Source organism: Romboutsia sedimentorum (assembly GCF_030131845.1).
GTDB lineage: Bacteria > Bacillota > Clostridia > Peptostreptococcales > Peptostreptococcaceae > Romboutsia_D > Romboutsia_D sedimentorum.
The window spans coordinates 1-57,671 of the sequence record NZ_JASKYM010000005.1; the positions used below are offsets into that span (position 1 = coordinate 1).

At 28.0% G+C, this 57,671-nt stretch carries 56 protein-coding genes and 3 tRNA genes (1 of these 59 running past the window's edge); 50 read left to right on the forward strand and 9 right to left on the reverse strand.

Going from position 1 to position 57,671, the window contains the following annotated elements; all coding sequences use genetic code 11:
• Positions 1-540 precede the first annotated feature (540 nt).
• The 9 genes from QOZ84_RS10565 to QOZ84_RS10605 all read left to right on the forward strand — a co-directional run bounded on the left by QOZ84_RS10565 (position 541) and on the right by QOZ84_RS10605 (position 11,004).
• Complete coding sequence (locus QOZ84_RS10565) at positions 541-1,791, forward strand: NupC/NupG family nucleoside CNT transporter (protein ID WP_284132934.1); 1,251 nt, start codon at positions 541-543, stop codon at positions 1,789-1,791.
• A gap of 190 nt (positions 1,792-1,981) precedes the next feature.
• Positions 1,982-3,130, forward strand: a complete 1,149-nt coding sequence (locus QOZ84_RS10570) for an MFS transporter (RefSeq protein WP_284132935.1) — start codon at positions 1,982-1,984, stop codon at positions 3,128-3,130.
• A gap of 166 nt (positions 3,131-3,296) precedes the next feature.
• Positions 3,297-3,372, forward strand: a tRNA-Met gene (locus QOZ84_RS10575).
• 108 nt (positions 3,373-3,480) lie between these two features.
• The gene (locus QOZ84_RS10580; protein ID WP_284132936.1) at positions 3,481-4,134 is read left to right on the forward strand and encodes a pentapeptide repeat-containing protein; all 654 of its coding nucleotides are present in this window, start codon (positions 3,481-3,483) and stop codon (positions 4,132-4,134) included.
• Positions 4,135-4,249: 115 nt separating this feature from the next.
• Positions 4,250-5,635 (forward strand): aldehyde dehydrogenase, encoded by a 1,386-nt coding sequence (locus QOZ84_RS10585; protein ID WP_284132937.1) that lies wholly within the window; start codon positions 4,250-4,252, stop codon positions 5,633-5,635.
• A gap of 36 nt (positions 5,636-5,671) precedes the next feature.
• Positions 5,672-7,657, forward strand: a complete 1,986-nt coding sequence (locus QOZ84_RS10590) for a sensor histidine kinase (protein ID WP_284132938.1) — start codon at positions 5,672-5,674, stop codon at positions 7,655-7,657.
• A gap of 116 nt (positions 7,658-7,773) precedes the next feature.
• A complete protein-coding gene (locus QOZ84_RS10595; protein ID WP_284132939.1) occupies positions 7,774-8,094 on the forward strand; it encodes a hypothetical protein in 321 nt (106 codons plus the stop codon).
• A 226-nt stretch (positions 8,095-8,320) separates the two neighbouring features.
• On the forward strand, positions 8,321-10,015 hold the full coding sequence (gene ade / locus QOZ84_RS10600) for an adenine deaminase (RefSeq protein ID WP_284132940.1): 1,695 nt from the start codon (positions 8,321-8,323) through the stop codon (positions 10,013-10,015).
• A gap of 194 nt (positions 10,016-10,209) precedes the next feature.
• The gene (locus tag QOZ84_RS10605; RefSeq protein ID WP_284132941.1) at positions 10,210-11,004 is read left to right on the forward strand and encodes an HAD family hydrolase; all 795 of its coding nucleotides are present in this window, start codon (positions 10,210-10,212) and stop codon (positions 11,002-11,004) included.
• 57 nt (positions 11,005-11,061) lie between these two features.
• Here QOZ84_RS10605 and QOZ84_RS10610 read toward each other — a convergent pair whose 3' ends face one another.
• Complete coding sequence (locus QOZ84_RS10610; protein ID WP_284132942.1) at positions 11,062-11,379, reverse strand: winged helix-turn-helix transcriptional regulator; 318 nt, start codon at positions 11,377-11,379, stop codon at positions 11,062-11,064.
• A 126-nt stretch (positions 11,380-11,505) separates the two neighbouring features.
• On the opposite strand from QOZ84_RS10610, the gene QOZ84_RS10615 reads away from it, so the two are divergent.
• Complete coding sequence (locus QOZ84_RS10615) at positions 11,506-11,790, forward strand: putative quinol monooxygenase (protein WP_284132943.1); 285 nt, start codon at positions 11,506-11,508, stop codon at positions 11,788-11,790.
• A gap of 129 nt (positions 11,791-11,919) precedes the next feature.
• Here QOZ84_RS10615 and QOZ84_RS10620 read toward each other — a convergent pair whose 3' ends face one another.
• Both QOZ84_RS10620 and QOZ84_RS10625 read right to left on the reverse strand, forming a co-directional pair.
• Positions 11,920-13,254, reverse strand: coding sequence for a nucleobase:cation symporter-2 family protein (locus tag QOZ84_RS10620; protein ID WP_284132944.1), 1,335 nt, complete (start codon positions 13,252-13,254; stop codon positions 11,920-11,922).
• A 93-nt stretch (positions 13,255-13,347) separates the two neighbouring features.
• Positions 13,348-14,040 carry a cyclase family protein gene (locus tag QOZ84_RS10625; protein ID WP_284132945.1) on the reverse strand — a complete coding sequence of 231 codons (693 nt, stop codon included), beginning with the start codon at positions 14,038-14,040 and terminating at the stop codon, positions 13,348-13,350.
• 236 nt (positions 14,041-14,276) lie between these two features.
• Between QOZ84_RS10625 and ftcD the strand changes: the two genes are divergently transcribed.
• From ftcD to QOZ84_RS10705, 16 genes are all read left to right on the forward strand, one after another.
• Complete coding sequence (gene ftcD / locus QOZ84_RS10630; RefSeq protein ID WP_284132946.1) at positions 14,277-15,221, forward strand: glutamate formimidoyltransferase; 945 nt, start codon at positions 14,277-14,279, stop codon at positions 15,219-15,221.
• A gap of 11 nt (positions 15,222-15,232) precedes the next feature.
• Positions 15,233-16,780 (forward strand): dihydroorotase, encoded by a 1,548-nt coding sequence (locus tag QOZ84_RS10635; RefSeq protein ID WP_284132947.1) that lies wholly within the window; start codon positions 15,233-15,235, stop codon positions 16,778-16,780.
• A 92-nt stretch (positions 16,781-16,872) separates the two neighbouring features.
• Complete coding sequence (locus tag QOZ84_RS10640; protein ID WP_284132948.1) at positions 16,873-17,484, forward strand: cysteine hydrolase family protein; 612 nt, start codon at positions 16,873-16,875, stop codon at positions 17,482-17,484.
• Between the two features lie 74 nt (positions 17,485-17,558).
• Positions 17,559-18,113, forward strand: coding sequence for a UbiX family flavin prenyltransferase (locus QOZ84_RS10645; protein ID WP_284132949.1), 555 nt, complete (start codon positions 17,559-17,561; stop codon positions 18,111-18,113).
• A gap of 1 nt (position 18,114) precedes the next feature.
• The gene (locus QOZ84_RS10650; RefSeq protein WP_284132950.1) at positions 18,115-19,455 is read left to right on the forward strand and encodes a UbiD family decarboxylase; all 1,341 of its coding nucleotides are present in this window, start codon (positions 18,115-18,117) and stop codon (positions 19,453-19,455) included.
• A 39-nt stretch (positions 19,456-19,494) separates the two neighbouring features.
• Positions 19,495-19,755 carry a BMC domain-containing protein gene (locus tag QOZ84_RS10655; RefSeq protein ID WP_026901003.1) on the forward strand — a complete coding sequence of 87 codons (261 nt, stop codon included), beginning with the start codon at positions 19,495-19,497 and terminating at the stop codon, positions 19,753-19,755.
• 12 nt (positions 19,756-19,767) lie between these two features.
• Positions 19,768-20,100 (forward strand): hypothetical protein, encoded by a 333-nt coding sequence (locus QOZ84_RS10660; RefSeq protein ID WP_284132952.1) that lies wholly within the window; start codon positions 19,768-19,770, stop codon positions 20,098-20,100.
• A gap of 11 nt (positions 20,101-20,111) precedes the next feature.
• The gene (locus QOZ84_RS10665) at positions 20,112-20,435 is read left to right on the forward strand and encodes a BMC domain-containing protein (RefSeq protein WP_284132953.1); all 324 of its coding nucleotides are present in this window, start codon (positions 20,112-20,114) and stop codon (positions 20,433-20,435) included.
• A 17-nt stretch (positions 20,436-20,452) separates the two neighbouring features.
• Positions 20,453-20,731 carry a BMC domain-containing protein gene (locus QOZ84_RS10670; protein WP_334305496.1) on the forward strand — a complete coding sequence of 93 codons (279 nt, stop codon included), beginning with the start codon at positions 20,453-20,455 and terminating at the stop codon, positions 20,729-20,731.
• A 4-nt stretch (positions 20,732-20,735) separates the two neighbouring features.
• Positions 20,736-21,104: a hypothetical protein gene (locus tag QOZ84_RS10675; RefSeq protein ID WP_284132954.1), complete on the forward strand. Its 369-nt coding sequence runs from the start codon at positions 20,736-20,738 to the stop codon at positions 21,102-21,104.
• Between the two features lie 10 nt (positions 21,105-21,114).
• Entirely contained in the window at positions 21,115-21,387 is a 273-nt protein-coding gene (locus QOZ84_RS10680) for a EutN/CcmL family microcompartment protein (protein WP_284132955.1), read from the forward strand.
• A gap of 2 nt (positions 21,388-21,389) precedes the next feature.
• Positions 21,390-23,192, forward strand: coding sequence for an adenine deaminase (gene ade / locus QOZ84_RS10685; protein ID WP_284132956.1), 1,803 nt, complete (start codon positions 21,390-21,392; stop codon positions 23,190-23,192).
• A gap of 279 nt (positions 23,193-23,471) precedes the next feature.
• Positions 23,472-23,990 carry an ECF transporter S component gene (locus QOZ84_RS10690; protein ID WP_284132957.1) on the forward strand — a complete coding sequence of 173 codons (519 nt, stop codon included), beginning with the start codon at positions 23,472-23,474 and terminating at the stop codon, positions 23,988-23,990.
• A gap of 170 nt (positions 23,991-24,160) precedes the next feature.
• Positions 24,161-24,874 (forward strand): response regulator transcription factor, encoded by a 714-nt coding sequence (locus QOZ84_RS10695; RefSeq protein WP_284132958.1) that lies wholly within the window; start codon positions 24,161-24,163, stop codon positions 24,872-24,874.
• 1 nt (position 24,875) lies between these two features.
• On the forward strand, positions 24,876-26,342 hold the full coding sequence (locus QOZ84_RS10700; protein ID WP_284132959.1) for a sensor histidine kinase: 1,467 nt from the start codon (positions 24,876-24,878) through the stop codon (positions 26,340-26,342).
• A gap of 67 nt (positions 26,343-26,409) precedes the next feature.
• On the forward strand, positions 26,410-26,853 hold the full coding sequence (locus tag QOZ84_RS10705; protein ID WP_284132960.1) for a hypothetical protein: 444 nt from the start codon (positions 26,410-26,412) through the stop codon (positions 26,851-26,853).
• A gap of 67 nt (positions 26,854-26,920) precedes the next feature.
• Here the strand turns inward: QOZ84_RS10705 and guaD are convergent, their stop codons facing one another.
• The gene (gene guaD, locus QOZ84_RS10710) at positions 26,921-28,171 is read right to left on the reverse strand and encodes a guanine deaminase (RefSeq protein ID WP_284132961.1); all 1,251 of its coding nucleotides are present in this window, start codon (positions 28,169-28,171) and stop codon (positions 26,921-26,923) included.
• A gap of 235 nt (positions 28,172-28,406) precedes the next feature.
• Here guaD and QOZ84_RS10715 point away from each other — a divergent pair, with 235 nt between their 5' ends.
• The 7 genes from QOZ84_RS10715 (at position 28,407) to QOZ84_RS10745 (ending at position 34,879) form a co-directional block, all read left to right on the forward strand.
• A complete protein-coding gene (locus tag QOZ84_RS10715; protein ID WP_284132962.1) occupies positions 28,407-29,270 on the forward strand; it encodes an FAD binding domain-containing protein in 864 nt (287 codons plus the stop codon).
• Between the two features lie 19 nt (positions 29,271-29,289).
• On the forward strand, positions 29,290-29,748 hold the full coding sequence (locus tag QOZ84_RS10720) for a (2Fe-2S)-binding protein (protein WP_284132963.1): 459 nt from the start codon (positions 29,290-29,292) through the stop codon (positions 29,746-29,748).
• Entirely contained in the window at positions 29,748-31,898 is a 2,151-nt protein-coding gene (locus tag QOZ84_RS10725) for a xanthine dehydrogenase family protein molybdopterin-binding subunit (RefSeq protein WP_284132964.1), read from the forward strand. The genes QOZ84_RS10720 and QOZ84_RS10725 overlap by 1 nt, the downstream gene beginning before the upstream one ends.
• 196 nt (positions 31,899-32,094) lie before the next feature.
• The gene (locus tag QOZ84_RS10730; RefSeq protein WP_284132965.1) at positions 32,095-33,399 is read left to right on the forward strand and encodes an NCS2 family permease; all 1,305 of its coding nucleotides are present in this window, start codon (positions 32,095-32,097) and stop codon (positions 33,397-33,399) included.
• Between the two features lie 161 nt (positions 33,400-33,560).
• On the forward strand, positions 33,561-34,592 hold the full coding sequence (locus QOZ84_RS10735) for a threonine aldolase family protein (RefSeq protein WP_284132966.1): 1,032 nt from the start codon (positions 33,561-33,563) through the stop codon (positions 34,590-34,592).
• 136 nt (positions 34,593-34,728) lie between these two features.
• Positions 34,729-34,805: transfer RNA gene (locus QOZ84_RS10740), tRNA-Arg, on the forward strand.
• 1 nt (position 34,806) lies between these two features.
• A tRNA-Lys gene (locus QOZ84_RS10745) sits at positions 34,807-34,879 on the forward strand.
• A 134-nt stretch (positions 34,880-35,013) separates the two neighbouring features.
• Here QOZ84_RS10745 and QOZ84_RS16670 read toward each other — a convergent pair.
• Positions 35,014-35,364, reverse strand: coding sequence for a metal-dependent hydrolase (locus QOZ84_RS16670; RefSeq protein ID WP_416390349.1), 351 nt, complete (start codon positions 35,362-35,364; stop codon positions 35,014-35,016).
• 80 nt (positions 35,365-35,444) lie between these two features.
• On the opposite strand from QOZ84_RS16670, the gene QOZ84_RS10750 reads away from it, so the two are divergent.
• The 6 genes from QOZ84_RS10750 (at position 35,445) to QOZ84_RS10770 (ending at position 41,865) form a co-directional block, all read left to right on the forward strand.
• On the forward strand, positions 35,445-36,719 hold the full coding sequence (locus tag QOZ84_RS10750) for an aminotransferase class V-fold PLP-dependent enzyme (RefSeq protein ID WP_284132967.1): 1,275 nt from the start codon (positions 35,445-35,447) through the stop codon (positions 36,717-36,719).
• Between the two features lie 117 nt (positions 36,720-36,836).
• Positions 36,837-38,282: a DEAD/DEAH box helicase gene (locus QOZ84_RS10755; protein ID WP_284132968.1), complete on the forward strand. Its 1,446-nt coding sequence runs from the start codon at positions 36,837-36,839 to the stop codon at positions 38,280-38,282.
• A gap of 276 nt (positions 38,283-38,558) precedes the next feature.
• Positions 38,559-39,782, forward strand: a complete 1,224-nt coding sequence (locus QOZ84_RS10760; protein ID WP_284132969.1) for a voltage-gated chloride channel family protein — start codon at positions 38,559-38,561, stop codon at positions 39,780-39,782.
• Between the two features lie 161 nt (positions 39,783-39,943).
• Positions 39,944-40,597 carry a hypothetical protein gene (locus QOZ84_RS10765; protein WP_284132970.1) on the forward strand — a complete coding sequence of 218 codons (654 nt, stop codon included), beginning with the start codon at positions 39,944-39,946 and terminating at the stop codon, positions 40,595-40,597.
• 208 nt (positions 40,598-40,805) lie between these two features.
• A complete protein-coding gene (locus QOZ84_RS16675; RefSeq protein ID WP_416390350.1) occupies positions 40,806-40,925 on the forward strand; it encodes a hypothetical protein in 120 nt (39 codons plus the stop codon).
• 94 nt (positions 40,926-41,019) lie between these two features.
• Positions 41,020-41,865, forward strand: a complete 846-nt coding sequence (locus tag QOZ84_RS10770; protein WP_284132971.1) for a DegV family protein — start codon at positions 41,020-41,022, stop codon at positions 41,863-41,865.
• Between the two features lie 154 nt (positions 41,866-42,019).
• On the opposite strand, the gene QOZ84_RS10775 is transcribed toward QOZ84_RS10770, so the two are convergent.
• Entirely contained in the window at positions 42,020-42,868 is an 849-nt protein-coding gene (locus QOZ84_RS10775; protein WP_284132972.1) for a DegV family protein, read from the reverse strand.
• A gap of 523 nt (positions 42,869-43,391) precedes the next feature.
• Between QOZ84_RS10775 and QOZ84_RS10780 the strand changes: the two genes are divergently transcribed.
• Genes QOZ84_RS10780 through QOZ84_RS10795 form a run of 4 tightly spaced genes read left to right on the forward strand, consistent with a single transcriptional unit; the run spans position 43,392 to position 47,319 of the window.
• Positions 43,392-44,600 carry an ABC transporter substrate-binding protein gene (locus QOZ84_RS10780; protein ID WP_284132973.1) on the forward strand — a complete coding sequence of 403 codons (1,209 nt, stop codon included), beginning with the start codon at positions 43,392-43,394 and terminating at the stop codon, positions 44,598-44,600.
• 1 nt (position 44,601) lies between these two features.
• Positions 44,602-45,465, forward strand: a complete 864-nt coding sequence (locus QOZ84_RS10785) for an ABC transporter permease (protein WP_284132974.1) — start codon at positions 44,602-44,604, stop codon at positions 45,463-45,465.
• Between the two features lie 8 nt (positions 45,466-45,473).
• Positions 45,474-46,265 carry an ABC transporter permease gene (locus QOZ84_RS10790; RefSeq protein WP_284132975.1) on the forward strand — a complete coding sequence of 264 codons (792 nt, stop codon included), beginning with the start codon at positions 45,474-45,476 and terminating at the stop codon, positions 46,263-46,265.
• A gap of 16 nt (positions 46,266-46,281) precedes the next feature.
• Positions 46,282-47,319 (forward strand): ABC transporter ATP-binding protein, encoded by a 1,038-nt coding sequence (locus QOZ84_RS10795; protein WP_284132976.1) that lies wholly within the window; start codon positions 46,282-46,284, stop codon positions 47,317-47,319.
• Between the two features lie 88 nt (positions 47,320-47,407).
• On the opposite strand, the gene QOZ84_RS10800 is transcribed toward QOZ84_RS10795, so the two are convergent.
• Positions 47,408-48,004: a DUF3793 family protein gene (locus QOZ84_RS10800; protein ID WP_284132977.1), complete on the reverse strand. Its 597-nt coding sequence runs from the start codon at positions 48,002-48,004 to the stop codon at positions 47,408-47,410.
• Between the two features lie 213 nt (positions 48,005-48,217).
• On the opposite strand from QOZ84_RS10800, the gene QOZ84_RS10805 reads away from it, so the two are divergent.
• The 5 genes from QOZ84_RS10805 (at position 48,218) to QOZ84_RS10825 (ending at position 53,938) form a co-directional block, all read left to right on the forward strand.
• On the forward strand, positions 48,218-48,502 hold the full coding sequence (locus QOZ84_RS10805) for a DUF2325 domain-containing protein (RefSeq protein WP_284132978.1): 285 nt from the start codon (positions 48,218-48,220) through the stop codon (positions 48,500-48,502).
• Between the two features lie 138 nt (positions 48,503-48,640).
• Complete coding sequence (locus QOZ84_RS10810; protein ID WP_284132979.1) at positions 48,641-49,342, forward strand: response regulator transcription factor; 702 nt, start codon at positions 48,641-48,643, stop codon at positions 49,340-49,342.
• Entirely contained in the window at positions 49,329-50,570 is a 1,242-nt protein-coding gene (locus QOZ84_RS10815) for a sensor histidine kinase (RefSeq protein WP_331496572.1), read from the forward strand. Before QOZ84_RS10810 ends, QOZ84_RS10815 begins: the two co-directional genes overlap by 14 nt.
• Positions 50,571-50,677: 107 nt before the next feature.
• Entirely contained in the window at positions 50,678-51,355 is a 678-nt protein-coding gene (locus tag QOZ84_RS10820; RefSeq protein ID WP_284132981.1) for an ABC transporter ATP-binding protein, read from the forward strand.
• A complete protein-coding gene (locus QOZ84_RS10825) occupies positions 51,356-53,938 on the forward strand; it encodes an ABC transporter permease (RefSeq protein ID WP_284132982.1) in 2,583 nt (860 codons plus the stop codon).
• Positions 53,939-54,043: 105 nt separating this feature from the next.
• Here QOZ84_RS10825 and QOZ84_RS10830 read toward each other — a convergent pair whose 3' ends face one another.
• Positions 54,044-54,361, reverse strand: a complete 318-nt coding sequence (locus QOZ84_RS10830) for a DUF1540 domain-containing protein (RefSeq protein WP_284132983.1) — start codon at positions 54,359-54,361, stop codon at positions 54,044-54,046.
• Between the two features lie 17 nt (positions 54,362-54,378).
• The gene (locus QOZ84_RS10835; RefSeq protein WP_284132984.1) at positions 54,379-54,924 is read right to left on the reverse strand and encodes an NADH peroxidase; all 546 of its coding nucleotides are present in this window, start codon (positions 54,922-54,924) and stop codon (positions 54,379-54,381) included.
• A gap of 170 nt (positions 54,925-55,094) precedes the next feature.
• Here QOZ84_RS10835 and QOZ84_RS10840 point away from each other — a divergent pair, with 170 nt between their 5' ends.
• Complete coding sequence (locus tag QOZ84_RS10840) at positions 55,095-56,030, forward strand: AAA family ATPase (RefSeq protein ID WP_284132985.1); 936 nt, start codon at positions 55,095-55,097, stop codon at positions 56,028-56,030.
• 8 nt (positions 56,031-56,038) lie between these two features.
• On the forward strand, positions 56,039-57,671 hold the 5' portion of the coding sequence (locus tag QOZ84_RS10845) for a vWA domain-containing protein (RefSeq protein WP_284132986.1). The gene runs 122 nt beyond the window's last position; the window shows 1,633 of its 1,755 coding nt (coding positions 1-1,633); it begins with the start codon at positions 56,039-56,041; the stop codon falls past the right edge of the window.

Sequence of the window (57,671 nt, forward strand, 5' to 3'; positions counted from 1 at the left end):
CAAGAGATATTCAAAAGTGCATGAAACTTAATGAACCGCCGTGTACCGAACGGTATGCACGGTGGTGTGAGAGGACGCTAAATAAAATAATTATTTAGCTCCTACTCGATTTTGAATTAATTCAATAGAAGTTATAAAAAATTAAAAATACTTGTAATGACAAATGGATAAGCGTTATAATATAATACGGTGTTTAAATTAGATTTTTAGTTATAAAAGTCAGTATATGTAGAAGGGTTATTAAATGAGTCTTTATAATACTAGTGAATTATTCAAATATAAAAGTTAGTATACGATACATTTTTATAAGAACTTCAATCATAATTTTTTTATATTAACATAAGTAGCCTAAATAATGAAGATACTTATGAAGTAATATATAATTAAAACTTCGATGTATACAAAATGAAAATAGTTGAATAATAAAAAATATTATAGTGTATTTGAAGCCTAGATTTAAGCTTAATTAATGAGCTTAATAGTTATATATCACAAAAATTAAACCCAACATACAATATTAAAGAAATAGAGGAAAAAAATATGACAATATTAATAAATGTATTAGGTATAGCTATTTTATTTGGAGTATTATACCTTTTATCATCTAACAAAAAAGAAATTGATAAAAAAATGATAATAAAAGCATTTTTAATCCAATTTGCAGTGGCTTTTTTATTAGTAAAGTTTCCACTAGGGAGAGTAGCTTTACAGAAAGTATCTGATGTAGTAACAAGCATATTAAGCTATGGAGCTGAAGGACTAAGCTTTATATTTGGTCCGTTAGCAGATGCAGGAGCACCAACTGGAATGATATTTGGGATACAAGTATTAGGTAATATAATATTTATATCAGCATTAGTATCGGCATTATACTATCTTGGAATTATAGGATTTGTAGTTAAAGCAATAGGTGGAGTTATAGGGAAAATACTTGGAACTAGTAAAGTTGAAAGTTTCGTAGCAGTTGCGAATATGTTCTTAGGTCAAACTGAATCTCCAATACTTGTAGCAAAATATCTAAGTGATATGAGCGAAAGTGAAATAATGTTAGTTTTAATATCTGGTATGGGTAGTATGTCTGCAACTGTTTTAATGGGATATGCAGGACTTGGAATACCAATGGAATATCTTTTAATAGGGGGATCATTAGTTCCACTAGGTAGTATAATAGTATCGAAGATTATACTTCCAGAAGTTAAACCATCATTAGCAGATTTAGATTTAAATGCAGACTTAGATGAAATTGCTGCTTCTGCGGAAAAGAAAAGTGTAGAAATAGATAATAAAGGTGATAATGCAAACCTTATAGCAGCAATATCACAAGGTGCTAATGACGGTCTTAATATGGCTCTTGGTATAGGTGCATCTCTTATAGCTATAATATCTTTAGTTGCTTTAGTTAATGGGACATTAGGTATTTTTGGATTATCATTAGAAGAAATATTATCATATATATTTGCACCAATAGGATTCTTAATGGGGCTAGCAAAAGAAGATATATTAACTGCAGGACAATTACTTGGAAGTAAGTTAGTGTTAAATGAATTTGTTGCATTTGGACAGTTAGGACCAATGTTAAGTAGTTTAGATTATAGAACTGGACTTATGATGGCAATATCTTTAACAGGATTTGCAAATATATCTAGTATGGGTATATGCATATCAGGAATATCAGTATTCTGTCCAGAAAAAAGAAATCAATTAGCAAAACTTGCATTCAGAGGAATGTTAGGTGGATTTACAGTAAGTTTATTAAGTGCGTTAGTTGTAGGCTTAATAATAGCTATATAGATAATATATAATTAAAATACAAGAGAACTCCTATTTTGATAAAAATATCAAAATGGGAGTTTTTTAGTTTGATAAACAATAGTTAATACACTACAATTAAATCATAAAAACATATGGGGGTGGGCAATAGAATGCAGCTGCATATATAATCCCCTGATTAATTAATGAATTAGTAAATCAGGGGGACTTTATGAAAAGAAATTTGTATTTAATGTATACAACAGCGTTCTTGCAAGGGCTTGTATTTTATGGTCCAGTAAGTTTATTGTTTAGAATGGAAAGAGGACTTTCAGTAGGAGAATTTTTCTTTTTAGACTTTTTATTAATGATAATTGGGATAGTTACAGAGGTACCTTGGGGATATTTTGCAGATAAATATGGTTACAAAAAAACATTAGTAATATCATATTCATTGTTTTTCTTAAGTAGAGTGGCTTTATTATTTTGCCATGGATTTAATGACTTTGTAGGTCAAACAATTTTAATGGCAATTTCCTTATCAGGGATATCTGGATGTGATATAGCCTTTTTATATAACTCATGTGGTAGTGAAAATACGGAAAAAATATTTGGAAGATATAGAGCATCTGGTAGTTTTGCATTTTTTATAGCCTCTATATGTTCTTATTTTATAATATCAAAATCAATGGAGTTTGCAGTGTTTTTAACTGTAATTGCATATGGATTAAGCGTTGTAATGATATGCTTTACAAAAGATATAGATCTAGAAAAATCTATTGATAAGAAATGTATTAGTATTAAAAAATGCCTTGAAAATTCAAAATCTTTTAAACATATATTCATATTTGTAATAGCTACAACATTAATAGCAGACATATCTTATGGAATCAGTATAAATTTAGGTCAACTACACTTTAAAGGTATTGGATTAGAAATTAAGTACTTAGGGTATATAAGTGCATTTTCTGAGCTTTTAGGTATGCTTTCTTGTAAAACATATATATTAAGCAATAAATTTGGGCAGTATAAAACGTTAAAAGCTATGATTGTGGTAATGCTAATCTGTATAGCTATATTGATTTTTAATAAAAGTATATTTGTAAGTATTATAGCTATAGTTGGATTAAGCGGATTAATATCTATGATATCGCCTATAGTTTTAGATATTAAAAATAAATCTATAAGTAAAAATAGAGCAACAATGCTTTCTGTTTATTCTATGGTTGGAAGTGTAGCTAGTGCATTTATATCTATAGCTATAGGATTTTGTGCAGATATATATTTAAAATATGCATTTATGATTTGCTTTGTAATAATGGGTATCGGTTTATATGGAGTTTATTTGTATATAAGTAAAGAAAAATATAATGAGATTTAAGTAGATTAACTAAGAAAATAAGCAGTATTATTTAGATAGATATATTTATTTAAAATATGCTTATTTTCTATTTTAAAATATAAAACGTATAAAGTGTTGACATAATTATTTAAATGAGTTAATATAGTACTTAGGCAACAGATAAAGAAACAGAATAAAATAATGACGCGGGGTGGAGCAGTTGGCAGCTCGTTGGGCTCATAACCCAAAGGTCGCAGGTTCGAGTCCTGCCCCCGCAACCAATAAAGTATAATCAAACTCTTATATCTTTTGATATGAGAGTTTTTTATGTAAGAATAAAATAAAAGCATAGCGAACTAAAATAGAACATATTTTAGGTGGAGGAAGAAATGGATAAAAAGAAAACTGTAAATGATAAATTTAACTATAACAATATAAAAAAATTAAATAAGAATTTTATGTATAAAGACTTAAGAAGAAGCAACTGTTACAATTGTGATTTCTCAGGTTCAAACTTTAATTTTGCAAGTTTTAGAGGAGCTCAATTTAAGTCATGTAATTTTTATGAAGTTACATTTGATTCAGCTGAATTTGTTGCTACAAACTTAAAAAAGAGTAAATTTAAAAAAGCTAAATTTGAAAATACAATATTTGATTCAGCTAACTTAGAGGGAGTTGATTTTAATGGGGCAACTTTTAAAAATGTAATATTTGTATCTACAGATATTACTAAAGCTATAAACTTAAATTTATCAGATGATGTTAAAATATTTGAGGAAATGCCAAAGTTAGAAGTTAGCAAGTCTTTACAAAAAGCTGCAAAATCTGCAATGAACAATAGTTTTGTAAAATCTGCAAGAGTGCTAGATACAAAAACAGGAGCGGTTAGTCCTATAAGCATGATGATATTATTAGAAAACTTTGAAGAAGAAACTTTAATAAAAGGATTAGGTATTATTGAAGAAAACTTAGATAAAGATTTTTGTACATTAAGTTATATAATAAAAACTTTACAAAAATACAAAGAAGAAGGAATTCTTTAATATTATTTTAAAATGAGTATAATTTTCTATGTATTATAAAATATAAAACCGTGTTGAGATATACTTCTTAACACGGTTTTTAGTATATAATTAAATATATAAATATAACTAGGGGATGATAGATTTGAACAATTATGAAGCAATTTTAAAATATCAAAAACAATATAGATTAAATCTGGGAAATATAAGTATAGAAAATAGAATAGAAGCTTTACAAAATTTGAAAAATACTATAAAAAAATATGAGAAAGAAATAATAAAAGCATTATATGAAGATTTAGGGAAATCAGAATTTGAAGCTTTTACAAGTGAAGTAGGGTTTATATATAGGTCTATAAATTATAGTATAAAAAATATAAAAAAATGGAACAAAGTCAAGAAAGTCAAAAATGACGTAGCTCAACTTCCAGGAAAATCATATATTTACAATAGTCCATACGGATGTGTACTTATAATAGGACCATATAACTATCCATTTCAATTAACTATAGAACCTTTAATTGGAGCACTTGCAGGGGGAAACACAGCGGTTATAAAACCATCAGAATTTACTCCTAAAGTAGAAGCCGTTTTAGTTAAAATAATAAATGAAACTTTTGACAAAAGGTATGTGGATATAGTAAATGGAGATTACACTGTAAATAGTCAATTGCTTGATTTGCCTTTTGATTATATATTTTTTACAGGTAGTGTAAATGTAGGTAAAATAGTAATGGAAAAAGCAAGTAAGCATTTAACTCCTATAACCTTAGAATTAGGGGGAAAATCTCCTGTAATAGTTGATAAAACTGCAAAATTAGACATAGCGGCAAAACGTATAATATGGGGTAAATTATCAAATGCAGGTCAAACTTGCGTAGCTCCAGATTATATTTTGGTTCATGAGAGCGTGTATGATAAATTTATGCAACAGTCAAAAATTATGGTCAAAGAATTTTATAGTGAAAATATAAAACAAAACAAAGATTACGGAAGAATTATAAATGATAGGCATATGAGAAGACTTAGTAATATTATTGAAAAAGATAGAGAAAAAATAATAATTGGAGGAGAAATTGATTTAGAAAAAAGATATATATCCCCAACAATATTAGGTGATGTTACATATTTAGATGAAGTTATGCAAGATGAAATATTTGGACCTATAATGCCAGTTATAAAGTACAAAGATATGAAAGATATAGAATTTTATTTAAACAAATATGAAAAGCCACTTGCATTATATGTATTTTCAGAGGATAAAATTTTTAGTGAAAAAATAATAAGTAATTTCACATTTGGAGGAGGATGTGTGAATGATACCATAAGCCATGTAGCATCTGTATATCTTCCGTTTGGTGGAGTAGGCAAATCGGGTATAGGTAAATATCATGGACTAAGTAGCTTTAAGACTTTTACATATGAAAAAGGAATAGTTAAAAAGTCATCTAAAATAGATATTAAGTTAGTATTCCCACCGTATAATGACAAAATAAAGTTAGTTAAAAAAATTATGAAATAACACTACTACTAGATTAAGTTAGGAAGAAAAGAATACATGAACAATAGAAATATAGGCGCAAAAAAAGAAGCCTTAAAACAAAATAAAATAGCTACAAGTATAATTATGCTAATAGCACTAATTATAGGATTAATTTATATGCAATTATTATTTATACTTCTAGACTCAGGTGGGTTAAGGCCAAATTATATAATAATGTTTATAAAAATATTCAATGCTGTGTTAGCAGGGGTAGCTGTAGGGAGCTGTATACTTTGCTACAATAGTACTAAAAAAGAGGAAATATTTATATTATCACTTGTTCATACAATATTTTTTGTAGATATAGTATTTGGCCATGTTGATAATTCTATGACAAATAGGAACAATTATATATTTATGCTAACATCACTATTTAGGGTAATTATATTATTAATAAGTATATCACCTTTTAAAAAAACAAAAAAGTTGATTGTAAACAATCAAGTAAAATCTATACTAATAGTAGCTAGTATATCAGTACTTATAGGTATATTAAAAATAAACAATATCATAAAATTTGATTTTAAGAGCACACAACAATTTATTAATTATAATATATTTTTAACTGCGATTTATACTATTGTAACAATAGTATATTTAATAAAAAGTATAAAATATAAAGAGTATATTTATTCTGTAATAAGTGCGAGTACATTTATTTTCACATTAAAGTGGATATATACAATAGTAGGGATTATAAATCCTTTAGCTAATATTAAATTAGTGTCAATATCTATTACATATGTAGGATTTATTATATTTATAGTAGGTATAATATGTGAGCTTATATTAACTTTAAAAAGAAACAAAGAATTAGAATATGAGCTTAGTATATTTAAAAAAATAGCTGATAAAAGTAGACATAGTTGTGTAGTTATATATGACGAAATGCAAAATATAAAATATACAAATGATAAAGCAAAAGAATATTGGGGTAGTAAAGATGAAATTAGCGAAAGTGAATTACAAAATATTTTCACAAGTGGAAGAGATAAAATAGACGAGCAAAAATTAGATGAAATCAATAATTATATGTTGAAAATTGGCCATTGGAAAGGAACTATAGAGATACAAGACAGTGGTATAACATTAAGTTGCAGTATCCAGTATATATACACAAATAATAAAAATATTGTAATTATATTTAATGATATATCAGAAAGACTAAGAACTAAAAGATACTTATTAGAATATGAAAAAATGAAAAATCAAGAACAAATTAGGAATGATTTTTTTGCTAACATATCTCATGAACTAAGAACTCCGGTAAATATTTTTTATTCAACGATACAATTATTAGATGTGAAATGTGAAAATAACCCAGATGATTTTACACAAGTATACTCGAATCATAAGCAATGCCTAAAAAGTAATTGTCAACGTATGTTAAGACTTATAAACAATATTGTTGATATAACTAAAATAGATATAGGATTTAAACAACCTAAATTTGTAAATTATGATATAGTAAGGCTAGTTGAGGATATAACTCTGTCAATAGTTAATTATGCAAAGCCTAAACAGATTAATATTCTATTTGATACAGAAATTGAAGAACATATAATAAAATGTGATATAGATATGATAGAGCGTATCATGCTTAATCTATTATCAAATGCTATAAAATTCACAAGACAAAAAGGGAATGTACTAGTTGAAATTAGTGTAGATAGTCAGTGGGTATATATAAGTGTAAAGGATGATGGAATAGGAATCCCTATAGAAATACAAGGGACTATATTTGATAGATTTGTACAAAGCGACAAATCATTAACTAGATTAAATGAAGGTAGTGGAATAGGACTTAGCATAGTATATTCTATAGTTAAATTAAATGAAGGTGAAATATATATAGACAGTGATGGTGAAAACGGAACTGAATTTGAAGTACTTTTACCGAATAAGATACTAGAAGGATATGTTGAAGAAAAAGAGGATTATAAAATAGATGTTCAAAAAATAGAATTGGAACTATCAGATATATATGAATTATACAACTAAATAGTGTTAGAAGAGATTATGCACAATATGCATAATCTTTTTTATTATATAGAAAAGGAATTTCTTTAAAATTGTCGAATTATGAAGTGAAGACAATTTATGGAGGAATAAAAATTATGAACGAAAGAAATAGGGTAAATGAAGCTATGCAGTATTTATATATTCAAATGTTAAATGATGGAATAATGAAAGAGGATAGATTACAACAAATACAATATATATTAGATATGATATCGATATTTAATGATAATAAGCTAGATATGATTGAAGATATTATAGATAATATAAAAAAGTTTGGATATAAAGAAGAACATATATTAGCACTATATAGTAAATTATTGACTTATATAACTAAATCAGATAGTTTGCTTGATATAGATTACATAGTAGGAAAATATAATCCCAATAAAGAAGTTGATACCTTAATAGGATTATAATATATTTTTAATATATAAAATTAATATCTAGGAATACATGTTGACATCGTTTTATATTAAATATATAATAAATAGAAAATTAAGAGTATATTAAACATTCATAAGTAGCTATCATAATGTTTATTATAAGTATCTAATTAAATATTGGATATTTAGAAAAACTATGTTAGTTATTTTTTTATACAAAAATACAATATTATAGAATTTATTATAAGGAGATAGCAATATGCTTAAATCAAAAAAAATGTGTAATGTAGCATCAGGAAAAGAAAAGGCGAGTAAAGTGCTTAAAAATGCTAAGATAATAAATGTATTTACAGAAGAAATAATAATAGGGGATGTCGCTATTTTAGATGATACTATTGTTGGGGTAGGAAGCTATGATGGAGAAATAGAAATAGACTGTAAAGGTAAATATATATGTCCTGGTTTTATAGATGCCCATATGCATATTGAGTCTACTATGGTAATGCCTATAGAGTTATCAAAGCGAGTTATCAAAAGCGGGACAACAACTTTAATTGCAGACCCACATGAGTTGGTTAATGTAAAGGGTGAATCTGCAATAGAGTTCTTGTTAGATGCAACAGAAAATATTCCTATGAATATTTATATTATGCTACCATCATCAGTTCCAGCTACCAAATTTGAAACTAACGGAAGTGAATTTACAGCCGATGAAATAAAAAATTTTATAAATCACCCTAGAGTATTGGGTCTAGGAGAAGTTATGTGTTTTAACGATGTAATAGATGCACAATCAGAAATATTAACAAAGCTTTCTTATAGTAGAGATAAAATTTCAGATGGGCATGCTCCAAACACACATGGGAAAAGACTACAAGCTTATGCATGTTCTGGAGTAGAAACTGATCATGAGTGCACTAATTTTGAAGAAGCTTATGAAAAAGTTCAAGTAGGATTAAAGATATTGATTAGAGAAGGTAGTGCTGCTAAAAATTTAGATGCCATAGTAAGCGGATTACTTAAATCTAATTTACCAATAGATAATTTTATGTTTTGTACAGATGATAAGCATTTAGATGATATAGAGAAAGAAGGACATATTAAACATAATATTAAGCGTGCCATAGACTTAGGAATGAATCCGATTAAAGCAATAAAAATGGCTACTTATAATAGTGCTAATACTTATGGTCTAAAAAGAATGGGAGCTATAGCACCCGGATATAAAGCAGATATAGTTATATTAGATAACTTAGAAAATATAGATGTTTTAGATGTATATAAAGATGGTGACTTAGTAGATGATACTACATTTGATAAATGTAGATATGATATTAAAGATTTAGATATGTTAAAAACTGTGTATTTTAAAGAAATAACAGTTGATAAATTAAAATTAGAAGCTAAAGATAAAAATCACATTATAGAGATAGTTCCACATCAAATACTTACTAACCACTTATTTGAGGAACTGCCACAAGAAAATGGATATTTCAAGCCCAATGAAGAATATTCAAAAATTTGTGTAATAGAAAGACATAGAGGCACAGGAAATGTTGCTGTAGCACCTCTTAAAGGTTTTAAAATGAAAAATGGTGCGATTGCAACTACTGTAGCTCATGATTCACATAATATTATTGTAGCTGGCGACAATGATGAAGATATATTGTTAGCTATTAATCATTTAAATGAAATACAAGGGGGATATGTCATAACTTCTAATGGAAAGGTTGTAGGAGAACTAGAACTTCAAATAGGAGGTCTTATAAGTCAATTAAGCGGACATGAAGTTCAAGAAATTACTAGCCAAATGATAAACACAGCAAGAAATATGGGAGTACCAAAACATACTGATCCATTTATAACATTATCATTTATGGCATTACCAGTTATTCCACAAATACGTTTAACAGATATAGGATTATTTGATGTGGATTTATTTGAATTAATGTAATCTTTGATTTATATTTTTTATGTTTAATTAGGATATAGATATATTTGTGTAGATACAAATTTATTTATATCCTTTTTAATATGTAAAATTGGTGAATTTAAAATAATAGAGTATAATGTAAGTTAAGCCTATTTAAAACTAGGAATGTAGTAAGTATTTATAAACATTTTAAACTAAAGGGAGAAAATAGTACAATGATAAAATTAATAGCATCTGATATGGATGGAACTTTATTAGATTCAAATAAAAACATAAATCCAGAGTTTAATCAAATTTTAGCGGATTTAAAATACAAAAATATAATATTTGCAGCTGTAAGTGGAAGAGATATAGTTTCTTTAAAAAACGTATTTAAAGATATAGATGAAGATATAATACTAGCTTCAAATAATGGGAATTTAATAGTATATAAAGATGAAGTATTATTTGAAAATTATATAGAAAAAGAAAAAATAGCTAAAATAGCACAAATAGTAAGAAAAAATTCAAGAAGATTTACTATGTATTGTGGTAAAGATACTATGTACAGTGAAAGTATAATACCAGTTATAATAGGAATAAAGTATAAACTTAAAATTAAAGTAGTTAAAGATATTACTAAAATAGATGATAAGATAATAAAAGTAACTACATTTGGAAAAGAAAAAGTCATAAATAAGTCTTTAGAGGCTTTTAAAGGATTGAAGGATGAACTTATGATAACACCTTCAGGAAAAGCTTGCTTTGATATATGTAGACTAGGCGGAGATAAAAAACAAGCTATAGAAATATTACAAGAAAAATTTGATATTAAATATGATGAAACTATGGTATTTGGAGACCATATGAATGATTTAGAAATGATGGAATCAGCATTTTATAGTTATGCAATGGAAAATGCTAAAGAAGAAGTTAAAGATAAGGCTAGATTTGTTGCAAAAACAAATGATGAAAATGGAGTTATTGAAGCTATAAAAGAAGTAGCATTAAAAAAAGAAGCAACTATATAACTGAGTTTTATAGAGGGTATCTGCTATTTTGAGATAGCCTCTTAATAAACTTAGTCTTTAAAAATATTTTTCTCCTAAAAACTCAATTTCTTTTAAAACTTTAGCATATTCAAAACCCTTATTTGTAAGATAATATTCTACTTTTGGAGGGTATTCATTATATGTTTTTTTACATATTAATCCGCTATTTTCGAGTTCTCTAAGTTTTTCATTTAAAACTTTATGGCTAACACCACTAGTGATTCTTTGCAACTCTAAAAATCTTTTAGTACCATCTAGTAGATGACAAAGTATAACTGCTTTCCATTTACCACGAATAATTTCAAATGCCCAATCAAGTTTACATACATACTTTTTACCATCTCTAGTAATCAAAAAATCACCTCAAATTAATTAATAAGAACTCTTTATATTTTAAACTATTTTAAAAAATAATATAATACTAACTTTTAGGTAACTATAAGAATATTAAAAATAAAATTATAGAAAGTGAGATAAAAGATGTTTATAGTAACTGCAAAATGTATATTAATAGAAGGTAAAACTGAGGAATTTAAAGTAATCGTAGAAACATTAATAAAAGAAACAAGAGAAGAAAATGGATGTATTTCATATAATTTATATCAAGATATAAATAATCAAAATATACTAACATTTTTTGAAGAATGGGAAAGTAAAAATAGTCTAGATAGACATATGAATACAAAACATTTTAAAGATATAGCACCTAAACTAAGAGAATTACAAAAAGAAGACAGTATAGTAAACATATATAATAAAATATAGTATCTTTTCCAATAATATTAGTAGAGTACATTAATTAGTACAAAAATATAATATAGATTTAATCCCCTGATTAATTGGCAAATTCAATAATCAGGGGATTTTAATTAAAAATATTAAATTTTAGATTTATTACTTTTCTTCCTTTAAGACTATATTAAGCACTAATGCAGCTATAGTACCAGTGCTTATACCAGATGCAAATAGCATTTGAAGGCTATTTGGTAAATTAGATAATAAGTCAGGTCTAGTAGTTATTCCAAGACCTAAAGCTATAGAAACGGCTATAATAAGAAGATTTCTATTAGTCATATTAACTCTACTTAAAGTTTTCATACCACTAGCAGCAACAACACCAAACATTACAATCCCAGCTCCACCTAATACGGGACTAGGGATAGAGGCAACTATAGCACCAAGTTTAGGGAATATTCCAAGTAACATCATTATAACCCCAGCAATAACAACTACATGTCGGCTAGCAACCCTAGTCATAGGGATAAGTCCAACGTTTTGACTGAAGGAAGTATTAGGGCCAGCTCCAAAGAATCCGGCTATGAAACTTCCAACACCATCGGCTAAAACGCCTCTGCTTAAATCTTCACTAGTAGCTGTTTTTTGTGAAGCTTCCCCTACTGCAATTAAACATCCAACTGTTTCTATAGTAGTTACCAAGTAAGCTATTATAAAAGGAATAACACCTGCTAGGCTAAATTTGATTCCGTGTTCTAATACTAATGGAATGCCTGGAAGACCTATAAAACTAGCTTCTTTTATAGGTGTGAAATCAACAAGACCTAAAGCAATGCAAATTAAATATCCTAAAAACATACCTATAAGAATAGATGCACTACTAAATATTCCTCTACCATATCTGTTTAATAACACAACTATAATCATAACGACTAAAGATACACTTATATTAGTTATATTTCCATATGTAGGAGAACCAACACCACCTGCACACCAATCCATAGTGACAGGAATTAAAGTAAGTCCTATAAGCGTAACAACAGTACCAGTAACAACAGGCGGGAAAAACTTCATAAGTGGTTTTATAAATCTACTTAAAATCATTTCAATGAATGAACCAAGTATTGTAGCACCAAATATACCTCCAAGACCTAGTGTACTACCAACAGCAATAGAAGGACCAACAAATGTAAAATCAGTACCCATTATACAGGGCAGTCTTGAACCTACCTTTCCAACTCCTCTAGCTTGAATTATAGTGGCTATACCTGCTACAAAGATAGCAGCACTAACCATCATAGCACTTGATTGAATATCAAGACCTAGTGAGCTACTAACAACTAATGGAACGGCAACAATACCTCCAAAAGCTGCTACAATATGTTGAAATCCTAGAAGTATGGAAAGTTGTAGCTTTGGTTTATCATGGATTTGATAAAGTAGTTCGCAACTTTCCTCTTCTTTTATCATTTGAGAAGAATCAATTTTACTCATAATATTCCTCCTCAATATTAAAATTTTAGTAGTGATAAACGTATACTGATATTTATAGTATAGGAGCATTAATTAATTTTAATGACATATTTTTTATTCTTCTAAAAGCGCAATAGCTCTTATTGGAGAACCAGATCCGCCTCTTATTTTAAGGGGAAGTCCAAAATATAAGAATCTTTTATTAAGTACTTTGTCTAAGTTACATAAATTTTCGCTATTGGTTATATCATATTCTCCACAAACTAAATGGCCAGAAAAATTCAAATCATCAGGATGGTCTATAGCTGGAGCATCAACACCTATATTTACAACACCACAATCAGCTAAATATTTAGCTGCTTCATAGCTAAGCCCAGAATATTCTGTTTGCCACTTGTCAGTGTTAAAATTTCTATCATAGTGACCAGTATACATCAATACTATGTCCCCTTTACTTAATTCTTCTTTAGCATTTTTTAAAGCATTTTTTATATCATCAGTTTCTATGTATCTACTGTAAGGAATATTTGATAAGTCTATGCAAATAGCACTTCCAAAAAAATATTCTAAAGGCATGTTTTCAATAGTCTCACCACTTGGTTTATATTCCCATACTGCATCACAGTGAGTACCGCCATGTTCACTTATAAGTAGATTTCTAGCTGAAAATCCTAAACTTTTGCTTCCTGTTTGTTTCATATTTTCCTCATGTGTCATATTAGTCATTATAAAGGTTGGTTGATGCATAGGAAAAATTGACATACCTTCAAATATTTCTTGTGATAGATCAATAACTTTTAAACTCATATAAATACCTCCTATAAAAAAATTATTTATTAAGGTATATTCATAAAGTTATTAAAATATAATTTATTAAACAAGCACTTACAAAAAAAGTTTTACAAGCTTTTTTATAAAGCTGTTATATTTTATATGGCAGTTAGATTTAATGAAATTATGAATTTAGGATAAATGAAGATTTGCTTGTTTTAATAATTTGTCTACTTAAAAATTTAAAAAATTATAAGGAGATAAGTGAAAAGATGGAAAAAAAACAATTTGTATTAGCTGTACCCAATTTTAGCGAAGGTAGAAGAAAAGACATTATAGAAAAAATAGTTGATGAAGTAAGACAAGTTGAGGGTGTAAAATTAGTAAGCTATGAACCAGAAGCCGATTTTAATAGAACTGTTGTTACTTTTATAGGAGAGCCAAACCCTGTAAAAGAAGCATTAGTTAATATGGCAGCAAAAGCTGCACAACTTATAGATATGAGAAAACATAAAGGAACTCATCCAAGAATCGGTGCTCAAGATACACTTCCTATATTTCCATTTAAGGATATTACAATAGAAGAATGTGTTACTTTAGCAAAAGAAATAGGAAATGAGTTACATAAAAAAACACAAATACCAGTATTCTTTGCAGGAGAAGCTGCAAGTAATGAAGATAGAAAAGCATTTGCATATATAAGAAAAGGTCAGTATGAAGGCTTAAGAGATTTATTAAAAGAAACTAAAAATAATAAAGAAAGAATTGATGAGTACGAAAATAGAAAACCAGATTTAAGTATAGATGGATTAATAAGTGAAAGCGCAGGAGCCACTATATGTAGCGCAGAATGTGATGGCTTGACTGCTTATAATATATTTTTAGGAACTGAAAATATTCAAATAGCTAAAGAAATAGCTAAGGGACTTAGAGGACCTAGCGGAGGATTTTCTACAGTAAGAGCTGTTGGAATAAAATTTCCTGAAAGGGAAGGCGTAGTGGTTTCAATGAATTTACTTGATTGTTCAAAAACTCCTATGCACAGAGCTTTTGAATTTGTAAAAAGAGAAGCTAAAAGATATGGAGTTATGGTTACAGGAACTGAACTTGTAGGACCAATAAAATTAGATTATATATTAGATAGTTTTCAATATTTCTTTAGATTAGATGGATTTAATAAAGAACAAATTTTAGAAACTCATTTAATGGATATGTAGGGGGAGAAAAAATGATAGATGTAATTATAAAAAATGCAAGAATACCTCAAGGTGATGAAAGTGTACTTACAAATATATTAGTTAAAGATGAAAAAATAACAGGATTTTTAGATGATATAAGCATGATACAGGCTAAAGAAGTTATAGATGCAAATGGAAATTTAACACTTCCAGGATGTATAGATTCTCATACTCATCTTATGTATCAAGGATTTCCACATAGAGAAAACTTCTTAAGTGGAACAGCAGCAGCTGCTACTGGAGGAGTTACGACTATAATAGATATGCCTTGTTGTTCAGTACCATCTGTTAGAAGTGTTGAACAATTAGAAACAAAGCTTTCTATATGTGGACCACAAGCAGTTGTAGATTATGCTATGTGGGGTGGAGTTACAGGAGAGGATGTTAGAGAAGGTTGGATGCACAATGTTAAAGAACAAGCAGATTATGGAGTAGTTGCATTTAAAGTTTATATGACTCCGTCTGTTCCAACTTATCCAAGAGTTACAGACCCTGAAATGTTTGAATGCTTTAAGGCAGTAGCTAAAACTGGCTTACCAATAGGTATACATGCAGAAAACTTTGCTATGTGTGATTTCTATGTAAATAGATTTAGAGAAGAAGGAAGATTAGATGGTCCTGCTTGGGCAGAAGCTAGAATGGAGTTAGCAGAAAAAGTTGCAATAGAACTTGGGATAAGCTTTGCAGAAGCTAGTGGAGCTAGACTTCATATAGTTCATATGAGTACTGGAATTGGTGCAAAACTTGTAAAAGAAGCTAAGATAAAAGGAATAAATGTAACAAGTGAATCTTGTCCTCATTACTTAACATTAAATTATCAAGAAGCAATGAGTAAATATGGACCACTTGCAAAAATAGCACCACCATTAAGAACTAAAAAAGATAATGAAGAGCATTGGAAAGGTATAAATGATGGAAGTATAGATTTTATAGCTACAGATCATGCTCCATATGAAATAGAAAGTGAAAAGGCTAAAGAAGGAATGAATATATGGACTTCATTCCCAGGAATACCAGGGGTTGAAACTATGGTTCCAGTTATTGTAAGTGAAGGATACAATAAAGGAAGAATATCTTTAAGCAAGTTAGTAGATATATTAAGTACTAATGCAGCTAAACATTATGGATTATATCCTAAAAAAGGTGCTTTAAATATAGGTTCTGATGCAGACTTTACAATACTAGATTTAGAAAAAGAATGGACTATAGACCCTAAAACTATGGTATCTATGTGTGGATATACTCCACTTGAAGGAATGAAGTTAAAAGGTAAGGTTTACAAAACTGTAGTTAGAGGTAACTTAGTGTACCAAGATGAAGAAGAGGGAATTTTAAATAAATTAGAAAACTATGATGTAGTATTCAATAACCCAGAAGAATTAACTAGTGAACAATATAAAGTTAGTTATAGAAAGCAACATCCAGAAGTTGTAGTTGATCATATTAAAAATATAAAAGGTATAATGGTTAAACCTGGATTTGGTAAATTTACTAAAAGAGTACAAATAATGAAATTAGATAAAAAAATAACTTATTAATATATAGATGGTTAGAATGTAAGGATATAAAATTAGATACTAAAACTTACAATTATAAGGAAGTAAAAAATAAGAATATGGGGGAAATAAAAATGCCAAGACATGGGATTGTTGTTATAGATATGTTAAATGATTTTGTTGGGGAGAATGCTTCTTTAAGATGTCCAGGAGGAGAACAAATAGTACCTAATTTACAAAAATTATTTACTTGGGTAAGAGAAAGAAATGCAAGAGGGCTTGATGATATTCAATTAATACATGTGCAAGAAGCTCATAGAAAAAATGATGCAGACTTTAGAGTAAGACCACGCCATGCAGTTAAAGGAACTTGGGGTTCTGATTTTATAAAAGAGTTATATCCTCAAGGTGAGGAATATACTATACCAAAGAGAAGACATAGTGCATTTGCACATACTGATTTAGATTTATATTTAAGAGAAGAAAATTTAGATACAGTAGTAGTTACTGGTGTTTGGACTAATGTATGTGTAAGAAGTACAGCAAGTGACGCATTATATAATGCTTACAAAGTTATAACTTTAAGCGATGGTGTACATTCTAAAAATGATGAAATGCACGAAGCTGGTCTTAGAGATTTAAGCATATTTACGAAAGTTATGCCAATTGATGAATATATACAGGCTTGGGAGAGCGGACTTGACCCATGGGTTGGTGGTGGAGACCAAGAAAATAAAGTGAAGTAATAAATTTAATTAGGTAATTATTAAGCTTAGGCTTTTTAATTACCTAAAAATAAAACTTTGAAAGGAGAAGTTTTATGAAAATAATAGTGGGTATATCAGGAGGAAGTGGTGCAATTTATGCACTTGGAATAATAAAAGCTTTAAAGGATTTAAATGTTGAAACTCATTTAGTAGTATCTAATATGGGAGAATATGTAGTAAACCATGAGTGCGGAGTTAATATAGACGAGCTAAAAGAGATGGCTGATTGTTATCATGAAAACTATGATCTAGCAGCACCAATTGCAAGTGGATCATTTAAAACTGATGGAATGATTATAGTACCTTGTTCTATGAAAACACTATCAGCAATTACTATGGGATATAGTGATAGTTTACTTACAAGAGCTGCTGATGTTTGCATTAAGGACAAGAGAAAACTTGTAATTTTACCAAGAGAAACTCCACTTAGTTCTATACATCTTGAAAATATGCTTAAACTTTCAAACTTAGGTGTAACTATAATGCCACCAACACCAGGATTTTATAATCACCCACAAGATTTAAGTGATATAGTAACTTCAATAGTTGGAAGAAGCTTAGATTTATTAGATATAGAACATGATTTGCTTAAAAGATGGGGTGAGTAATATGGAAACTCAAATGTTGAGGTACACTTTAGAAAAGTTAGAGAAATTAGGACATATTAAAACTTGTACTAAAAAAGTAGATGCTAAATTTGAACTTGGAGCAGTACTAAGATACTTTGATAACGAAGTTCCAATAATATTTAATAATATAAAAGAACATAAAGTCCCTTTGGTTGGAGGTCTTTATGGAAATAGACAAATATTTTATGATTTAATGGATACGAATAAAGAAAATAGGATATTTAAATTTATGGATGCTATAGCTAATCCTAAATCTGTAAGAAAAATTAGTACTGGCCCTATTAAAGAAAATATTATAACTAAAAATATAGATGTAAAAAAATTATTTCCAATTCCAACATCACATGAAAAAGACTCATCAAGCTTTATAACTTCTGGAATGCTTATTGTAAAAGATCCAGAAACTAATGATACTCATATGGCAGTTAGAAGATTTCAAGTAAATTCAAAAACAAATATAAGTGCATTAGTATCAGGAGCGTCTCCTCATTTAAGAAAGATTATAAAAAAAAGTGAAGAAAATAATAAACCTATAGAGTGTGCAGTGGTATTAGGTTATGATGCTGAATATTTAATAGCATCTCAAATAAGTTCATCAAAGTATGGACTTGATAAACATAAGGTTTATAGTGCCCTAAAAGGTGAAGAATTAGAAGTTGTTAAGTGCCATAGTGTAGATATAGAAGTACCAGCTTATTGTGAAATAGTTTTAGAAGGGGAAATAGTTCCTAATAAAAAGGTCGTAGAAGGTCCTTTTGGAGAATTAATGGGATATTATGGTGAAGTAGCACCTAACCCAGTTATGGAAATAAAAACAATAATGCATAGAGATAAACCAATATTTCAACATGCATTCCCTTGTAGAGAAGAACACTTATCAAACGGGCTTATAAGAGAAGCTGAGATGTATAGCATATTAAATAGTGTTGTAGATGTAGATGATGTAAATGTAACTGTTGGAGGAGGATGTAGACTTCATGCAATAGTTAGTATAAATAAAAACAATGAAGGTGATGGAAAAAGTGCAATTTTATCATCACTTGGAAGTAGCAAGGATTTAAAACATGTAGTAGTAGTAGACAATGATGTTGATATATATAGTTGTAAAGATATTGAATTTGCACTTTCGTCTAGAGTACAAGGTAGTGATGATATAGTTATAATTAAAAATGCATTAGGAAGTGGTCTTGAAGCGTCTCATGTTTATAAAGGCCTTAGTGATAAAATAGGAATAGATGCGACAAAACCATTAGATGTAGATTTGTTTGATAGAGCTATAATACCAGAATATGAAAATATAAATATAAATGATTATTTTTAAGACCAATAAATAAAACCTACTTCAAGAGAGGTGAAGAATTTGAATGCTTTAGGAATAGTAGAAGTAAAAAGTATGATAGGAGCGATAGTAGCAGCAGATACTATGTTAAAATCTGCAGATGTAGATTTAATTGATATAAATTTAGTAGGATCAGGTATAGTAGCAGCGATAGTAAGGGGCGACGTAGCAGCAGTACAAGCGGCAGTTGAAAATGGAAAAGAAAGTGCTAGTAAAGTAGCACAAATAATATCAACAAATGTTATAGCAAGACCTCACGATGAAGTAAGCAAAATATTATAGGTGGTGAATCAAGTGGCGAGTTCATTAACTAAAACGATAATGAATAATATATCAAAGAAAGCTATTAATAAAAACGATAACAAATGCTTTGAAACTAATAGCGTAAGAGTTAATCATATAAATGAAAAAGAAGAAGCGTTTTTAAAGAATATACTATATAAAAATAATACTAAAATAAATTTAAACTATATAAAAAATAACCAACAACCTAAAAATAACAATTCAAAAATAACAATTCAAAGTCTACAAAGCTTTAGTGAAAAGACAAATAACAACTCTGTTAAAGAAAAACCTAAAGATAAACAAAATAAAAATATGATTAGCTTAAAAGAGTTAGCTAAATAAGGGGGATAATGATGAGAAAAGCCCTAGGAATGATAGAATCTATAGGAATCACAACTGCAATAGCTGCCCTAGATAGTGCGAGCAAAGCGGCAGATATTACGTTAATTGGTTTTGATAAAGTGATTGGCGTAGAAAAATCAGTAAGTATTACCATTCATATAGCAGGAGAAGTAGCAGCAGTAAATGCAGCAATAGAAGCAGGAGTAGAAGCAGGAAACAAAGTGGGAAGGGTTGTTTGTAGCAAAACTATACCAAGACCACATGAAGAAGTAGATTTTTTAATAAAAGAATTTGAAAAGAATTTAAAAGAAAAAGAAACTAAAAAAAGTAAATAAAATTATAGGAGGTATATATTATGGGTCAAGCATTAGGAATGATAGAAACTAAAGGATTAGTAGGTGCTGTTGAAGCCGCAGATGCTATGGTGAAATCTGCAAATGTAACTTTAATGGGATATGAAAAAATAGGATTTGGGTTAGTAACAGTTATGGTAAGTGGAGATGTAGGTGCTGTAAAAGCAGCAGTGGATGCAGGAAGTGAAGCAGCAAGAAATGTTGGAGAGCTTCATTCAGTTCATGTAATACCAAGACCACACTCTGAAATTGAAAGAGTCATGTTAAGCAGAGAATAAGTAAATGAAAAATAAAAAAAACTTAACAGATTCAATATTAAAAAATATAGGAGACGGTTTAAAAAAAAATGTTGCTACAACAAATAAATTTATAAAAAATGAAGATGTTAAGTCAAATTCATTTATAATGGTTCCTACAAATCACCCTAACATAGATGAAATATTAAAACTGTTAAACAATTTTAAAGAAGATAATGTATCTGAAGAAATTAAAGAAGAAGCTAAAAAATCCGTAATAACTTTAAGTGATATATTAAATTCTAATCAAGAAAAATTAATTATACCAAAACATTCTATAATAACACCCATGGCAAAAGACTATATAAAACAAAAGAAAATAAAAGTGATTTTTACTGAAAATAAAGAACAATAGGGGAGAAATTATGCAAATAGGAAAAATAATAGGAACAGTAGTTGCAACTAGAAAAGATGATTCATTAGTAGGTAGTAAGTTAATGATAACTCAGCCATTAAATTTTAGAAATGAAATAGAGGGCAAACCTTTAATTGCAGTAGATACAGTAGGAGCGGGGATTGGTGAATTGATTATATATACAGAAGGAACAGCTGCTAGAAATGCAACTAAAAAACATGATTCATCAATAAATGCTGCAATAATAGGTATTGTTGATAACATAGATGTATGGGAGGATTAACATTGAAGTATATAAAGCAAGCAATGGAATATAAAGAGTTAATAGATACTCTTATGAGTAATAAACACCATGCAGATATTGTTTTGTATGGAGGAAATGTAGTAAATGTATTAACTAGAGAAGTATATAATGCAGATATTGCTATAAAGGGCAAGTATATATTATTAGTTGGAGATTGTGAAGATTTAATAGGTGAGAATACTATAGTTGTAGACGTATCTGGTAAATATTTATCTCCTGGTTTTATAGATTCTCATATGCATTTTGAGAGTAGTATGTTAACAGTAACTGAATTTTCTAGACTTTCAATACCATCAGGAACAACAACACTAATAGCAGATCCTCACGAAATAGGAAATGCATTAGGACCAGTTGGAATGAAAGCTATGGCTGATGAAGCGAATGTATTACCAAATCATGTTAGATTTGTAGTTCCAGCACTTACTCCAGATTGTCCAAATTTAGAAACAGCAGGTGTAGATGTAAGTTCTAAGGATATGGAAGACTTATTAAATTATAAAAATATAATAGGCATAGGTGAACTTCAAGGATTTAGCAATGCAAAACATGTATATAAAAATACACCAGAAATAATAACTGATTTATTAGCATCAACTACATACGCAAAGAGTATAGGTAAAGTAGTTGATGGAAATGCACCTGATTTATTTGGTAAAGAACTTGCTGCACATATAGTGTGTACTGGTGGAAAATGCTCTTGTCATGAAACTACAACCAAAGAAGAATGTGTAGAAAAACTAAGACAAGGTGTATATGTATTTATGAGAGAAGGTTCAACTCAAAAGAATATGGGTGAATGTATAAAAGCTATAACTGAAGAAAAATTAGATTCTAGAAGATGTATATTAGCAACTGATGATATGGTAGCAGAAGATCTTGAAAAATTAGGGCACATGAATGAAATCGTAAAGAGAACTATAAATCAAGGGGTAGATCCTATTGAAGCAATACAAATGGTAACAATAAACCCAGCAACATATTTTGGTTTAGAAGATAGAGGTATATTATCACCTTCGAAAGTTGCAGATATAGCTATAATAAATGACTTAAAAGAAATGGATGTTGAGGCTGTATTTATAGAAGGGAAGCTAGTAGCATCAGATAAAGAACTTTTAGTTCCTCTACCAAAATATACTTATCCAGATTCTGTTAAGAACTCTGTAAAAAGAGAAAAATTAGTAGATGAAGATCTAGAAATAAGAAGTGATGAAAAGAAAGTAACTGTAAGAGCTATAAAAGCAATACCTGATCAAAATTTAACAGAATGTTTAGAAGAAGAAACTACTGTTAAAAATAGTGTAGTACAATCTGATGTATCTAATGATTTATTATATATAGCTTGTGTTGAAAGATATGGAAGAAATAATAATATAGGTAAGGCATTTGTAAAAGGTTTTGGACTTAAAAAAGGAGCTTTTGCAGAAAGTGTTGCACATGATACTCATAATATAACTGTTGTTGGAACTAATATAGCTGATATGGTGGTTGCAGTTAATAAAGTTATAGAAATGGGTGGAGGAATAGCTGTTGTAAATAATCAAAGGGTGCTAGAAGAATTAAGACTTCCGGTTGGAGGGCTTATAACTGATGAACTTACTGGTAGCGAAGTTAGTGAAAAAATAGTATCTCTTGAAAAAACTGTAAGCAAAGGCTTAGGTGGAAGTATACATGCACCTTTCATGCATTTATCTTTCTTAGCACTATCTACAAGCCCTAAGTGGAAGATTACTGATAAAGGCCTTATCGATGTTAATAATTTTGAGATACTAAGCCCAATTGTTTAGATAGAAAATTAAATATATAAAAGTATAATAGGGTTGCCTTTTAATAAAAAGGTAACCTTATTTTGTGGATTTATATAATTTAAAAGGCATAGATGTAATACTGCAGTTTTAAACTTGATAAAATTAAACAATATAAGTAACCCAAACTCAATTCAGATTGGTATGATTTTAAAAATACAATAAATAATAAACTTAAATTGTATGGGTACGTTTTCTGTTGTTAATTATTATATATTTAATTATAATCTAATTATAAAGAATTAATAAGGGGAGATATAGATGAATTATAAAACTAGAAAAATTGTATTAAATGGACTATTAACAGCTTTGGTATGTATAGCTACAATGGTTATTCAAATTCCTACACCTGGCACAAATGGATACATTAACGTAGGGGATGGTATAATATTTATTTCATCAATTTTATTTGGACCAGCTTCAGGTATGGTTGCAGGAGGGATTGGATCTGCATTAGCAGATATTTTAAGTGGATATTCTCATTGGGCATTATTTACTCTTATTATAAAAGGATTTGAAGGATATTTAGTGGGTATACTAATAAGAAATAATCATACAATTATAAAAAATATATTTGCAACAGGAATTGGATCTCTAGTAATGATTACAGGTTATTTTTTGGCAGGTGGAATATTAAATGGAAGTTTCATAGCTTCTGCAGCATCTATTCCATCTAATATTGTCCAAGGTATGGTTAGCATGGTTATAGCGATTGTGCTTTCTAATTGTTTAAGTAAAGTAAGTTATGTAAAAGCATTTAAATATAAAGCTAAGGCTTAAAATTAAAAAATTAATATAGTATATAAAATAAACAGTAGTTTAGGTGAATATTTCTAGACTACTGTTTATTTTATGAATTTTAAATAATATACAAATCAAGTTCCTATTGATATAATTATTCAAATGATAAATTTTGTTAATAATAAACATTAATAAGAGAGGATAGTTAAATGATAAATATATTAGTTGCAGAAGATGATAAAAGGATACTAAGATTAATAGCTGATTTTCTTAAAAAAGAATCTTATAATGTATTCACAGCAGAGAACGGACAAGATGCACTTGAAATTTTTATTAAAGAAAGTATATCCTTGGTTATTTTAGATATAATGATGCCTATATATGATGGATGGCATGTGTGTATGGAAATAAGAAAAAAATCTGATATACCAGTTTTAATACTTACAGCAAGAGATAGTGATTTAGATGAATTAAAGGGATTTGATATAGGTGCGGATGAGTATATTTCTAAGCCTTTTAATCCAAAATTATTAATGGCTAGAGTAAAAAACTTACTAAAAAGAGTAGAACATAATAACTTATTAAAAAATGAAAGTAGTATTGACTTAAAAGATGATTTGCACAATAAAAATATATTGTGTTATGAAGATGTATGTATAGATTTAGAAGAAAAATTAATGAAAATAGATTCTGAAATAATTGAATTAAAACCAAAAGAATATGATTTAATAGTTTTATTTATTAAAAATAAAAATAGATTATTTGAAAGAGAAAATCTTCTTGATTTAGTTTGGGGATATGATTATTTAGGAGATCCTAGAACTTTAGATACTCATATAAATAGGTTGAGAAATAAGTTGGGATCAAAAGCACACCTATTAAAAACTATAAGAGGTTTTGGATATAAGTTTGGAGGTGAGTAGTTTGAAGTCTATAAAAAATAAGTTACTCACAGGAATTATATTGATAAATTGTACAATTCTAATTGGAATAATTGCTTTTAAATTAAATTTCGAGGATTTTTATATAAAACAAACAAGTAAGGACTTAAATAATCTTGGTAGCTCAATTTTAAGTTTAACAAAAGAAGAAAATAAAGATAAATTAATAAATTACATAGAAGAAAATAGTGATAATAATATACTTATTGATGTTTTTGATAAAAATGATGTAATTATATACTCTAATAATTTCAAATCTATGGAAATGCATAATAATCAACATATGCAAAGAAAAAATAATGGTTTGATAACTGATAAAAACAAAATAAATCAAAATTTAAATTCTTATATTGTAAACAATAAACAAGGAACGGAATTTTTAGCAACATATACACAGTCAAAGGATAAAGATTATTCAATAGTATGCAAGATGCCTATAAGCTCAATTAAAAGTAGTGTTAATATAGCTTCAAATTTTTTACTTATAATTTTTATCCCTATAATACTTCTTGGTATATTTATGGCGATATGGTTTTCTAAGAAATTCACTAAACCAATAATAGAAATTACAAATATAAGCAATAAAATATCTAATTTAGATTTTGATGAAAAAATTAATATACATACAAATGATGAAGTAGAGGTTTTAGGTAATAGTATAAATAAATTATCTTTAAAAATTAAGAGTACTATGGATGATTTAAAAATTAGAAATGAAAAATTAGAAATACTTATATCTAATAAAATCAAACAAGAAAAATTAAAAAAAGAATTTGTATCTAGTGTTTCTCACGAATTAAAGACTCCTATAACTATTATAAATGGATATGCAGAGGGCCTTAGAAGTGATATTTTAGAAAATGAAGAAGATAAAGCTTTTTATATAGATGTCATCTGTGAAGAAAGTGAAAAAATGGGTGTGATGGTAAATGATTTACTAGATTTGTATAAGATGGAATCTAAGACGTTTAAGATTGAAAAAAAAGAAATAGATATTGATGATTTAATAAAAAGTACACTTAAAAAACATGAATTTTTGTTAAAAGAAAAAGATATAAGTATGTATTTGAACTTAGAAAATAATAATGTTTTAAAAAATGTGATTTTAGGGGATGAGTTAAGAATTGAGCAAGTTTTAAATAATTTATTAAATAATGCTATAAGCCATGTTGACTTAAACAAGCAGATTATAATATCAAGAGAAGAAACAAAAGATTGTATCAAGATAAGTGTGTTTAACTCTGGAGATAAAATAGATGAAGAGCACTTAGAAAAAATTTGGGATTCTTTTGTAAGAATAGATAAGGTTAGAAACTCTTCCCAAAATAGAGTAGGGTTAGGTCTTGCTATTGTTAGAGAGATTATAAATCTTCATAATGGAGAATATGGGGTTTTAAATAAAGAAAATGGAGTTGAATTTTGGATTAAATTAAAAAAATTTAGTTTGTGACATTGGTGTGACATTGGGGTTTTATAATAAAGATACGAAATAAATAATTTATTAGGAGGTAATATTTATGAAAAAATCTTTAATAGCTTTAGGAGTAGTATCTTTATTAGGACTTGGAACATTTAATGTAACAGCCAATGCAAGTGAGCAAGTTGCAAAACCAAAGGCAGAAACTTTAACAAGTACACCTATAAAAAACAGAACAGACTGTAAATTAAGTGAAGAACAACAATCTCTTTTAGAAAAAGGATATAATGAGTTAACAGTTGAGGAGAAAGCTACATTTGATAAATACCATGGTGAATCTAAGAAAGATTTAAATGAAGAACAAATAAATGAGTATTTCAAAGTTCATGATAAAGCATTTAAGTATATGGATGATAATTTTAAAGCAGAAATGAAAGAAAAAAGAGAAGAAAGACAAACTAATAGAGAAAACAGAGGACAACATAAAGGTCAAGGAAATAAAGGTAATCAAAGAGGCCAAGGAAATGGTGCATGTAACAATTAAATTTTAATAAGATTATAGAAAAAGATAGATTTAATTTTAAATTAAATCTATCTTTTTTTTATGTAAATTATATTAATTTACCACTCACATATCTATGATAAATATGTCTATCATCACCTAAATAAATGAATTTTTCTAATCTTTCAAGTAAACTGTAATTATCAAAATTAAGATCCGAGTCATCTATAACAAGAGCATCAAATTCATAATCTTTTTCAAAACTTCCAATATTTCCAAAGAAAGAACCGCCACCCTTAGTAGCTATATAAAAAGCTTCACTAAGTGTTAAAAAATCATATTCTTTATTTTGAGCCCATATAAGTTTTGAAAATTCTATAGCATAAACAATGGCCTTGAAAATTGAAAAACTATGACCGCCGCTTACATCACTTCCAAATGCTATCTTGACATTATTGTTTAGAAGCTTCCTTATAGGCATTATACCACTACCTAAATTTGCATTTGAAGTAGGGCAATGAACTGCATAAACATTTTTAGTTTTCATAAGATTTATTTCATCATCTGTTAAATGAACACAATGTGCCATAAGTGTAGGGGTATCACCAAATAAATTGTAACTATCATACACATCTCCATAAAATTTAGAACGTGGATGAAGTTCTTTTACCCAATTTATTTCGCCTATGTTTTCAGATAAATGAGATTGAACAGGTAAGTTGTATTTTATGGCTATTTCACCTAGGTTTTTTAGCAAAATTTCACTACAAGTAGGTACAAATCTAGGCGTTATAATAGGTTTAACTAATTCTGATTTATTTAGATATCTTTTTATAATGTCTAAAGTATCATTAATTGAAGTCATGGTATATTCACAAAGACTATCACACGAGTTTCTATCCATATTTACCTTACCAACACAACCACCAATGCCAGAGTCTATTAAAATATCCATCAACTTCATTGTAGATTCTTTATGTATTGTTGCAAAAGCAGCTACCCGCGTAGTTCCATTTTTATATATTTCTTTTACAAACTTAGAATACATTTTTTTGCCATAATCAATATCTTTATATTTTGATTCCTCAGGAAATGTATAATCGTTAAGCCAAGGAAGCAATTCTTTGTCCATAGCAATGCCAACATTTCTAAATTGAGGAGCGTGACAATGTAAATCATTCATTCCAGGAATTATAAGCTTATCTTTGTAGTCTATTAATTCGTAGTTTTTATATTGTTTTGGAATTTCATTATAAACACCAACTATTTTATTATTAGATAAAATAATATAGCCATCTTTTATTATTTCAAATTTATCATATGTAGGAGTAAAAATAATGTTTCCTTTAATAATTTTCATTAAACACCTCTTAAAAAATTTATTGTATTTGATATTGAATATATATGATTATTGCTTAACAAATATTCAGTATCAAATACAATAAACTACGTAGAAAATAAACTTTTAAAGTTGTACAAAAACCTTTCAAAAGGTACTATAAAAAACTAAAAAATCATATCTTTTAAGTAACCAAAAAATTAATCAATATGAGATTAGTATAGTAAAACAAGTAAATTTTATTTTGGAGGATAATATGGTTAAAGAAGTATTTAAAGTTAAAAGTTTAGAAAGTGCGCTATATATACTTGAAGTTAATAAATATAGAGCAAAAGTTATAGCGGGTGGAACTGATTTAGTTGTTGATATGAAAAATGACAAATTTGATAAAGAAATTTTAATTGATATATCAGATGTAAAACAGCTTAAGTTTATAGAAGATGAAGGGGATATTATGAAAATAGGTGGATGCACCACACTTAATGAAATCATAAAATCACCCAAAATAAACTCTAACTTGCAAGGTTTAAAAAAAGCATGTAGTTTAGTAGGTTCACCTCAAATAAGAAGTAGAGCCACAATAGGTGGAAATATATGCAATGCATCACCAAGCTCGGATTTAATACCCCCACTTTTAGCACTAGATGCTAAGGTATGTATACAAAGTAAAAATTCTGAGAGAAAAGAATACTTAAAGGATATATTATTAGACAAAAATAAAATTAAACTAAATGAAGATGAAATTTTAAAGTATATAGAATTTAAGAATTTAAATCCAAATCAAGTGCTATCTTTTGTTAAACTTGGTTTTAGAAAATCATTATCAATATCTAAAATCTCATGCAGTGTATTGCTAGAAATAGAAGAAAATAAATTTAAAAATATGAATATAGCATTAGGAGCATTAAGCAAAATAGCAATGCGAGAATATGAAGTTGAACAATATTTAAAAGGAAAATCTATTAATCAGAATACTATCAATAAAGCATTAGATATAGTGCAGGAAAGTATTAGTGAGCGATTAAAAAATAGAGCAAGTGTAGAATTTAAATCTAATGCAGTTAAAGGCGTATTAAAGCAAGCTATATATGAAGGCATAAGCTTATATAATATTAATTAAAAATAGTAGGAGAAAAATTATGAAAAATATTAATTTAAATATAAATGAAACTATATATAATGTAGATATAAAAGAAGATGACAGGCTTATAGATGTACTTAGAGATAACCTCAAACTAACTGGAACCAAAGAAGGCTGTGGAGAAGGTGAATGCGGTGCTTGTTCTGTTATTATGGATGAAGAATTAGTTAACTCTTGTTTAGTGCTTGCTTTTCAAGCGGATGGAAAAAAAATAACAACTATTGAAGGTGTAAAAGATGAGTATATAAAGCAAGCATTTATTGACGTAGGAGCAGTACAATGTGGGTTTTGTACGCCAGGTATGATACTTAGTGGAAAATCTATATTAGATAAAAATGTTTCTCCAAGCAAAGAAGAAATAAGAGATGCTATATCAGGTAATTTGTGCAGATGTACAGGTTACAATAAGATAGTAGATGCTATATACTTAGCATCAACTGTAAGGAGAGATAAGTAGTGAATAGTGTTGGGAAAAATATAAAAAGAGTAGATGCTTACGATAAAGTTAATGGAAAAGCAATATATCCACAAGATATATATTTTGAAGATATGCTATATGGAGAAACTTTAAGGTCTAATAAACCTCATGCATACATAGAACTTGATATAAGTGAAGCTAAAAAAATAGAAGGGGTAATAAAGATATTTACAGCAAAGGATGTACCTTATAACCACCATGGAGTAGTGTTTAAAGATAATGAAGTATTTTGTGATAAAAAGGTAAGAAGGATAGGCGATCCGATAGCTTTTGTTGTAGCTACAAATAAAGAAATTGCTAAAAAAGCTTTAAAGGCTATAAATGTAGAATATAAAGAAATAGAAGCTGTATTTGATCCAATAAAAGCAATGAAAGAAAATAGCCCAAAAGTGCATGGCAATGATACTAACATAGTTCATCATTTTAAACTTAGAAATGGAGATGTTGAAAAGTCATTTGAAGATTGCGATGTAATAGTTGAAAATGAATATGTTGTTCCACAGGTTGACCATGCTTTTTTACAACCTGAAAGTGGAGTGGCAAAAATTGATGAAAAAGGCAAAATAATATTATACACAGCAACTCAATATCCACATTTTGATGTATGTGAAATAGCACAGGCATTACAAATAGATCAAAAACAAGTGAAAATAATAAACTGTGCAGTTGGAGGTGCTTTTGGAGGAAGAGAAGATATAACAATGCAAATCCATCTATCTCTTGCAGCAAAAATATTAAAAAGGCCAATTAAAACTACCTATTCTAGAGAAGAATCATTTATAGCACATTCCAAAAGACATTCAATGATTATGAAATATAAAACCGGAGCAACTAAAGATGGAAAATTAAAAGCATTAAAAGCTACTATAATAGGGGATACTGGAGCTTATGCATCCTGGGCAATAAATGTATTAAGAAAAGCGGGAGTTCATGCAACTGGACCCTATGAAATAGAAAATGTATGTGTAGATAGTTACGCAGTATATACAAATAATCCATTTAGTGGTGCTATGAGAGGCTTTGGTGCAACTCAAGTTCCAATAGCTTATGAACAACAAATGGATATAATAGCAAATAAACTAAACATAGACCCTATAGAATTTAGATTAAAAAATATATTTAAAAAAGGAAGTAAAACAGCTACTAATCAAATATTAAAAGAAAGCGTTCCACTTGAAAAATGTATAAATGAAGTTAAAAAAAATATGGACTTTAGTAAAAAGGGATGCGGCATAGGAATAATGTTTTATGGAACGGGATATGGAAATGGATTTCCAGATGTTTCAAATGCAAGAGCTAAAATAAATCAAGATGGAAAAGTAGAAATATATATTGGAGCAACTGAAGTAGGCCAAGGTGCAAAAACTATAATGAGTCAAATAGGAGCAGAGGTTTTAAAAATTAATGTAGAGGACATAATATTTGTAAATGAAGATACAGAAATAACTCCAGACTCTGGAACAGCAGCGGCAAGTCGTCAAACTTACAATAGTGGAAATGCCGTAAAAATAGCTTGTGAAAAGCTAAGAGATGAAATAAATAAAAAATATGATATAAACAACTGTAATTTAAAAGATGTATATAAAAATATTGATAAAGAACTTTTAATTAAAGAGGGCTCTTTTAAAGCACACTCAACAATGATGGATGAAGAAACTGGTATAGGAGAACCATATTGGCCGTATACTTTTGGAGCTTGTGGAGTTGAGGTTGATGTAGACGAAGAAACTGGAGAAATTAAAATATTAAATGCAGTTGTAGCACAAGATGTAGGAAAAGCAATAAATCCTCATTTAATAGAAGGGCAAATAGATGGAGGCTTTGCTATGGGTGTTGGATATACTTTAATGGAAGATTTAAATGTTGTAAATGGAGAAATTAAAAATAACAGACTATCTAAATATATTATACCAACATCACTAGATACAATAGATTTTAAGAAAATAATAGTAGAAGATGAGGAAAGTTCTGCACCGTTTGGAGCAAAGGGAATAGGTGAACCAGTAATGGTATATGTAGCCCCTGCAATTTTAAATGCAATCTCTAGTGCTAGTGGAATTAGGGTGAAAAAATTACCTGCGACACCTGATAATATAATTAAAAATATAAAAGAAAAAATGAAAATTTAAATCTTGATAAGATTAAATATTTATAAATTATCTCGTTGTTGATAATTACCAATAAAGCATATTTTATACTGAATAAATAAAGATAGTTGTTTAAGTTATATTAACTTAATTTATATACTATAAATAGCTAGCTCAAACTACTTACTTATAAAGTGAGAGTTTAAGTATAGTAATAAAATTAGGAGGATTTGTGTATATGGAGTTTTTAGAAAAAAAGTTTAAGCTCACACAACACAATACGAACGTAAAAACTGAAGTATTAGCAGGTATTACAACCTTTATGACAATGGCATATATATTAGTTGTAAATGCTAATGTTTTAGGCGATGCAGGTATGGATAAAGGTGCAGTATTTGCAGCGACTGCAATATCAGCATTTATAGGTACTATGCTTATGGGATTACTTGCAAATTACCCAATAGCACTAGCACCTGGTATGGGGCTTAATGCATTTTTCGCTTATACAGTAGTTATAGCAATGGGACATAGTTGGCAATTTGCATTGTGTGCAGTATTTATTGAAGGGATAATATTTATATTACTTACAATTACAAATATACGTGAAGAAATAATAAACTGCATACCGCCATTACTCAAACATGCAGTTACTGCAGGTATAGGACTATTCATTGCTTTTATAGGATTAGTAAATTCTGGAATTGTAGAACAAGGAGGTGCTATATTAACCCTTGGAAGTATGAAAGCACCGTTAGTATTATTGTCAGTATTGGGACTTATAATAGCGGCAGTACTTATGTGCAAAAATGTAAAAGGTGCATTTTTATTATCTATGGTAATAACAGCTGCAATTGGGATGGTATGTGGATTAGTAGAAATTCCAAAAGCCTTAGTTTCAACTATACCATCTTTAGAACCAATATTTTTAAAAGCATTTTCAGTAAATACATCACAAATATTTAGTTTTGATATGATAGTAGTAGTATTTACGTTCTTATTTGTTGATTTATTTGATACTGTAGGTTGTTTAGTTGGAGTTGCATCAAAGGGAAATCTTTTAAATGAGGATGGAACACTACCTCGTGCGAAAGAAGCTTTACTTGCAGATGCAATAGGAACAACAGTAGGAGCGCTTCTTGGTACTTCTACAGTTACATCTTATGTTGAAAGTTCAGCAGGGATAGCAGAGGGCGGAAGAACAGGACTTACAGCGGTAACTACTGGGTTCTTATTTTTAGTATCTCTATTCTTTGCACCGATATTTACAGCAATACCACCTCAAGCAACAGGACCTATATTGGTATTAGTTGGAGTGTTGATGGCAAGTTCTGTACTTGAAATAAACTTTAAAGACCCAACAGATGCAATACCTGCATTTTTAACCTTTACAATGATGCCACTTGCCTACAGTATAGCCGATGGTATTATATTTGGTATAATATCCTACACTATACTTAAGTTTGTATGTGGTCAAAAGGAAAAAGTTAACTTGTCGCTTGTAATTTTAAGTATATTATTTATATGTAAATTTATATTCTTATAAAAAGAGTCTCCTTTGACATCAAAGGAGACTTTTTAAAATTCACGCAAACGTGAAATTAAAAGCAGAAAATTATAGTAATAAATACGTAAAAAATGATATTATTAACCTAAGTGAAAGTCAAACTATAAAAATGCTACAAATTTGGAAAAGGAGAAAATTACATGTATAGCTTAAAAAATGATTATAGCGAAGGGGCTCATCCTCAAATACTAGAAGCTTTAGTAAAAACAAATTTAGAACAAGATGCAGGTTATGGTGAAGATAAATATTGTCAAGAAGCTATCGAATTAATAAAAGAAAAATTACAAAATGATAATGTGGATATTCACTTTATTCCAGGAGGAACTCAAACAAATTTGATTTCTATAGCGGCATTTTTAAAATCACACGAGGCATGTATTGCTGCAAAAACTGGGCATATATTTGCAAATGAGACTGGTGCAATAGAAGCTACAGGGCATAAAGTGATTGCTGTTGATACTGAGGATGGAAAATTAAGAAAAGAAAATGTTTTATCTGTTCTTAAATCTTATACAAATGAACATGTTGTAAAGCCAAAGTTAGTTTATATTTCAAATTCAACAGAAATAGGAACTATATATAACAAAAAAGAACTACAAGAATTAAGAGAAGTTTGTATGGAAAATAAATTATTATTATACATGGATGGAGCTAGACTTGGATCTGCTTTGGCGTGTGAAGAAAACGATTTAAAACTTTGTGACTTTGCAGAGTTAACAGATGCTTTTTACATAGGTGGAACTAAAAATGGTGCTTTAATAGGAGAGGTTTTAGTAATTTGCAATGACTTTCTTAAAGAAGATTTTAGATATCACTTAAAGCAAAGAGGTGCTTTACTTGCTAAAGGAAGATTATTGGGAATACAGTTTACAGAACTATTTAGAGAGAACTTATTCTTTGAAATAGGAAAATATGAAAATGATATGGCTAATATTTTAAGAGATGGAATAAATGAGTTAGGATATAAATTTTTAGTGAATTCACCTTCTAATCAGATTTTTCCAATAATGCCTAATACGGTAATTGAGAAACTTCAAGAAAAGTATTCTTTTATAGTATGGTCAAGTGAAGACGAAGAAAACTCATCTATTAGACTTGTAACTTCTTGGGCTACAAATAAAAAAGTTGTTATGGGATTTGTAGAGACACTAAAAAATATTACTGGAAAATAATCATATTAGTTTGAAAATAAAAAGAAAATAGCTATAATATTTATTATAATTATTTTCTTTTTATAGTAATTTTTAATTTTAAGTATGAAAAATTATTATTATAGGCATAATCATATATAGTCAACAAAATTTAATTGGGTGTATAGCTCAGCTGAATAGAGCAACGCCATTCTAAGGCGTGTGTCTGGGGTTTAAATCCCTGTGTGCTCACCATGATCTATTAGCTCAGTCGGTAGAGCACCTGACTTTTAATCAGGGTGTCCCGCGTTCGAGTCGCGGATGGATCATCATTTAAACTCCTATTTTTTATAGGAGTTTTTTTACTGAGATTTTTAATTATTATAAACCATAAGGTTACTTTAAATAGCTAAAAAATAATAAAAAATTTAAGTAAGCAGCAAGATTTTTCTCATCAGATGAATTACAACGTATGGTTGGAGCTAAGGGTAAACCCTCTGTGGTGAAATATAGAATTAACCTTTTTAGAGATGAATGGAAATCTCTTATCTAAATAAGATTTTGGATGATCTATATCTGGAAATAAAGAACCTATTTTTATAGAGTTAATATATAGTATTAACATAATAAATATATCAATTACTTTAAAATATGTAAGTGGAAATTTTAATAATAGACCAATAAATAATGTTCCAATAAACAGCCCACCAATATTATGTGTTTTATATGTAATTAAAATCGCCTCCCGTATAATATATTCAGTGGAAGTTATTACAATGATAGTAAAATTAAGTATAGATTGGAGTATAAACATTTTTAAGAAGCTTACATATATAATAAGATAGTTCTATTTTATAGAACTTGATATAAAGATATATTAATGGAGGTTTTATTTTGAATTATAGATATTTATTTGAGGGAATAGAAACGCCCGTAAAGTTAAAAAATGGGTCATTACAAATACCTGTAAATTTTGATAATGGTGCTACAACACCACCATTAAAAAGCGTAGTAAAAGAAATTATGGAAAACGCACTAATATATGGACCAATAGCTAGAGGTGCTGGTCAAAAAGGAGATTTATGTACTAAAAAATATGAGGAATCTAGAGAAAAAATATTAGATTTTTTTAATTTAAAACAAAGCAATACGCATACAGTAATTTATACAAAAAATACAACAGAATCTTTAAACTTACTATCGAATGTACTAATAAAAAATAAACATGAGAAAGTATTAACAACTAGAATGGAACATCATGCAAATGATCTACCTTGGAGGAATACTGCAACGGTTGAGTATGTTGATGTTGATAAATTAGGTAGAATAAATATAAATGATATAGAAGCTAAATTAATTGCAAATAAAGGGAAAATAAAATATGTGAGCATAGCTGGTGCATCTAACGTAACCGGTTATATTAACCCTATACATGATATAGCTAAAATTTGTCATAGACATGATGCTAAAATAATTGTGGATGCTGCACAACTTATAGCGCATAAGAAAATAGATATGAGGGGTCAAAATCATTTAAAAGGAATCGATTTTTTAGTGTTCTCAGGGCATAAAGCGTATGCACCTTTTGGAAGTGGTGCAATAGTAGGACTAACTGAAGAATTATCAAATATAAATCCATTTTTAAGAGGTGGAGGATGTGTAGATACTGTATATGATTATGATATAATATGGGATACACCATCAGAACTTCATGAAGCTGGAACTTCAAATTTCTTAGGAGTTATGGCAATGGTAAGGGCTTTAGAGAATTTACAACAAGTTGGATTTGAAGAAATATATAGTCATGAAATGGAAGTTAAAAATTATCTGATAAAAAATATGAAAAAAATCGAAGGTTTAAAAATTTATGGAGATATTGAAAATGTTGAAGACCGACTAGGTGTAATAACTTTTAATGTAGAAAAAATACCATTTGATGAATTAGCACATATATTTGCTGATGAATTTGGAATAGCTTTAAGGAATGGAAAGTTTTGTGCACACCCTTATGTAAATAGATTGTTAGGTTTAAGTGATTTAGATGCACATTGTGCTGATGAAAAATTAGAAAGCTTTGGTATGGTAAGATTAAGCTTGGGTTTATATAATACTATAGAAGAGGCAAACTTATTTATATTAGCATTAAAATATATAGTTGAAAAATACTAAATATATAAAAAGTAAGATGGTAACTGAAACTATGGTACCATCTTATTTTTTATATATCTATACAATACTGTGTTATAATAGATAATACTATAATGACTATAAGAAAGAGAGTAATAAATGACAAAAGTAAATTTTAAAGATTATAAATTAAGTAATGAAATATTAAAGGCAATTGACATATTAAATTTTAAAAGCCCAACAAATGTACAAGAACAAGTTATACCAGTTGCACTTGAAAATAAAGATGTACTTGTTAAATCTCAAACTGGAAGTGGAAAAACAGCAGCTTTTGCAATACCAGTTTGTGAATTAGTTGATTGGAATGAAAATAAACCACAAGCTTTAATACTAACGCCGACTAGAGAACTTGCAATTCAAGTTAAAGAAGACGTATTTAATATAGGTAGATTTAAAAGAATAAAAGTACCAGCACTTTATGGAAAATCTTCTTTTGCTATGCAAGAAAAAGAACTTAAGCAAAAAACTCATGTAGCAGTTGGAACTCCAGGCAGGGTAATTGACCATATCACTCAAGGTACGTTATTTACAGATAATATTAAATATCTTGTAATAGATGAAGCTGATGAGATGCTTAATATGGGATTTATTGAACAAATACAAGAAATCATAAGTTCACTACCAAAGGAACGTGTTACTATGTTATTCTCAGCTACTATGCCAGAAGACATAGATAATTTATCTAAAAAATATATGAACAACCCTACAAAGATAGAAATTCAATCAAAAACTGTAACAGTAGACAGAATACAGCAAGATGGATATAAGATAGAAGAAATAGGGAAATTAAACTTATTAAAAGAAGTTACTATAATAGAAAATCCTGACAGTTGTGTAATATTCTGTAATACTCAAGAAAAAGTAGATACACTTTGCCGTGAATTAAATAAAGCTAGTTATCCATGTGATAAAATTCATGGTGGAATGGAACAAGATGATAGAATAAAAGTTATGTCTAACTTTAAAAAGGGATATTTTAGATATTTAATAGCTACAGATGTAGCTGCTAGAGGGATAGACATAGATAACATAACTCATGTAATAAACTATGATGTGCCAAAAGGAAAAGAAAACTATGTTCATAGAATAGGAAGAACTGGACGTGGTGGAAAAAGTGGTAGAGCTATAACTTTTGTAACTAATAGAGATAGTGGTCGTTTAAGTGATATACATGAGTATACGGGAAAAGAACTTACATTAAAAAGAAATCCAAGTAAAAAATTATTAGAAGACTTAAGAAAAGATTTTGAATACAAGCTAAAACTAAAGCCTCAAGTTAAAGAAGATAAGGGTTCTAAGCTAAGTGAAGAGATTATTAAGCTTCATATAAATGCAGGTAAGAAAACTAAAATGAGACCAGTTGATATAGTTGGAACTCTTTGTAGTATAGATGGTATAACTGCTGATGATATAGGTGTTATTAATGTACTTGATGTATCAACTTTTGTAGAAGTACTAAATAATAAAGGTGAAATTGTACTAAAAGAATTACAAACGAAAAATATAAAAGGCAGACCACGTAGAGTTACTAAAGCAGAAATGTAATTTATAAAAAGATAGATAAGATGTATTTGACTAAGAAAGTACCCTAGAGGTGCTTTTTTTAGTTTGAGTATATAACACATTTAAAAATTACAAAGAAAAAGTGTTATATAAACAATATGGTATAATAAGGGAGGTATGATAATCGTGATTCTTATATAATATAAGCTTATTTAGTACATTATTTAATATAAAAAAGAAGTGCTATTTAATTAGATTATACGAACACGTCATTTACCACTAATTTAATATGAAAAATATATATGTTGAGGTGGGTTTATGGAGTTATTACGTAAAAATGCAAATGAAGTTAAAGTTATAGCAAATCATTTTATAAAATGGTTTTTCCTATCAGCTATATCGGGAGGAGTTGTAGGTTTAGTTATATCATTATTTTTAAAAAGCCTTCAATATGCAACTGTTACTAGAGAAAATAATCCGTGGATTATTTATTTATTACCTTTTGGAGGTGCGCTTGTAAGTTATTTATACTTAAAGTATGGAGGAGATTCTTCTAAAGGAAATAATTTGATAATTGAGCGTATCAATAACGGTGGTGGATATGTACCATTTAAGATGACTCCATTAGTGTTTTTAGGAACATTTATAACTCATTTATTTGGAGGATCAGCAGGTAGAGAAGGAACAGGTGTACAAATCGGAGCTAGTATATCTTCTAAGTTAGGAAGACTAATAAACTTAAAAGGTATGGATCATACTATACTTATAATAAGTGGTGTAAGTAGTGGATTTGGAGTTGTATTTGGAACTCCTATTGCAGGCACAGTATTTGGCTTAGAGGTAAGTTCTATTGGAAAGATGAGATATGACGCAATAATTCCATGTTTAATATCAAGTTTTATAGGAAATCAAATTGCAACACTATTAAAAGTACAACATACACATTATCATATGAATGGGATTACTGACAACCCAAGCATATTTTATAAAGTAATATTTTGTGCAGTAATATTTGGATTAGTAAGTAAATTATTTTCAGAGCTAACTCATTATCTAAAAAAGTATTTTAGTGAAAAAATACCAAATCCTTGTGTTAAAAGTTTTATAGGAGGAATATTAATAATAGCTTTAGTGCTTATATTAAATACTAGAATATATTTAGGTCTTAGCTTAGATTTATTAGGAAATTCATTTGAAGTTAAAATAATTGGATATGCTTTTTTATTAAAACTTATATTTACATCTATTACTCTTGCAACTGGGTTTCAGGGTGGTGAGGTAACGCCATTATTTGTAATAGGTGCAACTTTAGGAAATTTCCTATCATCTATTGTAAATTTACCAATATCTTTTTTATCGGGTTTAGGAATGATAAGCGTATTCTGTGGGGCTACTAAGACTCCATTAGCATCCTTCATAATGGGAGTCGAGTTATTTGGAGCTGAGAATATAAAGTACATATTTATGGCATGTATAATTAGCTATGTATTTTCAGGCAAAAGTGGGATATATTCATCACAGGAAAATAGTATATTTAAGTAAATATAGAATTAATTAAAATTACTTAGAAAAAACTTTAATGGATATTTTAAATATGCTTAAATAAATTATTATGTTGCAATATATAATTAGGTGTTTGCTAAAACTTAGTCGCTTTTATTATAAAATTCTGTTATAATAAAATAGCTTTAATAAAGAAAGAGGTGTTTATCATAGATAATTATAAAACTAAAGAAAATAAGTATGAAACTCAAGGTAATGTTACTTTTATAAATATACTTAAAAAGAATAATACTGAACTTGTTGCTAAAATAGATACAGAAGACTTAGAAAAAATTCAAGCTATGGGAACTTGGTTCGCAGAATGGCACAAAGATTTTAATAGTTACTTAGTTCAAAACTTAACTGTAACTAAAGTAGATAAGAAATTAAAAAGCAATAAAAGAAATATCCAATCTGTAATACTAGATACTGAATCTAAGGCTCCAATTAAACATATAAATGGAGATACATTAGATAATAGAAAATGTAACTTACAATTAGTAGATAGAAAAGAAAAAAATGAATATGAAACTATAGATAACGATACTATAGCAGTAATATTAAAAGATAGATATGGAAAAGAGCAAGCTAAAGCTTTAATATCATCTAAAGATTTAGACAGAGTTGTAAATAAAAAGTATACTTGGTTATACCATAAAGGATATAAGCAACCTCAAGTAATTGCTCATACTCCTAATGGTAAAGTAAACCTAGAAGATGTTATAATGAAGCCAAGTGAAAATATGAGAGTACATCATATAAACTTAAATCCATTAGATAACAGAAGAAAAAATTTAGAAAATAAGCAAAAGTAGATATAACTATAAATATAAAGTCATAGAGTTAAAATATCTCTATGACTTTTTCTATATTCAATTTACTGTGTATACTTAGGTGTTTTAATGAATTGGTGTATATGAAATATTAAAATAAGGAAAAATATCGCAAAACATGATATAATCTAAAAGTATTTCAAACTCAAAAGCACTAGTTGGAAATTTATTAAACATAAGGCCTATTCTTATAGTTAAAGATGGATTAATTTATCAAGAAGGTAAAATAAGAGGAAATAAGAAAATAATATCGAATATAGTAAATTGTATACAAGAAGTTTATGGACCAAATTTTAGTGAAAAGCTATAGCACTAGCTTGTGGAGAAAACTTATGTGTTCACATTCACGGTCTGGTTTTATTGGAACAACGTGTTTTAAATAGAAAGAAAAGGGAGCTTACAAAATGAGTAATATTAAAATAGTATGTGATACCATGAATGATGTTTTAAAAGAAGTAGTTGATAAATATGATATAGAAGTAATTCCTACAATTATAATGTTTGAAGGAAAAGAATATAGAGCAGGTGTAGATATAAGTGGTGATGAGTTTTATGGATTACTTAGAAGTTCAGAACAAATGCCATCAACATCTCAAATAACTTATACAATATATAAAGAAATATTTGAAAAGTATGTAAATGAAGGTAAAAAAGTATTATATATGGTTGGTTCATCTGCTGCATCGGGAACTTATCAATCTGCCACTTTAGCAAAGAATGATATTGATGGTGAAATTCATATATTTGATACTTATCAATTAAGTATGGGTGGAGGAATTTTAGTTAGTGAAGCTGGAAAAATGGTTGAAGAAGGTCATGATATAGAGTACATAATAAATAAATTAGAAGAATTCAAAGAAAAAGTAGATGTATATTTTTCTGTTGACTCTTTAGATTATTTACAAAAGGGTGGAAGAATATCTGGGACTAAGGCTGCAATAGGAACATTACTTAATATAAAGCCAATACTAAAAATAGAAGATGGGTTAGTTAAACAAAAAACTCAAGTAAGAGGAAGTAAAAATATAGTTCCGGCATTGATACAACAATTAAAATCAGAAATTGGAGATGACTTTTCAAATAAAGAGATTTATGTTGGATATGGAGATGACATAAGTAAGTGTGATAAATTTGTAAAAAAAATAAAAGAAGAATTATCACCAAAAAATGTACATATACTACAAATAGGTTCTTGTGTAGCTTGTCACTCTGGACCTAGTGTTTTAGGAATAGCATGTTTAAATAAATAATATTTTTTATAATACAAAGTTTTTATAATACAGCAATAATATATAATTATGTGTGAAATAGTGTTTTAATAAAATTATAATTTAAAGTCTTTGAAAAAGACTTTGCTTTTACAAATATAAAAGGCATGACATTTTAAAAATGTCATGCCTTTGTTTATTTTGTATAATAAGCAATACCGATACTTCCAGGACCTACATGTAGCCCTATAACGGGACCAATAGATTGTATTTTAACAGGTATATGTAATTTTTCCTCTAATCTTTTGGCAAGCTTCAAACCTTCATTTTCACAATTTATGTGGTGAACAATAACATCACCTAATCCATTTTTTTCAATATCGTCAAATACTGAATTAATTATAGTATCAATAGCTTTTTTTCTAGTCCTAACCTTAGTGAAAATGGAAGTTGTTCCATCATTAACAGTAAGTATTGGCTTTATTTGAAGTATATTTCCTAAAAGAGCAGATGCGCTTCCTATTCTTCCACCTTTTTTTAGATAATCTAGAGTATCTGGTGAAAATAGAAATCTGCTATTATTTAAAACATTATTAATTACATTAACTATATCATCTTTAGAATTACCTTCAATAGAAGCTACTGCCGCTTCTATAACTGCAAATCCCATTTGCATACAGTTAGTTTTAGAATCAATTATAGTTATATCGGCTTGTGGATAATTTTCTAAAATCATATTTTTAATTAAATTAGCGCTTGAGAAAGTACCACTCATACTAGACGATAAAAAGATACCTATTATAGAATCCCCATTTTTAACTATATTTTCAAAAGTATTTAACATTTCATCAGGTATTGGTTGAGAGGATTTTGGAATTTCATTTAAAGAGTTCATTTCTTCATAGAAAAATTTATTATCTATATCCAACTCACGTGTACTCTTATCATCCATATACACATTTAGTGATACTACAGAAATACCGTATTTTTCAATATATTCAGTTGGTATGTAAGATGTACTATCAGTAATTATTTTTATTGCCAAGTCAATCTCTCCTTTCAAAATATATATAACTTAATTATATATATGAGTTTCAATAAATAATAAGAATTATAACTTATATTCTTATTATATATCAAAATTATTAATGAGTAAAATGAATATATTTTTCAAATGTAATTAATTATATAAATAAAAATAGCATCTAGCCTTATTACTAGGAAGGCAAATGATATCCTAATTATTAAAAAATTACTTAACTAATTTAAATTCATGTTCTTTTGTACAGTTTATAGAGTTATGAATTTTAGTTTATATTTTATATTACAATATTATGCAGCAGTATATAGATTGCAAAAAAACAATATATTTTAGAATATTGATTTTATCAATAATGCAAAATGTTAAATAGAAAAAATCTATATGTGAATTAAGTATAAGATGTATAGTATAAAAAAAATATATATAGTAATATAGTGTAATACATCGCAATAGATATTCTAATAATCCTTATTATAATATCTTGCGATTACTTTATATAACACAAATTAAAAGGAGAAGACTTAATATGAAAAAAATTATAGTTTTATTGTTAACTATGTTTTTAATATTTAATGTAGTAGGATGCTCAAAAGCTAATGTGCCACAAGCATCAAATGAAGAAATATTAAAATCTAGTTATGAAGAAATATTAAAAAAAGCAAAAGGAACTACTGTAAACTTCTATGGATATGGTGGGGATGAAGTTATGAACAAATGGTTTGATACATATGTAGTAAATGAAATGAAAAAATACGATATAAAAGTTAAGAGAGTAGGTATGAATATAGATGAAATAATGAATAAGCTTTTATCTGAGAAACAGGTTAAAAATTCAAAAGGAACTGTAGATGTAATATGGTTAAATGGAGAAAACTTTAAAGTTGCAAAAGATAATGAATTATTATTTGGTCCATTTAGTGAAAAAACACCTAATTATATGAAATACGTAGATCAAAAAGCACCAGAGATAACTAATGATTTTGGAACATCTGTTGATAATATGGAAGCACCTTGGGGTAAAGCTCAGTTTACAATAGCATATAACAGTGATACTATAAAAAGCACTTTAAATAGTAGTGATGAAATTATGACGATGGTTAAAAATAATCCAGGTAAATTTACATATCCAGCTCCTCCAGATTTTACAGGAAGTGCATTTGTAAGAAATATAATATATGATGTTGTGGGATATGAAAATATAAAAAATATAGAACCAGATGAAGAAAAAGTTAAAGAAGCTATAAAGCCTGCTATTGATTATTTAAAACAATTAAAGCCGTATTTATGGCAAGAAGGAAAGAATTATCCATCTACTTCTTCTCAACTTGAAAATATGTATGCAGATAAAGAAGTATGTGCAATGATGACTTACGCTCCAAATACGCTTAAAGATAAGATAGAAAAAAATATAATACCTAAAAGTACTAAGATAGTAAAATTTGATAAAGGAAATATAAGTAATACTCACTTTTTAGCTATACCAAACAATGCTACAAATAAAGAAGGAGCAATGGTTGTTATAGATTTTTTAATGAGTGTAGATGCTCAAGCTTCTAAGACTGATTCTAAAAACTGGGGAGACAGTACAGTATTAAGTATGGATAAAATACCACAAGAAAAAAAATCTGAATTTATGGAAACTGTGAATATAGAAAATACATTACCTGAACTACCTGCAAGTATAATTCCTATAATTGAAAAAATATGGACACAAGAAGTATTAGAGGCAAAATAATATGAAAGAAAAATTAAAGCCATATATACTTTTAGCACCTATATTTTTGATATTGTTTTCTGTGTTTTCAATAGGAATAATAGTATGTATGATTCAAAGCTTAGGGTGTTTTCCACTTATAGGATTAAATGAAATAACCTTAGATTATTATAAAGAAATATTAAGAGATACTACATTTATAAAATCATTTTTATTTAGTTTAAGTACTTGTGCTATATCATCGATAATATCTGTAGTAGGTGGGGTTATGATAGCTTATATGCTAATTAGAGATAATAAATACTCTAAATTTAGAAAAAGCTTGATTAGACTTCCTATCATAATACCTCATATTGTAGTAGTACTTTTAATATTTATGGTATTTTGCCAAAGTGGAGTAATAGCTAGAATTTTATATAATATAGGGTTTATAAATGATACAAATGATTTTTCGATATTAACAATGGATAAAAATGGGATTGGTGTAATACTTGTTTATATTTATAAAGGTATTCCATTTATAGCGTTTATGACTTTTAGTATACTTAAAAATTTTAGCGATAACTTGGAATCAGTAGCTATGAATTTAGGTGCGAGTAAATCTCAAGCATTTTTTAATATATTGCTTCCACTTTCTATGCCTACAATTATTTCTTCGTTTATAATAATATTTGCGTTTTCATTTGGCTCATTTGAAGTACCTTACTTAATAGGACCGACTACTCCAAGGGCATTGCCAGTAGAAGCATATATAAGATATAGTAGTAGTGATTTAACACAAAGACCGTATGCTATGGCTATAAATGTTATTTTAACTACTTTTAGTTTTGTACTTTTAATAATATACAATAAATTATTAAAAAAAATATATAAATACAAGTTGTAGGTGATAAAATGAAAAAAATATATAAAATATTGTTAAATAGTTTTGTAGTGTTATTAATATCGCCACTTACCGTACTTATAATATGGAGTTTGACAAATTCATGGACTTGGCCAAGCCTTTTTCCAAGTGAATTTTCTTTAAATGGACTAGAATACTTAATCACAACCGATAGTATAAAATCACTTATAACTAGCTTAATTATTTCAACAATAGTAGTTATAATAACTATAATAATAAGTTTGCCGGCAGCGAGGGCTATTAGTTTGTATGAGTTTAAGGGTAAGAGATTTTTTGAACTTTTAATAATGTCGCCTATAATAATTCCTACTATATCTGTGGCAATGGGAATTCATATAACTTTTATGAAGATAGGAATAGCAAACACTATTGTAGGTGTAGTAATAATTAATATAGTGCCATGTATTCCGTATGCTGTAAGGATACTAACTGATGTATATGATATTGTAGGAAATAAGCTTGAAGTGCAAGCAAAGGTACTTGGAGCTAATAAATTTGATACATTTAAATATATTAGTTTGCCACTTATAATGCCAGGCATAGTAAGTGCTAGCAGCATGTGCTTTATAATATCATTTGGACAATATTTTTTAACTTATTTAATAGGATCAGGAGTAGTGGTTACTTATCCTATGATAATGTTTCCATACATACAAAGTGGAGACAGAACCATAGCATCTTTATATAGTTTAGTATTTTTAGTGGTAAGTGTGATAGTTCTTTTTATATTAGAAAAAAAGATAAAATCATATTATAATGAAGAACAAACTACATTTTTATAAAAATAGGAGAAAACATATGTCAAAAGTAAAACTTATCAACTTGGTTAAGAAATTTGATAATAAGAAAATACTTAATAATATAAATTTAAAAATTGAAGAGGGCGAATTAGTATCACTTTTAGGTCCATCGGGGTGTGGGAAAAGCACTACATTAAAACTAATAGCTGGGCTTATTAAAGCTGATGGTGGAGATATACTTTTTAACGATGAATCTGTTTTAAATGTAGATACTCAAAAAAGAGGAGCTGTAATAGTTTTTCAAGATTATCTATTATTTCCTCACATGAATGTATATGATAATATAGACTTTGGTCTTAAGATAATGAAAGAAAAAAAAGAAATAAGAAAAGAAAAAGTAAATAACCTTATAAGTTTAGTTAAACTTGAAGGAATGGAAAATAAATACCCATCAGAACTGTCAGGTGGACAAAAACAAAGAGTAGCAATAGCACGTGCTTTAGCTGTAAAACCAAAGATATTGCTGTTAGATGAGCCATTTAGTAACCTTGATATAATTCTTAGGGATGAAATGAGAGAATTTGTACTAGAAATCCAAAAAAAACTTAACATAACTACTATACTTGTTACTCATGATAAAGAAGAAGCTCTTATGATGAGTGATAAAGTGGCTATTATGCTAGATGGAGAAATAAAACAGTTTGACAGTCCTAAAGCTTTATATACAAATCCATCGTGTATAGAAGTTGCTGACTTTTTTGGAGAACGTAATTATATAAGGGGAACTGTAAAAGAAAATATACTTACAAGTGATATAGGTGAGTTTAAAGTGAATTGTGAGGATACAGATAAAATAAGTGTTATGATATCTCCTAAGAATATAGCTATATATAGTAACTCAGATTATAAATTTAACGATTCTAATAAAATCACAGGTAAAATTATTAAGAAGAGGTATGGTGGAGATCGAACTTATTATACTGTAAGAGCTATAAGCTATGAGTTTAAAATAACTTCACCTAATGATAGTTACAATGTGGATGATGAAGTAAATATATGTATAGATTTTAACAATTCAGTATATTATACTATATAATTTATTAAGCTTGAATTTTATAGTATAAACTTAAATAGTAAAACATTTAATACAATACATACTAAAAGCGATATAAACTTATGTGAGTTTATATCGCTTTTAGTATGTATTCTGTAGTATTTGCAGCTATTAATTCTCGCATTTGTTTTCTATGTTCTAAGAATTTATCATAAACTTGTTGTGAGATATTAGGATCTCCATAAATTCTCCAATATTTAGTATTTTGAAATTTATAGTTTCCATATCCCATAAATCCTACAACGTCTTTGAGAGGGTAACCTAAAAATATACCTATTTCATCCGGTAAAATATTAGATTTAAGTTTTTTTATTAAAAAATCTAGATATTTATGGAAATCATAATTTTTAGGATATCCTAAAAATTTTAAAAAATTTATAATTTTTTTATTATTTAAAGTTTGCTTTAAAGTGCAGTAGTTTAAAAATAAAATCTTTATACCTTTCTCTTTTTGATTAATTATCTCAAAAGATATCTTATTACACTTAGAAAAAAATGAAATTAAATCTGAAATTTTTTCATCCTTCATAGGATCATTGAAAGATATATTAAGTATTTCACTAGGCTTTGATCCCATTATTACTGGACCTAATACTTCTAAGACCCATTTGAGATATGATGAGTTTGCTGTATTGTTACAGCGGTTATAGTTACAGTTTTTATTCATGATAGCCTCCTTAAATGATAATGGTTATTAAATAATATAAACATATGTTAACATTAATGATAATTAATATCAACAAGATAATGAAAATAAAAAACAATTGACAATGATTATTAATAGTAATAACATATTAATTAAGTATCTAGTTATAGTATGTCCATACTAGCAAGTAATAATAAGTATACATATATAATAAATTTAAAGGGGGAGTAAGTAATGAGTATTGTAATAATAGGTGGTCATGAAAGAATGGAGAGCCAGTATAAATCAATAGGGTTATCCTTTGGGTACAAAACTAAAGTATATACTAAGGCATCTCAAAAACTAAATAATGGAATAGGAAGCCCAGATGCGATAATAATACTTACAGCTACTGTATCTCATAAGATGAGTATGAAGGCAGAAGAAGAAGCTAAAAAGAAGAATATACCTATATTAAGAAGCCACAGTAGTAGTAAAGTTGCTTTTAGAGAATGTATGAAAAGAGTAGAACTATCATAATAACTTACTTATCTAATAACATCCTTATACATATTAGTCCGATAATAGACTAATATGTAATTTTATTTAAAATACTATATTAAAATAATTGTTGTATAATAATTAATAGGAAATATAAATGTAGTATTGGAGGGACTTATGATAAATATTCTTATGATAGAAGATGATAGTACAATAGCATTTGGAGTGAAGTATGCTCTAGAGCAAGAAGGTTTTAATATTGAGATATGCAAGGACTTAGAAAGTAGTAGAAAAAATATTAGTGATAAAGAGTACAATGTAATTCTTTTAGATGTAATGTTGCCAGATGGTAATGGGTACGAATTTTGCAAAGAAATTAGAGAAATTATAGATACGCCAATAATATTTTTAACTGCTTGTGATGAAGAAGTGAACATAGTTACGGGTTTAGATATTGGGGGAGATGACTATGTGACCAAACCTTTTAGAGTTAGAGAACTTATTTCTAGAATTAACGCAGTAATTAGAAGAAGAGGAAATAATAGTGAAAATAAAAAAGTAGTGAAGTTTGGAGATTTAAGTATACATACTTTAGAAGCTCGGGTTTATAAAAATGGAGAAGAGATTTTCTTAACTTCTGTTGAGTATAAATTATTATTAATATTAATGCAAAATAAGAATGTGGTTTTAAGTAGGACTAATATTTTAGAAAAATTATGGGATGTTACTTATGATTTTGTAAGCGATAACACTCTTACTGTTTATATAAAAAGACTTAGAGTAAAAATAGAAGATGACTCAGCCAACCCTAAATACATACTTACAGTAAGAGGACTTGGATATAAGTGGGATGGAAGTGAAAATTATGTTTCTGTCTAATGTTGAGATAAAAAACTTTATCAGAAGTTATATAGGAGCATTTATAATTATCATGATAATTTCTATGGGAGTTATTATTATAGATCTAAATATTATAAAATATAAGATAGTAGAAAATAACCAAGCGATGGTAGGAGCTATAGTTTCTCAAAATCCTAATTTAGAAAGTGATATAGTCGGTGTAATAACTCGGGGAGAATCAAAAGACAATGTAAGTTTAGGAAAAAAGGTATTAATGAAATATAATTATGATAAAGATATAAGCCTTAGAAATGAACCAATCGTAAGTGAGAGTATAAAAGAACTATTTAGTGTAAACACACTATTTGTAGTTATTATATTTATTTTAATCTTAGTTTTAGTTATGTATTATTTTAAAAAAATATATAGTGATATAAAAGATATGACTAGTTATGTATATAATAGTTCAGAAGGCAGATATTTTGAAATGAAAAATAAAAATCAAGAAGGTCAAATTGGGCTTCTTAAAACTGAGCTTTTAAAAATGACCAATATACTTAAAGAAAAAGTAGAACTATTAAATAATGAAAAAATATTCTTAAATGACACTATTTCTGATATTTCACATCAATTAAAAACTCCGATGACTTCACTTATAATACTTAACGATTTAATGTATGAGGATATACCAAAAGAAACTAAAATCGAATTTTTAGATAAAATAAAATCCCAACTAAATAGGATGGAGTGGCTAATAAAAAGCATGTTAAAGCTTTCTAAAGTTGAAGCTAAGGTTATAGATTTTAAGTGTGAAAAAGTAAATATTAAAGAATTACTAACGATATCGATTCAACCAAGTTTAATTCCAATAGAACTTAAAAATATAGAACTTAGTATAAGTGGTGAGGATAGTTCTACATATTATGGAGATATAGATTGGTCTAGAGAAGCTTTAGTTAATATAATTAAAAATTGTGTAGAACATACTTCGCAAAACGGAAACTTAAAAATTGATTATGAAGAAAATCCTTTATACAGTGAAATAATCATAAAAGATAATGGAGAAGGAATAGATAAAAAAGATTTGCCTCATATATTTAAAAGATTTTATAAAGGAAGAAATAGCTCAAAAGAAGATAGTGTAGGAATCGGACTAGCTATGGCAAAATCTATAATAGAGAGCCAAAATGGTGATTTATATGTTAAAAGTGAAAAAGATAAAGGGTCCCAGTTCCATATTATATTCCATAAAATTTATAGTGACTAATCTGTAATATTTAATTCACCTTAATGTAATGATGAGTCTGTAAACTATAAAATATAAACAAGAAAAATGAAGATAAAGTTTATAAAAAGGAATATATGGAGGGTAATATGGAAATTTTAAAAGTCAAAAATTTAACTAAAAGTTATGGTAAGGGAGAGGCAAAGGTAGATGCCTTAAAAAATATAAATTTATCAATAAACAAAGGTGAATTTGTTGCAATAGTAGGACCAAGTGGTAGTGGGAAGAGTACTTTACTACATTTGATAGGCGGAGTTGATAAACCAACTAGCGGAAAGGTATTTGTAAATGATGTAGATATATATACTTTAAAAGCAAAGGATTTATCTATATTTAGAAGAAGAAATGTAGGTCTTATATATCAGTTTTATAATTTGATACCTGTACTTAGTGCAAAGGAAAATATATTATTACCAGCTGAGCTTGATAATAGAAAAATAGATAAAGTATATTTAGATGATTTGTTAAAAACTTTAGGATTAAAAGAAAGAAAAAATCATCTTCCAAATGAGTTAAGTGGAGGGCAACAACAAAGAACTTCTATAGGTAGAGCGCTTATAAATAGACCATCTATAGTTCTTGCAGATGAGCCAACAGGAAATTTAGATAGTAAAAATTCAAAAGAAGTATTAGAGCTACTAAAGTTATCAGTAAAGAAATATAATCAAACTTTAATAATGATAACTCATGACACTAATATCGCTTTGCAAGCTGATAGAGTTATAACTATAGAAGATGGAATGATTAAAGTTGACGAGGTGATATAAATGAACTTATATACTTCTCTAACTTTAAGATATTTAAAAGAAAATAAGAAAAGAACAATAGTCACTATAGTAGGGATAATATTGTCTACTGCACTGATCTGTGGAGTAGGTAATATATTTGAAAGTTTCATGGATTATCAAATTAGGGAAACTATAGCTAATAACGGAGATTTCCATGCAACTTTTCATGATATAAAAAAAGATGATTTAGACAAGATAACAAAGAGTGCAGGAATATCTAAAAGTGCTCTAAGTGACAATTTAGGTTATGCAAAGTTAAGTGAAGAAAAACTAAACTTAGTTCAAGTTAGGGCATTTGATAATACTGCTTTTAAAGGTTATCAAATGAAGTTGAAAGAGGGTAAACTTCCTACTAATAGCAATGAAATTGTTTTAAGTGAAAGAGCTATGCCTTTAATTAATAAAAAAATAGGGGATAAAATAACTCTAAACATTGGAAATAGAATAGATAAAAATGGAAAATACATAGAAATCTCAATATTGGATGATAATGAAACTATAGTAGATGGAAGAAATAAAGACTTTAAGATAGTTGGTATTATTAATAAACCACAAAATGATATTGGAAATGATGTTGTAAGTGGAATAACTTATTTAGATATAAAAGAACAATCTAATAATGATACATTGAATGTAGCTATATCTGCTAACGAGCCTAGTGAAATTTATGAAATAGCAACAAAAATATCAAAAAACTTAGGTTTAAAAGTAGTAAGTTCTGATGATAGTGGTGTAGCTTATGAAAATTTATTATTTAATGAGGAATTATTAATATTAGAAGCTGCAAGTGCTTATTCTAATATAAATGAAGCTATTTACATAATACTATTTATAGTCATAACTTTAGTAGTTGCATGCACTATAGCTACGGTATACAATGCATTTAGTATCTCAATAAGTGAGCGTAAAAAACAATTTGGAATTTTAAATTCTATAGGAACAACAAAATCTCAGGTTATGAAGTTGGTACTTTTAGAAGCTATTGTAGTAAGTATAATAGGTATACCGCTAGGATTGGTAACTGGAACTTTTGTAATCGATTTAGTATTTAAATTAATACAATCTCTATTTAACAGTTCGATTGTTGCAACCATGAATTTAAGAGTTGTGTATAAACCTTATATAATTATAGGAAGTGCAGTAATAGTACTATTAACAATAATAGTATCTGCAATACTTCCAGCACTTAATGCAGCAAAAACTTCACCACTTGAAGCTATAAAAAATAGTAGTAGTCTTAAAGTAGGGAAAGTGAAGGATTCTAAGTTAATTAGAGCGTTATTTAAAACTGAAGGAGTTTTAGCATATAAAAACTTGAAACGAAATAAAAAGAAATTTAGAATAACTTTATTTTCATTAATAATTAGTGTAGTGATATTTATATCATTTAGTGGATTTGTAGAGTTGTTTGCAAAAGCTAGTGAGGTTAATAATGGGATAGTGAATTATGATGTAAGGCTATGGAAAAGTGGTATTGTAGAAGACGATAAGATAATAAATGATTTAAATAAGGTAAATGGAATAAAAAAAATTAGTGTTAGCAATACCTATGGGATAGGTTTGGATGTTAAGGAAGGCAATATAAATAAAGAATATAAGGAGTTAATAGATAAGAACTTTTCTAAAAATAATAAGAATGGTGAAACTATATATAATTTTAATCCTATGCAAAATACTTTCCAATTTACAGGAGATAAAGATATAGAAGCGTTAGAATTAAAAACTGGTAGTTTTGATAAAGAAACTGCTATAAAAGAAAATGGTATAATACTTAGAAATAAAAGTTATTATAAAGAGCTTGGTAAAAAAGCTGAGATTGCACTAACTAATTATAAAGTGGGAGATGCAATAGATGCTTATGATATTTCTAGGGATGAAGATGGTAATGAAGTAAAGAAGCCTATTAAATTAAAGGTTTTAGCTACTACAGAGGATTTACTGCCAGGAAATAAATATGCTACTTACATGGGAATAGATTTTATAACTTATAATGAGGTGGGTTCAGAATTAGGATATGATATTAATAGTAGGGATATATATATAAACTCGGATAAAACAGAAAATACTAGGAAAGCTTTAAAAGAGATAGGTAAAAAGTATGGATATGATGTATATGATGAAGTAGAACAAGCATTAAAGGTTGAACAGTCTATCATGGCGATAAAAATATTTGTATATGGTTTTGTAATACTTATATCTTTGGTAAGTATAGCTAATATAGTAAATACTATAAGTACAAATATAAATTTGAGAAAAAGAGAGTTTGCTATAATTAAGTCAATAGGTGTAACACCTGGTGGATTTAACAGGATGATATATCTTGAGAGTTTTTTATACGGGGCTTTAGCTTTAGTATATGGAGTTCCTATAGGTCTTGGAATTGATGTACTTGTGAATAAAACCACTGGATATGTTATACAATTAGGTATAATTCTACCATGGAATGCAGTTTTAATATCTGTTGTAGGAATATTTGTGATTACATTTGTTGCATCATATATACCTATGAAGAAGATAAACAAGGAAAATATAATAGAAAATATTAGACAAGAGAGTATATAGTTAATATTAAAAAGCAGTAATAATTTAGGTTTTTATAACCTGAATTGCTACTGCTTTTTTTTACTTAGTAATTTAAAAATATTCAGTTTTGATGGAAGTGATATGTTACTTTAATTTAAATGTTGAACAATTAGTTTCTGTGTATACATTAACATTATTTCCAGAAACTAATATAGTTTTAGCACTGCATGATTTGTTGTCATTATAACCACAAGTATTAACTTCACAAACCAAACAATTGCACTCACCTTTACTATTTGTATTGTTAGTTAATGTTGAATAATTATCTTTATCAAGGAATGAGCCACAACAAGTACTACAATCAGTTTTAGCTCCTTTTCCACCTACATTTATGCGATTTGAATAACAACTACCTTGTTTATTGTGAGAACAGTTTTCTACTTTACAATTTATTTTAATCATTATATACCTCCTACTTTTTATTTAGAAAAATATCTATCTAATAAACCTTTAAAAGCTCTACCATGTCTAGCTTCGTCTTTACACATTTCATGAACTGTATCATGAATAGCGTCTAAATTGTTTTTCTTAGCTAAAGTAGCTAAATCTTTTTTTCCAGCACAAGCACCATACTCAGCCTCAACCCTAGCAGATAAGTTTGCTTTAGTATCAGCTACAACTACTTCACCTAATAATTCTGCAAACTTAGATGCATGTTCAGCTTCTTCAAAAGCTATTCTTTTATAAGCTTCAGCTACTTCAGGGTATCCTTCTCTATCAGCTTGGCGGCTCATAGCTAAATACATTCCTACTTCGGTACATTCTCCTATAAAATTAGCTCTTAAGCCTTCTATTAATTCTGAATCAATATCTTTTGCTATTCCGATTCGGTGCTCGTCTGCCCATGTAAGATCACCTTTAAGTTCATCAAATTTTTCAGGTCCTACTTTGCAAACAGGGCAAATCTGAGGAGGAGCATCTCCTTCATGGATATATCCACATACTGTACAAACATATTTTTTCATAAGATTTTTCCTTTCAGATTGTAAATTAAATACTTATTTATTATTGGTAAAAAAATATATATTATGCTTGTTAGGATTCTTAGTTTAAAATAATAACAAATAATGGCATAAATTATATATAATAGTATTATAGAAAAATGTAAAAAAAAAGAAATTTAGGGAGAGTAGATATGAATATAATAGAGAACTTAAGAAATCAGGGTATAAGTGAAAAACTTATAGAAGATATAATATATTTTAGAAATTATTATAAATTAAATGAAGAGTTATCAAGTAGAGTATCCACTCCTAAAACATATTTTTATGGAAAAGATATATTATCAAAGAGTATTTCAGCAATTCTTGAAGGGGAGAATATATTACTTAGTGGACCTAAAGCAACAGGAAAAAATATATTAGCAGATAATTTATCTCAAATATTTAACAGACCTCAATGGAATACATCATTTCATGTAAATACAGATAGCGCCTCTCTTATAGGGACAGATACATTTATAGATAATGAAGTTAAGCTAAGAAGAGGGAGCGTGTATGAATGTGCACTTAATGGAGGATTTGGGGTATTTGATGAAATAAATATGGCTAAAAATGATGCTGTGGTTGTACTTCACAGTGCTCTTGATTATAGAAAAATAATAGATGTACCAGGTTATGAAAAAATTAAATTACACGAGGCAACTAGGTTTATAGGTACTATGAACTACGAATACGCAGGAACAAAAGAGTTAAATGAAGCTTTAGTTTCTAGATTTATGGTTATAGATATACCTTCTATAAACGAAGAAACTCTTATGGTTGTACTTAAAAATGAATTTGAAGATGCAAATGAAGATAAGTTAAATCAATTTGCTGGATTATTTTTAGATTTACAAACTAAATCTCAAAACTCTGAAATATCTACGAAATCAATAGATTTAAGAGGTATAATAGCATCATTAAAAACTATAAAAAGAGGTTTAAATCCGAAGCTTGCAATAGATATGGGAATTACTGATAAGACATTTGATGTATATGAAAAAGAAATAGTAAGAGATGTAATAAGTACGAGAATACCTGATAGTTGGGGATGTGAAGATATTTTTAAATTAAAAGCTAAGATAATATAGGTGATGTTATGAAATGGATATATGAAGATTTTGAATTTGAAAATAGACTTAATAATTTATCATGGACTATATGTGGTGATTATAATGTAGAAATAGAAAATGATGAAAATGATTATTTATCAAAAAATGTGGCCTTATACTATTCTATAAATGCAGGAGCGAGAAGAACATACATTGATTTTAATACTATAAAAAAATACCTAAACAGTAGAGTTAAAAGTGGGCTAAATAAAGAAGTGTTAATAAAATTAGTTCAAATATGTAGTGATGTAGCAATAAATGATAAAATCATACAAGAAAGACCTGGAGTTTACGATATAAGAAAAAAAGCTTACCAAGATATAATTTCAAATTATTTTAAAATAAAAGATGACACTGTATTAGATAAGATAAAATATACTTTAATTCTTGAAAATATGGACAAACATCCAATTGTAAGTCCAAAGATAAGAAAAATTATAAATGATATAAAAAAAGCTGGAAATTGTAATAATACTTTAGATTTATTAAAGATAGTAGAAGATACATACAACACTCATTTTGGATATATAGTAAGTGAGTTAGAAGAAAGCCATAAGCATGAAAATAATAGAAAAAATACAGACATAGACTTTGATACTTTCTCTGACTTTATGAATGAAGAACTTTATAGTGATGATAGTGAAGTAGAAGAAATAATGTCTAGCAGGATAGTAGATTCCATAGGTGAAGGAAGTATTTTAGACAATAAAACCTCGTCTAATAGAAAAATATACATAGATGAAGAAAATGTAGCTAAGATATATACAAAAATAGAATATTATTATGGAAAGTCTTTTTTAGATAAAGAAGAAATAAAGAAATTAGAGCGAATTAATTGTAGAGATATACACGAAGGATGTAGAGTTCATTTAACAGACGGAGTACTTAGAAGTGAATGTGAAAATATATTTCAAATAAAATACGTAACAAGACAAAAAGAAAAGAATTTAAGTGTATATAGAGACGATATAAAAATATATAAAAGAAATATAAAAAAACTTAAAGACAATATAGGCAGGATGTTAATAAAAGAACAAGAAAAAGATATAATTCATTCTGATAATGGAAATTTAGTAGCCAATAAGCTTTGGAAAGTAGGAAAAAGTCAGGATAATAAGGTTTTTTATAAAAATATAAACAATGATAAAGGAAGATATGTAGTTGATATATTATTAGATTCTAGTGGTTCTCAAAGAAGAAACCAAGGGAAAGTAAGTGCACAAGGGTATATAGTATCTCAAGCACTTACTCAGCTAGGTATTTCAAATAGAGTTATGGGGTATTGTAGTTTTTTAGATTACACCATAATCAGACGATTTAGAGATTATAATTCTCCAATTAGCTTTAATGAAAACATATTTGAATATTTTTGTGCAGGAAATAATAGAGATGGGTTAGCTATAAAGTCTGTTTATGATGGGCTATTAAAACGTGAAGAAGAAAATAAGATTATGATAATACTAAGCGATGGAAAACCAAATGACGTTAAAGTAGGAAAGGAGAGCGAAAGGACTACAAAGAGCGAACTTAGCTACAAAGGTATTGTTGGAATAAGAGATAGTGCAAGTGAAGTTAGAAAAGCTAGAAAGCAAGGTATAAAAGTACTTGGTATTTTTACAG

Bases quoted from the DNA above. Each gene is read 5' to 3' on its own strand.
- QOZ84_RS10565 (WP_284132934.1), top strand. From the start codon at position 541: ATGACAATATTAATAAATGTATTAGGTATAGCTATTTTATTTGGAGTA.
- QOZ84_RS10570 (WP_284132935.1), top strand. From the start codon at position 1,982: ATGAAAAGAAATTTGTATTTAATGTATACAACAGCGTTCTTGCAAGGG.
- QOZ84_RS10580 (WP_284132936.1), top strand. From the start codon at position 3,481: ATGGATAAAAAGAAAACTGTAAATGATAAATTTAACTATAACAATATA.
- QOZ84_RS10585 (WP_284132937.1), top strand. From the start codon at position 4,250: ATGATAGATTTGAACAATTATGAAGCAATTTTAAAATATCAAAAACAA.
- QOZ84_RS10590 (WP_284132938.1), top strand. From the start codon at position 5,672: ATGAACAATAGAAATATAGGCGCAAAAAAAGAAGCCTTAAAACAAAAT.
- QOZ84_RS10595 (WP_284132939.1), top strand. From the start codon at position 7,774: ATGAACGAAAGAAATAGGGTAAATGAAGCTATGCAGTATTTATATATT.
- ade (WP_284132940.1), top strand. From the start codon at position 8,321: ATGCTTAAATCAAAAAAAATGTGTAATGTAGCATCAGGAAAAGAAAAG.
- QOZ84_RS10605 (WP_284132941.1), top strand. From the start codon at position 10,210: ATGATAAAATTAATAGCATCTGATATGGATGGAACTTTATTAGATTCA.
- QOZ84_RS10615 (WP_284132943.1), top strand. From the start codon at position 11,506: ATGTTTATAGTAACTGCAAAATGTATATTAATAGAAGGTAAAACTGAG.
- QOZ84_RS10620 (WP_284132944.1), bottom strand. From the start codon at position 13,254: ATGAGTAAAATTGATTCTTCTCAAATGATAAAAGAAGAGGAAAGTTGC.
- QOZ84_RS10625 (WP_284132945.1), bottom strand. From the start codon at position 14,040: ATGAGTTTAAAAGTTATTGATCTATCACAAGAAATATTTGAAGGTATG.
- ftcD (WP_284132946.1), top strand. From the start codon at position 14,277: ATGGAAAAAAAACAATTTGTATTAGCTGTACCCAATTTTAGCGAAGGT.
- QOZ84_RS10635 (WP_284132947.1), top strand. From the start codon at position 15,233: ATGATAGATGTAATTATAAAAAATGCAAGAATACCTCAAGGTGATGAA.
- QOZ84_RS10640 (WP_284132948.1), top strand. From the start codon at position 16,873: ATGCCAAGACATGGGATTGTTGTTATAGATATGTTAAATGATTTTGTT.
- QOZ84_RS10645 (WP_284132949.1), top strand. From the start codon at position 17,559: ATGAAAATAATAGTGGGTATATCAGGAGGAAGTGGTGCAATTTATGCA.
- QOZ84_RS10650 (WP_284132950.1), top strand. From the start codon at position 18,115: ATGGAAACTCAAATGTTGAGGTACACTTTAGAAAAGTTAGAGAAATTA.
- QOZ84_RS10665 (WP_284132953.1), top strand. From the start codon at position 20,112: ATGAGAAAAGCCCTAGGAATGATAGAATCTATAGGAATCACAACTGCA.
- QOZ84_RS10675 (WP_284132954.1), top strand. From the start codon at position 20,736: ATGAAAAATAAAAAAAACTTAACAGATTCAATATTAAAAAATATAGGA.
- QOZ84_RS10680 (WP_284132955.1), top strand. From the start codon at position 21,115: ATGCAAATAGGAAAAATAATAGGAACAGTAGTTGCAACTAGAAAAGAT.
- QOZ84_RS10690 (WP_284132957.1), top strand. From the start codon at position 23,472: ATGAATTATAAAACTAGAAAAATTGTATTAAATGGACTATTAACAGCT.
- QOZ84_RS10695 (WP_284132958.1), top strand. From the start codon at position 24,161: ATGATAAATATATTAGTTGCAGAAGATGATAAAAGGATACTAAGATTA.
- QOZ84_RS10705 (WP_284132960.1), top strand. From the start codon at position 26,410: ATGAAAAAATCTTTAATAGCTTTAGGAGTAGTATCTTTATTAGGACTT.
- guaD (WP_284132961.1), bottom strand. From the start codon at position 28,171: ATGAAAATTATTAAAGGAAACATTATTTTTACTCCTACATATGATAAA.
- QOZ84_RS10715 (WP_284132962.1), top strand. From the start codon at position 28,407: ATGGTTAAAGAAGTATTTAAAGTTAAAAGTTTAGAAAGTGCGCTATAT.
- QOZ84_RS10720 (WP_284132963.1), top strand. From the start codon at position 29,290: ATGAAAAATATTAATTTAAATATAAATGAAACTATATATAATGTAGAT.
- QOZ84_RS10730 (WP_284132965.1), top strand. From the start codon at position 32,095: ATGGAGTTTTTAGAAAAAAAGTTTAAGCTCACACAACACAATACGAAC.
- QOZ84_RS10735 (WP_284132966.1), top strand. From the start codon at position 33,561: ATGTATAGCTTAAAAAATGATTATAGCGAAGGGGCTCATCCTCAAATA.
- QOZ84_RS16670 (WP_416390349.1), bottom strand. From the start codon at position 35,364: ATGTTTATACTCCAATCTATACTTAATTTTACTATCATTGTAATAACT.
- QOZ84_RS10755 (WP_284132968.1), top strand. From the start codon at position 36,837: ATGACAAAAGTAAATTTTAAAGATTATAAATTAAGTAATGAAATATTA.
- QOZ84_RS10760 (WP_284132969.1), top strand. From the start codon at position 38,559: ATGGAGTTATTACGTAAAAATGCAAATGAAGTTAAAGTTATAGCAAAT.
- QOZ84_RS10770 (WP_284132971.1), top strand. From the start codon at position 41,020: ATGAGTAATATTAAAATAGTATGTGATACCATGAATGATGTTTTAAAA.
- QOZ84_RS10780 (WP_284132973.1), top strand. From the start codon at position 43,392: ATGAAAAAAATTATAGTTTTATTGTTAACTATGTTTTTAATATTTAAT.
- QOZ84_RS10785 (WP_284132974.1), top strand. From the start codon at position 44,602: ATGAAAGAAAAATTAAAGCCATATATACTTTTAGCACCTATATTTTTG.
- QOZ84_RS10790 (WP_284132975.1), top strand. From the start codon at position 45,474: ATGAAAAAAATATATAAAATATTGTTAAATAGTTTTGTAGTGTTATTA.
- QOZ84_RS10795 (WP_284132976.1), top strand. From the start codon at position 46,282: ATGTCAAAAGTAAAACTTATCAACTTGGTTAAGAAATTTGATAATAAG.
- QOZ84_RS10800 (WP_284132977.1), bottom strand. From the start codon at position 48,004: ATGAATAAAAACTGTAACTATAACCGCTGTAACAATACAGCAAACTCA.
- QOZ84_RS10805 (WP_284132978.1), top strand. From the start codon at position 48,218: ATGAGTATTGTAATAATAGGTGGTCATGAAAGAATGGAGAGCCAGTAT.
- QOZ84_RS10810 (WP_284132979.1), top strand. From the start codon at position 48,641: ATGATAAATATTCTTATGATAGAAGATGATAGTACAATAGCATTTGGA.
- QOZ84_RS10815 (WP_331496572.1), top strand. From the start codon at position 49,329: ATGTTTCTGTCTAATGTTGAGATAAAAAACTTTATCAGAAGTTATATA.
- QOZ84_RS10820 (WP_284132981.1), top strand. From the start codon at position 50,678: ATGGAAATTTTAAAAGTCAAAAATTTAACTAAAAGTTATGGTAAGGGA.
- QOZ84_RS10825 (WP_284132982.1), top strand. From the start codon at position 51,356: ATGAACTTATATACTTCTCTAACTTTAAGATATTTAAAAGAAAATAAG.
- QOZ84_RS10830 (WP_284132983.1), bottom strand. From the start codon at position 54,361: ATGATTAAAATAAATTGTAAAGTAGAAAACTGTTCTCACAATAAACAA.
- QOZ84_RS10835 (WP_284132984.1), bottom strand. From the start codon at position 54,924: ATGAAAAAATATGTTTGTACAGTATGTGGATATATCCATGAAGGAGAT.
- QOZ84_RS10840 (WP_284132985.1), top strand. From the start codon at position 55,095: ATGAATATAATAGAGAACTTAAGAAATCAGGGTATAAGTGAAAAACTT.